This is a genomic window from Stenotrophomonas sp. S39, assembly GCF_016624665.1.
Taxonomy (GTDB): domain Bacteria; phylum Pseudomonadota; class Gammaproteobacteria; order Xanthomonadales; family Xanthomonadaceae; genus Stenotrophomonas.
Genome location: NZ_JACVTT010000015.1, coordinates 1 through 56815, shown reverse-complemented (window position 1 = coordinate 56815; position 56815 = coordinate 1). Strand labels below are relative to the sequence as shown.

At 67.5% G+C, this 56815-nt stretch carries 48 protein-coding genes and 2 riboswitches (1 of these 50 cut by a window edge); of the genes, 28 read left to right on the top strand and 20 right to left on the bottom strand.

Features of this window, described 5'->3' with window-relative positions; all coding sequences use genetic code 11:
- A protein-coding gene (locus IAE41_RS06560) for an endonuclease (RefSeq protein WP_200732524.1) crosses the window boundary here: on the bottom strand, positions 1-1006 show its 5' portion. Its footprint begins 815 nt before the window's first position; only the first 1006 of its 1821 coding nucleotides appear in the window; it begins with the start codon at positions 1004-1006; its stop codon lies off the left edge, out of view.
- A gap of 322 nt (positions 1007-1328) precedes the next feature.
- Between IAE41_RS06560 and IAE41_RS06555 the strand changes: the two genes are divergently transcribed.
- From IAE41_RS06555 to IAE41_RS06535, 5 genes are all read left to right on the top strand, one after another.
- Positions 1329-1616, top strand: a complete 288-nt coding sequence (locus tag IAE41_RS06555; protein ID WP_079223700.1) for a co-chaperone GroES — start codon at positions 1329-1331, stop codon at positions 1614-1616.
- A gap of 81 nt (positions 1617-1697) precedes the next feature.
- Positions 1698-3347, top strand: a complete 1650-nt coding sequence (gene groL, locus IAE41_RS06550; protein ID WP_006473018.1) for a chaperonin GroEL — start codon at positions 1698-1700, stop codon at positions 3345-3347.
- Positions 3348-3533: 186 nt separating this feature from the next.
- The gene (locus IAE41_RS06545; RefSeq protein ID WP_200732523.1) at positions 3534-4034 is read left to right on the top strand and encodes a MarR family transcriptional regulator; all 501 of its coding nucleotides are present in this window, start codon (positions 3534-3536) and stop codon (positions 4032-4034) included.
- Positions 4031-4768, top strand: coding sequence for a DNA alkylation repair protein (locus IAE41_RS06540; protein ID WP_200732522.1), 738 nt, complete (start codon positions 4031-4033; stop codon positions 4766-4768). The genes IAE41_RS06545 and IAE41_RS06540 overlap by 4 nt, the downstream gene beginning before the upstream one ends.
- 54 nt (positions 4769-4822) lie before the next feature.
- Positions 4823-5164, top strand: a complete 342-nt coding sequence (locus IAE41_RS06535) for a DUF6616 family protein (RefSeq protein WP_200732521.1) — start codon at positions 4823-4825, stop codon at positions 5162-5164.
- 89 nt (positions 5165-5253) lie between these two features.
- Here the strand turns inward: IAE41_RS06535 and IAE41_RS06530 are convergent, their stop codons facing one another.
- The gene (locus IAE41_RS06530; protein WP_200732520.1) at positions 5254-5619 is read right to left on the bottom strand and encodes a hypothetical protein; all 366 of its coding nucleotides are present in this window, start codon (positions 5617-5619) and stop codon (positions 5254-5256) included.
- Positions 5620-6415: 796 nt separating this feature from the next.
- Here IAE41_RS06530 and IAE41_RS06525 point away from each other — a divergent pair.
- From IAE41_RS06525 to IAE41_RS06490, 8 genes are all read left to right on the top strand, one after another.
- Positions 6416-6673: a hypothetical protein gene (locus IAE41_RS06525; RefSeq protein ID WP_079223682.1), complete on the top strand. Its 258-nt coding sequence runs from the start codon at positions 6416-6418 to the stop codon at positions 6671-6673.
- Positions 6674-6935: 262 nt separating this feature from the next.
- Entirely contained in the window at positions 6936-9629 is a 2694-nt protein-coding gene (gene tssI / locus IAE41_RS06520) for a type VI secretion system Vgr family protein (protein ID WP_200732519.1), read from the top strand.
- The gene (locus IAE41_RS06515) at positions 9622-11640 is read left to right on the top strand and encodes a DUF3274 domain-containing protein (RefSeq protein ID WP_200732518.1); all 2019 of its coding nucleotides are present in this window, start codon (positions 9622-9624) and stop codon (positions 11638-11640) included. The genes tssI and IAE41_RS06515 overlap by 8 nt, the downstream gene beginning before the upstream one ends.
- A 2-nt stretch (positions 11641-11642) precedes the next feature.
- A complete protein-coding gene (locus IAE41_RS06510; RefSeq protein WP_200732517.1) occupies positions 11643-13328 on the top strand; it encodes a DUF2875 family protein in 1686 nt (561 codons plus the stop codon).
- A 186-nt stretch (positions 13329-13514) separates the two neighbouring features.
- Entirely contained in the window at positions 13515-13850 is a 336-nt protein-coding gene (locus tag IAE41_RS06505; RefSeq protein ID WP_200732516.1) for a hypothetical protein, read from the top strand.
- A gap of 67 nt (positions 13851-13917) precedes the next feature.
- Positions 13918-14187 (top strand): PAAR domain-containing protein, encoded by a 270-nt coding sequence (locus IAE41_RS22635; protein ID WP_200732515.1) that lies wholly within the window; start codon positions 13918-13920, stop codon positions 14185-14187.
- A 251-nt stretch (positions 14188-14438) separates the two neighbouring features.
- A complete protein-coding gene (locus tag IAE41_RS06495) occupies positions 14439-15512 on the top strand; it encodes a 3-deoxy-7-phosphoheptulonate synthase (protein ID WP_200732514.1) in 1074 nt (357 codons plus the stop codon).
- A gap of 531 nt (positions 15513-16043) precedes the next feature.
- Positions 16044-16580, top strand: coding sequence for a type II TA system antitoxin MqsA family protein (locus IAE41_RS06490; protein ID WP_079223675.1), 537 nt, complete (start codon positions 16044-16046; stop codon positions 16578-16580).
- Between the two features lie 63 nt (positions 16581-16643).
- Here IAE41_RS06490 and IAE41_RS06485 read toward each other — a convergent pair whose 3' ends face one another.
- The 4 genes from IAE41_RS06485 to IAE41_RS06470 form a co-directional block, all read right to left on the bottom strand.
- Positions 16644-19709, bottom strand: coding sequence for an efflux RND transporter permease subunit (locus IAE41_RS06485; protein WP_200732513.1), 3066 nt, complete (start codon positions 19707-19709; stop codon positions 16644-16646).
- Positions 19706-22783: a multidrug efflux RND transporter permease subunit gene (locus tag IAE41_RS06480; RefSeq protein WP_200732512.1), complete on the bottom strand. Its 3078-nt coding sequence runs from the start codon at positions 22781-22783 to the stop codon at positions 19706-19708. The genes IAE41_RS06485 and IAE41_RS06480 overlap by 4 nt, the downstream gene beginning before the upstream one ends.
- Positions 22780-23964, bottom strand: a complete 1185-nt coding sequence (locus IAE41_RS06475) for an MdtA/MuxA family multidrug efflux RND transporter periplasmic adaptor subunit (protein ID WP_200732511.1) — start codon at positions 23962-23964, stop codon at positions 22780-22782. Before IAE41_RS06475 ends, IAE41_RS06480 begins: the two co-directional genes overlap by 4 nt.
- Before the next feature lie 308 nt (positions 23965-24272).
- A complete protein-coding gene (locus tag IAE41_RS06470; RefSeq protein ID WP_200732510.1) occupies positions 24273-24890 on the bottom strand; it encodes a trimeric intracellular cation channel family protein in 618 nt (205 codons plus the stop codon).
- A gap of 84 nt (positions 24891-24974) precedes the next feature.
- Positions 24975-25078: riboswitch (glycine riboswitch) on the bottom strand.
- A gap of 13 nt (positions 25079-25091) precedes the next feature.
- Positions 25092-25181, bottom strand: a riboswitch (glycine riboswitch).
- A 40-nt stretch (positions 25182-25221) separates the two neighbouring features.
- On the opposite strand from IAE41_RS06470, the gene IAE41_RS06465 reads away from it, so the two are divergent.
- Both IAE41_RS06465 and IAE41_RS06460 read left to right on the top strand, forming a co-directional pair.
- Positions 25222-25497, top strand: coding sequence for a GIY-YIG nuclease family protein (locus IAE41_RS06465; RefSeq protein ID WP_200732509.1), 276 nt, complete (start codon positions 25222-25224; stop codon positions 25495-25497).
- Between the two features lie 74 nt (positions 25498-25571).
- Positions 25572-25982, top strand: a complete 411-nt coding sequence (locus IAE41_RS06460; RefSeq protein ID WP_200732508.1) for a hypothetical protein — start codon at positions 25572-25574, stop codon at positions 25980-25982.
- Positions 25983-26137: 155 nt separating this feature from the next.
- Here the strand turns inward: IAE41_RS06460 and IAE41_RS06455 are convergent, their stop codons facing one another.
- Positions 26138-26458, bottom strand: a complete 321-nt coding sequence (locus IAE41_RS06455; RefSeq protein WP_200732507.1) for a DUF2004 domain-containing protein — start codon at positions 26456-26458, stop codon at positions 26138-26140.
- A 59-nt stretch (positions 26459-26517) separates the two neighbouring features.
- Positions 26518-27795, bottom strand: coding sequence for an NAD(P)/FAD-dependent oxidoreductase (locus IAE41_RS06450; protein ID WP_200732506.1), 1278 nt, complete (start codon positions 27793-27795; stop codon positions 26518-26520).
- 108 nt (positions 27796-27903) lie between these two features.
- Here IAE41_RS06450 and IAE41_RS06445 point away from each other — a divergent pair, with 108 nt between their 5' ends.
- Positions 27904-28680, top strand: a complete 777-nt coding sequence (locus IAE41_RS06445; RefSeq protein ID WP_079225393.1) for an NYN domain-containing protein — start codon at positions 27904-27906, stop codon at positions 28678-28680.
- Positions 28681-28762: 82 nt separating this feature from the next.
- Positions 28763-29383 (top strand): glutathione S-transferase, encoded by a 621-nt coding sequence (locus IAE41_RS06440; protein WP_079223662.1) that lies wholly within the window; start codon positions 28763-28765, stop codon positions 29381-29383.
- Between the two features lie 93 nt (positions 29384-29476).
- On the opposite strand, the gene IAE41_RS06435 is transcribed toward IAE41_RS06440, so the two are convergent.
- A complete protein-coding gene (locus tag IAE41_RS06435; RefSeq protein ID WP_200732505.1) occupies positions 29477-31654 on the bottom strand; it encodes a primosomal protein N' in 2178 nt (725 codons plus the stop codon).
- 413 nt (positions 31655-32067) lie between these two features.
- Here IAE41_RS06435 and IAE41_RS06430 point away from each other — a divergent pair, with 413 nt between their 5' ends.
- From IAE41_RS06430 to sppA, 4 genes are all read left to right on the top strand, one after another.
- Positions 32068-33066 (top strand): hypothetical protein, encoded by a 999-nt coding sequence (locus tag IAE41_RS06430; RefSeq protein ID WP_200732504.1) that lies wholly within the window; start codon positions 32068-32070, stop codon positions 33064-33066.
- Positions 33059-33634, top strand: a complete 576-nt coding sequence (locus IAE41_RS06425) for a DUF3106 domain-containing protein (protein WP_200732503.1) — start codon at positions 33059-33061, stop codon at positions 33632-33634. Before IAE41_RS06430 ends, IAE41_RS06425 begins: the two co-directional genes overlap by 8 nt.
- Positions 33635-33811: 177 nt before the next feature.
- Positions 33812-35176 carry an MATE family efflux transporter gene (locus tag IAE41_RS06420; protein WP_108747464.1) on the top strand — a complete coding sequence of 455 codons (1365 nt, stop codon included), beginning with the start codon at positions 33812-33814 and terminating at the stop codon, positions 35174-35176.
- Between the two features lie 115 nt (positions 35177-35291).
- On the top strand, positions 35292-37214 hold the full coding sequence (gene sppA / locus IAE41_RS06415; RefSeq protein WP_079223658.1) for a signal peptide peptidase SppA: 1923 nt from the start codon (positions 35292-35294) through the stop codon (positions 37212-37214).
- Between the two features lie 85 nt (positions 37215-37299).
- Here sppA and IAE41_RS06410 read toward each other — a convergent pair whose 3' ends face one another.
- Positions 37300-37506 carry a hypothetical protein gene (locus tag IAE41_RS06410; RefSeq protein WP_079223657.1) on the bottom strand — a complete coding sequence of 69 codons (207 nt, stop codon included), beginning with the start codon at positions 37504-37506 and terminating at the stop codon, positions 37300-37302.
- 111 nt (positions 37507-37617) lie between these two features.
- Here IAE41_RS06410 and IAE41_RS06405 point away from each other — a divergent pair, with 111 nt between their 5' ends.
- Positions 37618-38394: an SDR family oxidoreductase gene (locus tag IAE41_RS06405; RefSeq protein ID WP_079223656.1), complete on the top strand. Its 777-nt coding sequence runs from the start codon at positions 37618-37620 to the stop codon at positions 38392-38394.
- 103 nt (positions 38395-38497) lie between these two features.
- Here the strand turns inward: IAE41_RS06405 and IAE41_RS06400 are convergent, their stop codons facing one another.
- The 9 genes from IAE41_RS06400 to IAE41_RS06360 all read right to left on the bottom strand — a co-directional run bounded on the left by IAE41_RS06400 (position 38498) and on the right by IAE41_RS06360 (position 48629).
- Positions 38498-39184: a hypothetical protein gene (locus tag IAE41_RS06400; protein WP_200732502.1), complete on the bottom strand. Its 687-nt coding sequence runs from the start codon at positions 39182-39184 to the stop codon at positions 38498-38500.
- 105 nt (positions 39185-39289) lie between these two features.
- Positions 39290-39997, bottom strand: coding sequence for a DUF4124 domain-containing protein (locus IAE41_RS06395; protein WP_200732501.1), 708 nt, complete (start codon positions 39995-39997; stop codon positions 39290-39292).
- Positions 39998-40040: 43 nt separating this feature from the next.
- Positions 40041-40601 carry a Sua5/YciO/YrdC/YwlC family protein gene (locus IAE41_RS06390; RefSeq protein WP_200732500.1) on the bottom strand — a complete coding sequence of 187 codons (561 nt, stop codon included), beginning with the start codon at positions 40599-40601 and terminating at the stop codon, positions 40041-40043.
- Positions 40602-40768: 167 nt separating this feature from the next.
- Positions 40769-43246, bottom strand: a complete 2478-nt coding sequence (locus tag IAE41_RS06385; protein ID WP_200732499.1) for a DNA topoisomerase I — start codon at positions 43244-43246, stop codon at positions 40769-40771.
- A gap of 250 nt (positions 43247-43496) precedes the next feature.
- Positions 43497-44453: an RDD family protein gene (locus IAE41_RS06380; protein WP_200732498.1), complete on the bottom strand. Its 957-nt coding sequence runs from the start codon at positions 44451-44453 to the stop codon at positions 43497-43499.
- A 55-nt stretch (positions 44454-44508) separates the two neighbouring features.
- Positions 44509-45243: a GYF domain-containing protein gene (locus IAE41_RS22715; protein WP_200732497.1), complete on the bottom strand. Its 735-nt coding sequence runs from the start codon at positions 45241-45243 to the stop codon at positions 44509-44511.
- Between the two features lie 39 nt (positions 45244-45282).
- The gene (locus tag IAE41_RS06370) at positions 45283-45756 is read right to left on the bottom strand and encodes a DUF494 family protein (RefSeq protein ID WP_079223647.1); all 474 of its coding nucleotides are present in this window, start codon (positions 45754-45756) and stop codon (positions 45283-45285) included.
- A gap of 43 nt (positions 45757-45799) precedes the next feature.
- Positions 45800-46933: a DNA-processing protein DprA gene (gene dprA / locus IAE41_RS06365; protein WP_234458343.1), complete on the bottom strand. Its 1134-nt coding sequence runs from the start codon at positions 46931-46933 to the stop codon at positions 45800-45802.
- 568 nt (positions 46934-47501) lie between these two features.
- The gene (locus IAE41_RS06360; RefSeq protein ID WP_079223643.1) at positions 47502-48629 is read right to left on the bottom strand and encodes a LysM peptidoglycan-binding domain-containing protein; all 1128 of its coding nucleotides are present in this window, start codon (positions 48627-48629) and stop codon (positions 47502-47504) included.
- A gap of 128 nt (positions 48630-48757) precedes the next feature.
- Here IAE41_RS06360 and def point away from each other — a divergent pair, with 128 nt between their 5' ends.
- The 5 genes from def to IAE41_RS06335 all read left to right on the top strand — a co-directional run bounded on the left by def (position 48758) and on the right by IAE41_RS06335 (position 54789).
- Positions 48758-49270 carry a peptide deformylase gene (gene def, locus IAE41_RS06355; protein WP_079223642.1) on the top strand — a complete coding sequence of 171 codons (513 nt, stop codon included), beginning with the start codon at positions 48758-48760 and terminating at the stop codon, positions 49268-49270.
- A gap of 121 nt (positions 49271-49391) precedes the next feature.
- Positions 49392-50315, top strand: coding sequence for a methionyl-tRNA formyltransferase (gene fmt / locus IAE41_RS06350; protein ID WP_200732495.1), 924 nt, complete (start codon positions 49392-49394; stop codon positions 50313-50315).
- Between the two features lie 4 nt (positions 50316-50319).
- The gene (rsmB, locus tag IAE41_RS06345) at positions 50320-51651 is read left to right on the top strand and encodes a 16S rRNA (cytosine(967)-C(5))-methyltransferase RsmB (RefSeq protein WP_200732494.1); all 1332 of its coding nucleotides are present in this window, start codon (positions 50320-50322) and stop codon (positions 51649-51651) included.
- A gap of 22 nt (positions 51652-51673) precedes the next feature.
- Positions 51674-53389 carry a glycosyltransferase family 39 protein gene (locus tag IAE41_RS06340; protein WP_079223637.1) on the top strand — a complete coding sequence of 572 codons (1716 nt, stop codon included), beginning with the start codon at positions 51674-51676 and terminating at the stop codon, positions 53387-53389.
- A 95-nt stretch (positions 53390-53484) separates the two neighbouring features.
- Positions 53485-54789 carry an O-antigen ligase gene (locus IAE41_RS06335; RefSeq protein ID WP_200732493.1) on the top strand — a complete coding sequence of 435 codons (1305 nt, stop codon included), beginning with the start codon at positions 53485-53487 and terminating at the stop codon, positions 54787-54789.
- Positions 54790-55044: 255 nt separating this feature from the next.
- Here IAE41_RS06335 and IAE41_RS06330 read toward each other — a convergent pair whose 3' ends face one another.
- Positions 55045-55851: a glycosyltransferase family 2 protein gene (locus tag IAE41_RS06330; protein ID WP_079223633.1), complete on the bottom strand. Its 807-nt coding sequence runs from the start codon at positions 55849-55851 to the stop codon at positions 55045-55047.
- Between IAE41_RS06330 and IAE41_RS06325 the strand changes: the two genes are divergently transcribed.
- The coding region (locus IAE41_RS06325) for a CDP-glycerol glycerophosphotransferase family protein (protein WP_200732527.1) at positions 55850-56815 on the top strand (966 nt) is incomplete at its 3' end. The genes IAE41_RS06330 and IAE41_RS06325 overlap by 2 nt on opposite strands.

The following is a 56815-nucleotide window of genomic DNA, read 5'->3' as shown; positions in this document are numbered from 1 at the left end:
GGCTGGGGCTGGAGGTGTTCACCTTGGAGTAGTAGCCCTCCGGGGTGCCCGGGTTGCCGGGATTGCCGGGGTCCGGATTACCCGGGTCCGGGTTGCCGGTGGTGCTGGCCACGGTGAAGGCGATGCGGCTGTCAGCGGCCGGGTGCGCGCCCTGGTTGTCGGTGATGCGCGCGGCGCGGATGTCGAAGCGGCAGGCCTCACCGGCCACCAGGGCGGTGTTGGTCGACAGCTTCACGGTCTTGCCGCTGCCCGGCCAGGTCAGCGGCACGCTGCCGGATTTGCCGCAGCTCAGGGCGAAGGCGCCGCTGGCCAGGGTCACCGTCTCGCTGAACACCACTTCCAGGTCGGCCGCGGCCGGGAAGGTGCTGCTGCCCTGCGCCGGGGTGGTGGTGGTGACCGACGGCGGCGTGTTCGGGCCGCCCGGGGTACCGCCACCGCCGTTGAAGGTCTGGTTGTTGTTGCAGCGGCCGAAGGTTTCACCGGCCGATTCGGCCCAGGTGAAGTGGGCGTACTGGCTGCCGCTGCCGGTCAGCTGCAGCGAGGTGCCCGGGGCGGTGCTGTTGGTTTCGGCAACCGGGATGTTCTGGCTGGTCATGCCGGCGGCGGGGCCACCGGAGGCGGTGATCGCGCCTTCGTAGCTGAGGAACTGGACCACCTTGCCGCTGGCGTCGACCAGGGCGATGCCGTCGTTGGGGCCGTTCTGGAGGCCGTTGGTCGGGTAGGTAACCACCGCAAGGGTGGCACTGCCGCAGCCGGCGGCGGTGCCGGCCGGTACCGGCTTGTTGTCGTAGACCACGGCCGCCGAGGCGTTGGCGCCGTTGTACAGGTACAGGCGGTAGCCGGACAGGTCCTCGCCCGCGGTGGCGACCACTTCGATGGCTTCGCCGACGTCACCGGCCGGGGTGCTGTCGTCGTAGTGCAGTTCGTTGATGAAGACCTCGGCCTGGGCCGGCGCGGCGGCCAGCGCCAGCAGGCAGGCGGCGGCGAGCGGGGACAGCAATCGCATCGACTACTCCTTGTGATTGGGAATGCCGGGCGAGCCTAAGGCCGAACGCGTGACACTTTATCGTAACTGAACGTCAGATATCTGACACTGCGACGCAGTTCACCAAAATTGCGGGAACCGGCCCTGGCCCCCGTCTGTCCGTCGCCGCAGCGCACGGTCGAAAAATTTTCCGTCACGGGGCTTGAAAGGCCCGGGGGCAGCTCCATCTCTGTCCTGCTCCCGACCTGTCGGGCTTTTTCACGAGCAATGCTGGCAGTCACCTGGGGTGAGTGCTAACATCGCCAGACTTTTTCAGACCAATCAATAACTTAAGAGGTCTCTCATGAGCATCAAGCCGCTGCACGACCGCGTTGTGGTCAAGCCGATCGAAGCCGACGAAATCTCCGCCGGTGGCATCGTCATTCCGGATTCGGCCAAGGAAAAGTCCACCAAGGGTGAAGTCGTCGCCGTCGGCCCGGGCAAGGCCCTGGACAACGGCACCGTGCGCGCCCCGTCGCTGAAGGTTGGCGACAAGGTCATCTACGGCCAGTACGCCGGCAGCTCGTACAAGAGCGAAGGCGTCGAGTACAAGGTCCTGCGCGAAGACGACGTGCTCGCCATCATCGGCTGAGCCTCGGCGCGACCTGCTTTCCTGTAAGACATCCCTTTTCGTCGCCGGGCCTGGCCCGGCGCAAACATCGAGGTAATCGCAATGGCTGCCAAGGATATTCGTTTCGGTGAAGACGCCCGTTCGCGCATGGTGCGCGGCGTCAACGTTCTCGCCAATGCCGTCAAGGCCACTCTGGGCCCGAAGGGCCGCAACGTCGTGCTGGAAAAGAGCTTCGGCGCCCCGACCATCACCAAGGACGGCGTCTCCGTCGCCAAGGAAATCGAACTGGCTGACAAGTTCGAGAACATGGGCGCGCAGATGGTGAAGGAAGTTGCTTCGCGCACCAACGACGACGCTGGCGACGGCACCACCACCGCCACCGTGCTGGCCCAGGCCCTGATCCGCGAAGGCGCCAAGGCTGTGGCCGCCGGCATGAACCCGATGGACCTGAAGCGTGGTATCGACAAGGCCGTCGTGGCCGCCGTTGCCGAGCTGAAGAACATCTCCAAGCCGACCGCCGACGACAAGGCAATTGCCCAGGTCGGTACCATCTCGGCCAACTCGGACGAGTCGATCGGCCAGATCATCGCTGACGCGATGAAGGAAGTCGGCAAGGAAGGCGTGATCACCGTTGAGGAAGGCTCGGGCCTGGACAACGAGCTGGACGTGGTCAAGGGCATGCAGTTCGACCGCGGCTACCTGTCCCCGTACTTCATCAACAACCAGCAGTCGCAGACCGCTGACCTGGATGACCCGTTCATCCTGCTGCACGACAAGAAGATCTCCAACGTCCGTGACCTGCTGCCGGTGCTGGAAGGCGTCGCCAAGGCTGGCAAGCCGCTGCTGATCGTTGCCGAAGAAGTCGAAGGCGAAGCGCTGGCGACCCTGGTGGTCAACACCATCCGTGGCATCGTCAAGGTCGTGGCCGTCAAGGCTCCGGGCTTCGGCGACCGTCGCAAGGCGATGCTGGAAGACATGGCCGTGCTGACCGGCGGCACCGTGATCTCCGAAGAAGTTGGCCTGTCGCTGGAAAAGGCCACCATCAAGGACCTGGGCCGCGCCAAGAAGGTGCAGGTTTCCAAGGAAAACACCACCATCATCGATGGCGTGGGTGACAAGGCTGCCGTCGACGCACGCGTCGGCCAGATCAAGACCCAGATCCAGGACACCTCCTCGGATTACGACCGCGAGAAGCTGCAGGAACGCGTTGCCAAGCTGGCCGGCGGCGTTGCCGTGATCAAGGTCGGCGCGTCGACCGAAATCGAAATGAAGGAAAAGAAGGATCGCGTCGACGACGCCCTGCACGCTACCCGTGCAGCCGTTGAAGAAGGCGTGGTCCCGGGCGGCGGCGTTGCCCTGGTTCGTGCGGTCACCTCGCTGGCTGGCCTGAAGGGCGCCAACGAAGACCAGAACCACGGCATCCAGATCGCCCTGCGTGCGATGGAAGCCCCGCTGCGCGAAATCGTGGCCAACGCCGGTGAAGAACCGTCGGTCATCATCAACAAGGTCAAGGAAGGCACCGGCAGCTTCGGCTACAACGCCGCCACCGGCGAGTTCGGCGACATGCTGCAGTTCGGCATCCTGGACCCGACCAAGGTGACCCGTTCGGCGCTGCAGAACGCTGCCTCGATCGCTGGCCTGATGATCACCACCGAAGCCATGGTTGCCGAAGCTCCGAAGAAGGACGAGCCGGCCATGGGTGGCGCCGGTGGCATGGGCGGCATGGGTGGCATGGGCGGCATGGACTTCTAAGTCCACGCGTTCCCGACGTAATGAAAAACCCCGCCGGAAGGCGGGGTTTTTTTGTGGGCGCGTTCCGCACGCCGCATGGATGAACCCGACACAGTAGATCCACGCCATGCGTGGATGACGCCCCCCCGCTTGGAATCTGCTTCTGCCCAAATTATGATTAGCCGCCTAATCACATAGGTGTCCGCAATGCTGGAAGCAAAACACACCGCCCTCATCGACGAGGCTGCCCGCCGCGGCCACGCCAACCTGGCGCAGCTGCGCCTGTGCTTCCAGCTGCTTTCCCTGTCCACCGCCATCGACCGCGACTGCGCCACCCGTCTCGCCCCGCACGGCCTCAGCGAAGGCCGTTTCATCGTGCTGTTCCTGCTGCATGGCGCGGGCGGCACGCTGCCCCCGCATGAACTGGCCGAACGCGCAGGCGTCACCCGCGCCACCATCAGCGGCCTGCTGGACGGCCTGCAGCGTGAGGGCCTGCTGCAGCGCAGGCACGATGCCGAAGACGGGCGCCGCCTGCAGATCGTGCTGACCGCCCGCGGCAAGCGCCTGGCCGAGGAACTGTTCAACCAGCACACGCAGTGGATCGGTGGACTGTTCAATGGCCTGGATGCCACCGAACAGGCGCAGCTTTCGCAGCTGCTGGGCAAGGTCTGGCTGCACACCGACGGTGGGCGCGAGTCCACGCCATGAGCGCTGCCATCAGCGCCGCGCGGAGGCACGAATTGGATATCGGCGAGGCGGCCAGCACGCATCTGGCCGAATGTCTTGCCGTGGATTTCGCAACGCTGCTGCACGCGGTTGCGGCGCTGCCGGACGCCGCCGTGCAGCGCATGCGCGCTGCCGCCAGCAAGGGCATCACCCAACGCATGGCGCTGGCGGCAACACTGCTGCGCGAAGCAGGGCAGGGCGACCCCGCGCGCTGGCAGTTGCATCCCTCGGACACCGTACGCGGTTGGGCCTGCTACCTCATCGGCAGTGATGCCACGCTGGCGCTGGCCGGGAAACTGCAGGCGATGCAGCCACTGGCCGATGACGCGCACTTCGGCGTACGCGAATGGGCGTGGCTGGCAGTGCGTACCGATCTCGTGGCGGCGCCACAGCAGGCGCTGCAACTGCTGCTGCCGTGGGCGCATGAAGCCTCGCCCTACCTGCGCCGCTTCGCCTGCGAAGCACTGCGCCCGCGCGGCGTCTGGGCCAGCCACATCGCCCTCTTCAAGCAACAACCGCAACACGCACTGCCGCTGCTGGAAGCCCTGGCGAACGACCCCGAGCGCTACGTGCAGGACTCGGTGGGCAACTGGCTCAACGATGCCAGCAAGACACAACCCGAGTGGGTGCGCGACCTCTGCGCGCGCTGGCAGCGCGAACACAGCAGCGCAGCAAACGCGTACATCCGCAAGCGCGCCCAACGCTCCCTTCGGTAGCGCCGGGCCATGCCCGGCGGACGATCCAACACCACCAACCCAAGGAAGGCCCCAATGCCCCACATCCTCATCGAGCACTACACCGCAACTCCCGCCTGGGCTGCACTCCCGCCCGAGCAACGCAACGCCTTCTTCGCCCGCATCAGCGCCGGCATGCAGCAGTTCGACGCAGCGCGCATCACGCCGTTGGCAATGGGCCGCGTCGCCCGTGATGTACCGCATGGCAGCGCAGAACAGTTCTACGCCGTCTGGCAGTGCGCCAACCGCGCCGACGCCGATGCACTGATCGCCGGCATCAGTTCCACAGGCTGGCATCAGTACTTCACCACCACCAACACAGTCGGCACCGTGGACGAAATGCCGCAGCACCTGCACGATCTGGCGAACCGCGAGTAGATCCACGCCACGCGTGGATGAAACCTCCCACGCAGCCAGGTAGCGCCGGGCCATGCCCGGCGTCTCCCAAGTCTTCCGCCAGCGCCTGACTACCGCGGCCGCACCCGCTCGGCCGCATGCGTACCCAGTTCCAGGCAGGCCATCATCAGGCCTTCCATCACGCGTGGGCCAACATCATGTTCCGGCCCGCCATTCTGGCGGCTGCGCTCGGCGGCCAGCATCACCTCATGCACGATACGCAGCCCGGCCAGGGCGCAATCGCCATCGGACAACTGAATGCGCCGGCCGATCGCCAGATTGGGCTCGGGCCAAGGATGGCCATCGCTGCCGGCACCTGCGCCGATGCGTTGCAGACTGGCAATGAAACTATGGGGATCAAGCGCGGCGTCGTCGGCGTTGGTGCTGGTCGGATCGTCGTGGTTGCGACCCGGAAAAGGGACGTGCTTTGCGTTCATGGTATGTGCTCCGTACAGAGAAGACGGCAGCGCCACCGGAAGAGGTGGCGGACGGTGCGTGGCGGCAAAGACCGGGAGATGCTGAATCCGGCGGGCGCAAGCGCCCCCACGCACCGCCCGCCATGGAACGCGAACGGATTGCCAGCCGGCGCCGCGCGAAGCGACGCCGGCTGGCAAGCGTGTACAGCATCTCGACGGGCTTTGCCGACCCGGCCACCCGTTTTCGGTGGCAATCCATCTTGTGCACATGCCTGCGCGCAACACCAAGGGCATCCGCGACAGCCATCAAAGCGCGCCGCAGTATTGCATACGCCGGAGGCTATGAAATTCGCTGTTTCACCTACATTTTTCTGGCGTTGAACTTCGCGCGTGAGAAGGAACGGATGCGTCACGCAGCACGCTGCCACTTGGTTCAATTGCGACAGCCGGTGCGGAGATCAGGTATCGGACAGTACGCAGCTGGAAATCCAACTGGATAGACTGCACAGGAAGGACGGCCACACTGACGGATTTCCGTACTCAAACGAACAATCCGAACGTCAGCATTTTCCCTTCATGTACTCCTCGCGAGTTTCGCAGCGGCACCGACAAATTTTCTGCTGTCTGCGCAGTCGTGCCCGAACATAGCCATCGATCCGGATGCGCGCAACGTCTGCCTGGACTGGGCCCGCTGGCGGGGGCGCTCTGCGGCTCAAGCCATCCAGCAGCAGGGGCGATCACGCCAGGGCACATGCGCCTGTCACCAATACGCGGTAAACATGACGATTGCCCATGTCCACCCGCAGGGAAGTCGATCATGCAGAGCAAGCTCCAGGTCACGCTGTACGGAACCCTTGGCGAAAGCCCGGCGCTGCAGTTGCCGGGGCTGGAAGGGCCGTCGGTCGCCATCCTGGAATCGACCCTGCGACAGCTCGTCTCCGATCTCTACACCGCCCGCGCGCTGCTCAACCCCGAGCAACTGGACGAGGCGCAGAAGGAACTGGACCGCGTGGTGGAACGCTGGGTGGACATCCACGAGGGCCTGCTGCTGGACGTGGAAGTCCACAGCCGTTAGGTATCGCTCCCTTTCAGGTGCGGGCACGCGCCTTCACGCCGAGTGAGTCGCAAATGGCCCTGTCCGTCCTGTGCCTCCAGGTGCCATGGCGTGTGTCGCCAATGGACACGTAAACAATCTCGGTTCAATTGCGACACTCAGAATCGCTTCTGACTCTGGCCGAGTCGCAACCGGCCGCGTCCCACAAGAATGCAACCATTGGTAGTGCGCTGCCGGGCAGAGTGTAGCCCGGCTGATTGACGCATTCCCAAGGACGTGATTCATGAATGGACGGCTGCTGACCGGGCGCGTGCCCGTGGATTCCCGAAGCCGCCGGATCGATATCCGCTGGCCTGGGCGGGCCCCGGCACCTGCACTCTGGCCGCATGCGCTCCGCTACCGCGACGCATTGAATGAACCTTTCCGGCTGGATGTCCTTTGCCGGGGCAACGATGCCGCCGCTGACACCGATGCGCTGAAAGGACGCATCGTGGCGTTCGGCATCGACACCGGTGGCCAGCAGCGGCGCTGGCTGTGTGGCGTGGTGTCAGGCATCGTTGCGGGCGGCGGCAGCGGGCATTATTCGACGGTCGAGCTGACGGTGGAGTCGGCCCTGTCGATGCTCGATCGCCGCCGTACCTGCCGGGTGTTCCAGGACCGGACCGTGCCAGAGATCGTCGCTGCCATCCTTGACGAGCACATGGCCCGAAATCCCGTCATCGGGGCCTGTTTCTCCTATCGCACTCTGCTCGACCGGCACTACAGCCCGCGGTCCTACTGCGTGCAGTTCAACGAAAGTGACCAGCATTTCATCGACCGCTTGCTCGCCGAAGAGGGCATCACGTACTTCTTCAGGTTCGATGGCGGCGACGACAGCGGTGGGCATCACATGGTCCTGACCGATGCCGGTAGCCTGCCAGACGAGCCGCCCCGGTCGCTGCAGCTCCTGGCGGCGGGCGCTGCATCAACGGGCCGCCAGCAGTGGATCAGCCAGTGGCAACGGGTCAGCCAGCTCACCACGCACAGCGTCGCACTGGCCAGCCACGACTATCGTCCCGCCTGCGCGCTGCGTGGCCGGGATGAAACCGTTGTGGAGCAGGGCAGTGGGAGCCATCAGGCCGGCCGCTCCCCGAGCGACTACCAGGCACTTGCACCGTACTACGCCGACCACGACCGCGAGCTGGGCGCGTACGCCCGCCTTCGCATGCAGGCCGAAGAGATGAAAGCCGCTACGTTCCATGGCGAGGGACCGCCCAGCGACCTTCCCATCGCCAGCAGCTTCGTGCTCGAAGATCCATCCGCCAGTGCGGATACGGCACGGCAGCCTTCCGCCTTCATCACTACGTCCACGCACATCGAACTGCGTAACAACCTGCTGGAGGTGGCGCTGTGTTCGCCTGCGGTTGATGAGGCCATTGCCGGCGAACACCTGGCCGCCGGTTACGGCGACTATCTGCGGTTCACCGCCGTGGCCGCCGGCGTACCGCTGGTACCCCGTTACGCCGGTCTGTTCGATCGCCCCACCGTCCATGGCATGCAGACCGCAACCGTGGTGGGCCCTGCGGGCGAGGAGGTCCATACCGATGAACTCGGGCGCATCCGCATCCGTTTCCACTGGCAGGAGTCTGACCAGCACCCGTCCGACACGTCGGAGGCCAGCGAGCGCTCCTCGACCTGGGTGCGTGTGTCCTGGCCTGGGGCTGGGGATGGCTTCGGGTATCAGTTTCTGCCACGCGTCGGCCAGGAAGTGCTGGTCGCCTTCCTGCACGGAGATATTGATCGCCCCGTGGTGGTGGGCGCGCTGCATAACGGACGCCAGGCGCCGCCAAGGTTCAGTGGCCAGCATGGCCTGCCCGGCAACCGCGCGCTGGCAGGCATGCAGTCGCGCGAGCATGGCGGCGAAGGCTACGGCGAGCTGTTGATGGACAACACTTCAGGTGAAGTCCGTACGCGCCTGGCCGCCAGTCCATTTGCCAGCGAACTGAACCTGGGCCACTTGAGCACGCCACGCAGGGACGGACACGCCCAGCCGCGCGGCGAAGGTGCCGAACTGCGGACCGATGCCGCACTGGCCCTGCGCGCTGCGCACGGGGTGCTGCTCAGCACCTACGCGCGCCAGATGGCGTCGGGCGAGCAGTTGGACCGGCAGGAACTGCTGGCACTCCTGGACGACTGCACCCAGCTCTTCCGGGGCCTGGGTGAGGCGGCCGCCGCGCGTGGTGCCTCAGCCTGCGAGGACGAAGGCATGGCGGAGCTTGTGCGCGCCCTGCGCGAATGGCCAGATGCGAACGCACCCGGGGAAGGTACACCGCTTGTGGCCGTGGCGGCGGAAGGGGGACTGGTCAGTGCCACCCCGGCTTCCCAACTGCAGTACGCCGGTCGCAACCATGATGTGGTGGCAACCGATGATGTACAGAGCAGCAGCGGCGGCCACACCCGGCTGATGGCGGGTCGTGGGCTTTCCCTCTATGCGCAGGATGAGCACCTGCAGGTGATCGCCAACCACGGCAACGTGGTTCTGCAGGCGCAGCAGGCCGACCTGCAGGCGCGTGCGGAAAACAACCTGCTGCTGGCGGCGGGCGAGGGCGAGGTGGTGATCTCCGCACCGCGTATCCGTCTGGTGGCCGACGACGGCAGCGATCTCACGCTTGGCGGCGGCATCGAGCTGGGCACCGACGGAACCGCCGTGGTGCACGCCGCGCGTCATGACTGGTTGGGCGCGAAGACTGATAGCGCCGACACGGCGGCATTTGCGCGCGACCCGGCCAGCCGGCAGCTGCGCTTCCATTACGAAGGCGATCTGCAGGCCGTTGCCGCAGGCGTGCAGCACACGTTGTCCCTTGACGATGGAGACACCGTGCAGGGCACTGCCGATGCCGAAGGGCTGGGCGAAGCCGTGCAGCGTGATGGCATGCAGCGCGTACAGATACAGGCGCTGCAGAACATCGAAGATGCCCAAGGAGAAACCGATGGCTGAGCGCATCGTAACGGACAACCTCGCCACCCGGTTGCTGCCCAATGCCACCCAGCCGAAGAACGTGGCCATCCCGCGCGCACGGCCGGGCGTGGTGATCTTTCTGCATGGGGTGAATGACCCGGGTGCATCTTATGCCTCGGTGGAGACTGGACTGTGCCAAGGGCTGAATGAGCGGCTGGACCGGCAGGATCTGAAGCCGGGGCGGTATGGCGAACGGTTCTGGGTGGCGAAGAGCAAGGATCGCAGGACGCACGACGAGGACGGCGTCGACGTTCTCGATGACCCTGATACCTACCTCTACAAGCGCGACGACAAGACTGCCAAGAGCGTGCTGATCCCGTTCTACTGGGGCTACCGCGCGGCAAAGAACGAGATCCTGCGGGATGAGAACGGTGATCCCGCCAAGGTGCGCACTCAGTACCAGGACAGGAATGGCAATCGTCTTGATCGCCACTTCGGTAAGCCGGGCGGGTTCTTTGCCAATGCCACCAACAACCTGCCGGAGATGTATGGCGAGGGTTTCGATGCATTCAAGCGGCATTTCGCCAATCCGCACTTGGACCGCACCAAGTTCATGGGCGCCTGCCCGCATCGGCGTTACTTCGTGCTGGCCGCCGAGCGGTTGGCAGCGCTGGTTACCACGATACGCAGCATCTACCCGTCGGAAACCATCACCATCATGGGCCACAGCCAAGGCACGCTGATCACCTTGCTGTCGCAGGCCTTGCTGATCGACCGCGGCGCGCGTTGCGCCGACTGCGCAATCATGGTGGCCAGTCCTTACTCCCTCATTGCCGAGAAGACGCCGGCCGGGGGAGACACACTGCGCACGTTGCAGCGCATTGTCGAGCGGATGACCAAGACACCCTATGCGTTGCCTTCACTGGATGACCTGGCGGCCGGTCAGGCCAAGTCATATGGGCGTGCAGGCGCTCGCTGGAGCGCGGGGCAAGGCCAGCGACTGGGCAAGGACGGTGCAATGGTCGTCTTCCCCGAGCGCGACAACCGAGGCAAGGTGTACCTGTACTTCAGCCCCGATGACACCACGGTAGGGCTAGCCGATGTATCGGGTATCGGCACGCTGGGCGTGCCTGATCTTGTCGATGGCGGCCGCCCCGGCATGACCCGATTGGCGAAAATCGGCTTCAAGCAACGTATGTGGACCAAGCGCCATCGGCATGGAAAACCTGTGATGGTCGGCGATGCGCCCGCGCACCTTGCGTTGAGAGCTGAAGGCGAGGTTCGCTACGTTGGCGACACGACCGCCATAGAAAGCCTCGGTGGAGTAGTCAAATGGGGCGTGGCGGCAGCAATGACGGTGGCCATCGCTGAAGACAGCCAGGTGCTCATCAACGCCGAAGCGCTGGTGCCGCCGCACGCACCCCAGATGTTCGGTGGGGAAGCAGTGAAGGGGACGCCCGCCACGCCCGGCATGGACCGGCCAGACGTTGTCAGTGTGCACGTGGCGCTGGGCAAAGCCAGTGCAAAATTTCCGGGCATTCCTTTGCCGAAGGAGTACACACGGCTCAGCCCAGAGGCTGCGTTGGAGAAGTACAACAAGGATAAGGAAGAAGACGACCAGACCAGCGAAGTCCGTGCAGCCGGTTGGCTCAAAGGCAAAGAGCGCGAGATGACACCTAACGAGATACGCGAGTGGATGAGTCGCTCCGACGAGGTGCTGGACGAAAACAGCTACCACTCTGGCGTGCTGCGTGATCCGGAGAACCATCGCTGGGTGACCGCAATGGATGTGGCGATCGGGCAAGGGCACAGCCTGGACGATCCGCAGTGGCGGGAGCTGCTGACGTTGATGGCGGATTGGCGGATGACGGAGGAGATGACGGAGAAGATGAAAGACAACCCGAAGTGGACTGCGCTGGACCCGCTAGTACAAAAATTGGTGCAGGCATCGGGAAAGTACTACCTGACTGGTGAGTTTCCCCCTGCCTCCTTGGTGAATCTTAAGAAGCTGCCCTCCCTGGTCGATGGCCATATTCCGGAAGGCGGCTGAGCATGTTGAATTTTCAGGATGCGCGCCCAAGCGCGAAACCCTACGTCTGGTCTGCGTGCCTGCTGAGCATTTCATGGGGGGCATTGTTGTTCGCTCTGGCGCTCACAGATGACACAGGTGCTGCGATGACCACGAAGGAGATGGGGTATATGGCAAAAGCAGTTCTTCTGGGTGGGGCAGCTCTCAGCGCCTTGGTGGCACTGGCCTTTGGCGGACATTGGGCATTCAATGCGGCGACCAGCAGATCGCCGCTGCAGTCGGCGCCAGGCACTGAACCGGTCGCCGGGCCAGAGGTGGTTGATCGAGATGATCCAACGTGGTCGCTGGAAATTCGCGGGATCGGCATGGCACCTGGGGCGTCCCATCAGACTTCTGTGTGGAAGAAGATCCGCGAGAAGCGAAGTGACTTTGTGTCCATCTATTCGCAGGACCCACATGACTACACCAACTCGGAGCAATGGCGCCGAGACAGCGCTGCGATAAGAATGGGTGCAGCGTTCAAGTACGCAGTCAGCGATGCGGTTGCTTACTGGCCGATTCCCAGCTTTGCCGTGGAACCGCCGAATGTCGGAGAACGAGAGAACATCCGAGCGGCAGGGTTGATCAGTTCAGGACGAAATGGCGGATCGCTGGGAGTGACGTTGTTCCTGTGGCAACAAGACGCCAACACAACCCATGCGCAGTCGATGATCGAGGATGTCTACGCCTTCATGGGAGAACATCCCGAAGCGCCGTTAACCGTGCTTGCCGCTCGTGACGGAGAGGCCATGCGCAGCCGCTATCGGGTGCGCGGCACCCCGGGGCTTGCCGACGGCTACTACGTGCCCTCCATCATCGACACCACCGCAGTACTCACCCTGGCGCGCAGCGATCGGGTGGACCGCTATCTGCGCCCCTATGCGCCCACCTATCGCGAGAACAACCAGGACACGCGATTTGATCTGAGCAAGCTGTGGTTCCATTACTTCGAGGCCGAGCGGCGCATCGGGGAGGAGTACGAGGCCCGGCAACGTGCACGTGGCGTACAGGATCCCTGGTTCCCCGGCACCCTCCCCACCGAAGAGTGGCAGGCAACCCTCCCCGAACTCTGGAAGCACACCAACAACGTCGGACCCGGCAAGTTCACGCAGACGCCCTGGCTGCCAGTGCGCTGGCCGCAGCATCAGATCGACGAATTCGACCGGATGCCGAACCTGGGGCATCTGCATCGGCCGATCACGGTGATGCTGCACGATGCCGAGGGCAAGCCGCTGAAACCCGCCCTGCAGGCCCAGGCGCTGGCCGAGGGCTGGAAACAGGCGCTGGCAACGTTGCCCGAAGGTCATGCCCCCGTGCGTGTTTTCCACGACAGCCACGACGGTACCGCACTGGGCATTGCCTTGAATGCGGCCCTGCATTCCTTGAACACAGACGGGCACGGCCTGGAATTGAACAACGTGGACGAGGGCTACGACATCGGCCGCCGCATCGGCAATGTGGGCATTACCAGCCCTGTGGTGCAGATCGGCCTGGGCGCCATTGCCAGCTACCACCAGGGCGGCGTGAGTGCCGTGGTCTACGCCGGTGCGGATGGCAGCGCGACGATCCAGATGGTACGCCCGCCCAGTGACGGGGAAAAGGCGCGTAACGATGCCCAGCATCGAACAGCCGATCCCTTCATGTGGCGGGTGCCAGGTGGGGGCAGCTGACCAATGTTGAGATTGCGAAGCTGCCATAGGCAGTGCTCGTCGACCCCGTAGTGCGTGTGCGCGGTCACCCTGCAGCTCCAAGTGCCTTTTGCATAGCCGTTTACCCGGACATAGCCCGATTGCTGCTCGGCACCGGTGCGATCTGTATCAGTCCATTGCCACATCAGAAATCAAGAATCCAATGCCATGAAAGAATCAGAATCCCGCAGTGACGTATCCGCTTGGTACCGGTTTGGGTTGTTCATGTCCGGAGTTCTCCTTTGTACCGTGTACGCGGCGCTGTTCGGGTTCCGCTCGCTCAGGCTGAGTGAAATGGAGGCGCTCGCCGTTGCGGGTGTTGTCATGTGGGTGGTCGGCGTGGGAACAATAGCGTCCACCATTCTGATGTGGTTGTACGCCATCAAACAGAAGCCGTGGCAACGTGGCAGGAGGTCATTCTGGTTCACGCTTCAGCTGGTTCTGATTCTTGGCCCGTGGTCTCTGATCGGCATATTCACGCTGATCTTCCTGGTGGAAGCTTGAACCCGGTAGCGCACCCAGACTCCAGCGGGTCTGGACCAGCACAGCACCCTATACGAGTTGACCTGAAATGAAATCGCCTGTCTGTCTGGGTGACGCCACCAGCAGCGGTGGCGAAGTGGTGGACTGTCAGTGCGACGGCACGCACAGGGTCAATGGCCATCCCATCGCTGTGGTGGGGGATCATGCCACCTGCCCGTTGCATGGGGGCACCTTCCCATTTGTTGAAGGCGACCCGGCGCGCTTCATGGGAGGCCAGCCCATCGTGCTGGAAGGGCATCGCCTTGCCTGCGGCTGCCACGCCATCGCTGCGGCAGCACTGCGCATCGGCGTGGACTGAGCTGCCTGAACAGCTCCCGCAGTTGCCGATGAAACATTTTGCACTGCGCAAAAGCTGTGCTATCAATACACCCCATGAACGCCGTCCACGCCAACTTTTATTGGTATTACTTTCCGAAGCCCCAGGCGGAGGAAGGACTGCGTTCACCCTGAAGAAACCTTCAGACGCATTCCCGAAAGCCGCCAGCGAACCTGGCGGCTTTTTTCATGTCGCCACGCTGGGGACCCCCAACGTTCCGGAGAACCCCCGCAATGCCCCCGCACACCGACGACCTGCGTATCCGCACCATCGAACCGCTGACACCGCCCGCCCAGCTGCTGGCGGTGCTGCCCTGCGACGATGAAGCCTCCGACACCGTCAGCGCCTCGCGCGCGGCCCTGCACGAGATCCTGCATGGCCGTGACGACCGCCTGGCGGTGGTAGTGGGCCCGTGCTCGATCCACGACCCGCACGCGGCCATCGAATACGCCCAGCGCCTGAAGCCCCTGCGCGATGCGCTGGCCGGCGAACTGGAAATCGTCATGCGCGTGTACTTCGAAAAGCCGCGCACCACGGTGGGCTGGAAGGGCCTGATCAACGATCCGGACCTGGATGGCAGCTTCAAGATCGACAAGGGCCTGCGCATTGCCCGCGGCCTGCTGCGTGACATCAACAAGCTGGGCCTGCCGGCCGGCGTCGAGTTCCTCGATGTGATCTCGCCGCAGTACATCGCAGACCTGGTTGCCTGGGGCGCCATCGGTGCGCGTACCACTGAAAGCCAGGTGCATCGCGAACTCGCCTCGGGCCTTTCCTGCCCGGTCGGCTTCAAGAACGGCACCGACGGCAACGTCAAGATTGCCGCCGATGCCGTGGGCGCAGCATCGAACCCGCATCACTTCCTGTCGGTCACCAAGCAGGGCGGCACCGCCATCGTGTCGACCACCGGCAACCCGGATTGCCATGTGATCCTGCGTGGCGGCAAGCAGCCGAACTACGACGCAGCCAGCGTCGGCGAGGCCTGCCAGGCACTGGCCAAGGCCAAGCTGCCGACGCGCCTGATGATCGATGCCAGCCACGCCAACAGCCTCAAGAACCCCGAAAACCAGCCGAAAGTGATCGAGGACATCGCCACCCAGCTGGAAGACGGCGAACAGCGCATCGTGGGCGTGATGGTGGAGAGCCATCTGGTCGGTGGCCGCCAGGAACTGGTGGAAGGCCAGCCGCTGGTCTACGGCCAGAGCATCACCGATGGCTGCATTGATTGGGACACCACCGTGCAGGTGCTGGAGCGCTTGGCTGCTGCCGTGCGCGCCCGCCGGGAAGTGAAGGTGTCCGAAGCCGCTTGAGTGCGGCACATGTGTGGATGGCGGCCAGCGCCTGCGGGGGTGCGGCCGCGATCAGGGTCGGTCGGAGTTGGAGACCGGCCCGTCCGCACCGGCGATGCGCCTGGCGCTGCGTAAGTACGACAGCGCCAGGTACATCGCCGGGGTGGAGATACCGGTTTTTGTAGCGTCGAGCCATGCTCGACTGACGCAGTAGATCCACGCCATGCGTGGATGATTGCCCCGCCCATGACGGCCACGACCCGTCGGCAACCACATCAGCGCCGCCTGGGCGCTCCCGGCTATCGATGATCCTGCGCCTGGCAGGCATCCATCGAAACCGTACCTCACTGATTGCACTGAAGAATCTGCAGGCTGCAGACGGGTCTCGACCGTGCCCGGCGCCGTCTGCCGCAAATGACCATTCCGCTGGGCGCTTCTACCCTTCAGACTTATCAGTCAGCGCGCCACCTACCTTCGGCTCAGGACGGAAAGCAGCGAACTTCTTTCTCAGCTGCCATCTGTAGAGCGTCACTCGCTCCAGCGGAGCACACCATGAACAAAGATACCCCTCGGATGTGTCCCGCCTGCCAGCAGGCGCAACTGGTGGCATCCACGCGCGAACGGCATTTCAATCCACGCGGCCACCGCGTAGTGGTCGAGCTGCTGGTGATGCAGTGCCCCGCTTGTGGCGCTACGGCAACCAGTGCGGCGCAGCAGATCGAAAACCTCAGCAGGCTTGCCGCACGGCGTGAACACTATGGCGGCCTGCTGCTGGGCGAAGATGTGCTGGCGCTCCGGCGGCGCTATGGCTTGACCCAGCGCGCCGCGGCCAAGCTCTTTGGAAAAGGCGCAATCGCGTTTTCCCGCTACGAGAATGAAGCAACGTATCCTGACGATGCCACGACGATGCTGCTCGCGCTGGCGACGGAGAAACCGGACGTGGTGCGGTGGCTTGCCGAGCGCACGGGCACGGTGGTGCCATTGCTGGACCCGCCGCGGGAAGCTGCAACCAAGCCTGCACGGCGTGTGGCGAGAAGCCGTAGGGCCACTCCCGGCACGCCGAGAGGGCCTGCCCGATCAGCGCGCTGATCCGCCTTTCTGTAGTCGATCCCTGCTCGACTGACGCAGAACGCAGTCGAGCATGGCTCGACTCTACATGGCGCTCTTTTTCCGCACCCTCGCCAACGCCAGATACATCGCCGGCGTCGTGTACAGCGTCAGCCACTGGCTGACCAGCAACCCGCCCACGATCGCGATGCCCAGCGGCTGCCGCAGCTCCCAGCCCTCGCCATTGGCGAGCATCAGCGGCAGCGTGCCCAGCAGCGCCGCCAGTGAAGTCATCAGGATCGGCCGCAGGCGAAGCCGCGCCGCGTCCATCACCGCGTCGTGCGCGCTCAGGCCACGGCGCTCGCCGGCCAAGGCGAAATCCACCAGCAGGATGGTGTTCTTCATCACCACGCCCACCAGCAGGAACAAGCCGAGCAGGGCGATCAGGTTCAGTTCGTTGCCGAACACCCACAGCGCCAGCAGTGCGCCGATGCCGGCCGAGGGCAGGGTGGACAGGATCACCAGCGGCTGCAGGAAGCTCTCGTAGAGGATGCCCAGCACCAGGTAGACCGCCAGCGTGGCGCCCAGCACCAGCCACAGCTGGCGCGCGCGCAGGCTGTCCAGGCCACCGGCTTCGCCGGACAGCTTGGCCTGCACGGTGCGCGGCAGCATCAGCTTCGCCATGGCGGTGTTGATGGCCTGCGTGGCCTGCTCCAGGCCGACACCCGGGGCCAGTGCGAATTCGATCCAGATCGAGGCGAACTGTTCGCTGTGGTAGATGCGGTCCGGCGCCATGCCATAGCGCCAGCTGGCGATGGTGGACAGCGGAATGCGCTGGCCGCTGCCATCCACCACCTGCAGGCGCGCCAGCGTGCCCGGGTCCTGGGTGTGCTTCGGGTCCAGTTCCATCACCACGCGGTACTGGTTGAGGCTGTCGTAGAGCGTGGCGACCTGGCGCTGGCTGAAGGAATTGTTGAGCATGCTGGCCACCGTGCGCAGGTCCACGCCATGGCGCGCGGCGGCTTCGCGGTCGATGTCCAGCACCACCTGGCGCATGCCGGCCTCGCCCTGTGCTTCCACGTCCACCAGCTCGGGCAGGGCGCGCAGCGCGGCGCCCACTTTCGGTGCCCACTCGCGCAGCGGCGCCATGTCCGCCGACAGCAGCTGGAATTCGTACTGGCCGCTGCTGCCGCCCCCTTCCAGGCGGATGTCCTGGTCCACCCACAGGTACAGGTTGCCGCCGGGCAGCTTGGGCAGGCGCGCGCGCAGGCGATCGATCACCTCCTGGCTGGACACCTTGCGCTCGGCCAGCGGCTTCATCTTGATCATGATGAAGGCGTTGTTGACGCCGTTGCTGCCACCGATATAGCCGATGATGTCCTCGATGGCCGGGTCGGACAGCAGCAGTTTGCGGTAGGCATCGATCTTCGGCTGCATGGCCTGGAACGAGAGCCCGTCATCGCCGCGCGCGAAGCCGCGCAGCTGTGCTGTGTCCTGCTTGGGCACCACGCCCTTGGGCACCTGCTGGAACAGCCAGGCGTTGAGCGCGATGACCGCAACGAAGACCAGCAGCGGCCAGCGCAGGTGGCGCAGGCTGGCCTGCAGCGTGCGCAGGTAGGCCGCACGCACGCGCTCGAACAGCGCGTTGCTGCCACGCTGCCAGCGCGAGGCGTGCTGCGCGTCATCGACGAACAGGCGCGCACACAGCATCGGCACCAGGCTCAGTGCAATTACCACCGACACGCTCATCGCCGCCACCAGGGTCAGCGAAAATTCGCGGAACAGGCGCTCGACGAAGTCATCCAGGAACAGGATGGAGACGAATACCACGGCCAGCGCGACGTTCATCGACAGCAGCGTGGCGCCCACCTCGGCCGCGCCAAGCACTGCGGCCTGCCAGCGGTCGGCGCCCAGTTCGCGGTGGCGCGCGATGTTCTCCAGCACCACGATGGCATCGTCCACCACCAGCACCGCGGCCACGATCAGCGCCATCAGCGAAAGCGTGTTGAGCGAAAAGCCCATCAACGCGACCAGCGCCAGCGTGCCGAACAGCACCACCGGAATGGCCACGCTGGGCACCAGTGCAGCCCGCCAGTGGCCCAGGAAGGCCAGAACCACCAGCACCACCAGGGCGATGGCCAGCACCAGGGTCAGCTCGGCTTCGTGCAGGGTGGCGCGGATGACCGGCGAGCGGTCCATCACCAGCCGCATGTCGACGTTGGACGGCAGCAGCGCGTGCAGCTGCGGCAGCTGCGCCTGGATGGCATCGACGGTGGCGATGATGTTCGCGCCGGGCTGGCGGCTGACGATCAGCAGCACCGCCGGGCGTTCGTTGTGGAAGCCGCTGGCATAACGGTCTTCCACCCCGTCGGCCACCACCGCTACATCGCCGAGGCGCAGCGTGCGGTCGTCGCTCACCTTTACTGCCAGCTCGCGGTACTGCGCGGCCTGGCGCAGCTGCAGCGGTGCTTCCAGCTGCCAGTGCTGGCGGTCATCGCCCACTGCACCCAGCGGCCGCACTGCGTTGGCGCGTTCGATCACCTGGGCCACGTCTTCCAGTGCCAGGCCGGCATGGTTGAGCGCATTCGGGTCCAGCGACACGCGCACCGCCGGCAGGGCGCTGCCGCCCACCTGCACTTCGCCCACGCCCGGCACCTGCGAAAGCTTCTGCGCCAGCACGGTGGAGGCCAGGTCGTACAACTGGCCCGGCGGCAGCGTGTCCGAGGTCAGTGCCAGCGCCAGGATCGGCGCCTGCGAGGGATTCACCTTGCGGTACTGCGGCATGCCCGGCATGCCACTGGGCAGCTGCCCGCGTGCGAGGTTGATCGCCGCCTGCACTTCGCGCGCGGCTTCGTCGATGTCGCGGCCGAGCACGAACTTCAGCTCCACCGAGGTCTGCCCCTGGGTGCTGGCCGAATCGATGCGCGAGATGCCGGGCAGGCTGCCGAGGGCGCGTTCCAGCGGCGTGGCCACGGTGGCGGCCATCGATTCGGGCGAGGCACCGGGCAGGCTGGCGCTGACTTCGATGGCCGGGTAATCCACCTGCGGCAGCGGTGCCACCGGCAGCAGCCGCAGCGCCAGCAGGCCGGCCAGGACCAGCGCCACCGCCAGCAGGATCGTCGCCACCGGTCGCTGCACGCAGGCCTGGGCCAGGCGTGCGATGGGGCTCATGCGCGCGCCTCTTCAGGCGTGGCAAGGGTGGCCGAGCGCCGGCGCTGCAGGCGGTCGAAGGCCAGGTAGATGACCGGCGTGGTGAACAGGGTCAGCACCTGGCTGACCAGCAGGCCGCCGACCATCACCCAACCCAGCGGCTGCCGCAGTTCCGCGCCGGAACCACTGGCCAGCATCAACGGCACCGCGCCGAACAGCGCGGCCAGCGTGGTCATCAGGATGGGACGGAAGCGCAGCAGCGCCGCCTGGTGGATCGCCTCGCGTGGCGTCATGCCACGCGTGCGCTGCGCGTCCAGCGCGAAGTCGATCATCATGATCGCGTTCTTCTTCACCAGGCCGATCAGCAGCACGATGCCGATCACGGCGATCAGGTCCAGGCTGCGCCCGCTCACCCACAGTGCCGCCAGCGCGCCCACGGTGGCCGAGGGCAGGGTGGACAGGATGGTGATCGGGTGCACGAAGCTTTCATAGAGCACGCCCAGCACGATGTACATCACCACCACCGCGGCCAGGATCAGCCACAGCGTGGACGACAGCGAACTGCTGAACGCCGCCGCCGCACCCTGCAGGCGCAGTTCGACGCTGTCGGGCAACGCAATCTGCGCGCGCGCCGCTTCCACGGCCGCGGTGGCTTCGCCCAGTGATGCGCCCGGTGCCAGGTTGAACGAGATCGTGGCCGCCGGGAACTGGCTGACATGGTTGCGCAGCAGCGCGGCCGGCCCCAGCTCCACCCGCGCCACGGCGCCCAGCGGCACGGTCTGCCCGGTGCTGTTGCGCACGCGCAGGCCGCTGATGGCATCGGGCCCGGGCTGGCGTGACGGATCGGCTTCCAGCACCACGCGGTACTGGCTGGCCTGGGTGAAGATGGTGGAAATCTGCCGCTGCCCGTAGGCGTCGTACAGTGCGTCGGCCACCGCTTCCACGCTGACGCCCAGGCGCGCGGCCGCATCGCGGTCGATGTTCACCCGCGCCTGCCGGCCCTGCATCTGCAGGTCGCTGGCCACATCGCGCAGGGCCGGCTGCTGGCGCAGGGCCTGCAGCAGCTTCGGCGTCCACGTTTCCAGCGTCTGCTGTTCGGGCGTGGTGAGGGTGAACTGGTACTGGTTGCGGCTGATGCGGTCTTCGATGCCCAGCTCCTGCACCGGCTGCAGGTACAGGGTGATGCCGGGGATCTTCGACACGCGCTGCTGCAGGCGCTCCATCACCACGGCGGCGCCGTCGCGGTCGCCATGCGGCTTCAGCTCGATCAGCAGGCGGCCGGTGTTGAGCGTGGCGTTGTTGCCGTCCACGCCGATGTAGGACGACACGCTGGCCACCGCCTCGTCCGCTTCGATGGCCGCCGCCAGCGCCTGCTGGCGCTCGCGCATGGCCTGGAACGAGATGGCCTGCGGTGCTTCGCTGATGCCCTGCACCAGGCCGGCATCCTGCACCGGGAAGAAGCCCTTGGGCACGGCGAAGTACAGCGCCACGGTCAGCGCCAGCGTAGCGACGGTGGCCAGCAGCATCAGCGGCTGGCGCTGCAGCACCCACTGCAGCTGGCGGTCGTAGACGGCGATGATGCGGTCGAACACATCCGGCGCGTGCGCGGTCTTCGCATGCGGCTTGAGGAACCGCGCGCACAGCATCGGCGTCAGGGTGAGCGACACCAGCAGCGAGATACCGATGGCCACCGCCAGTGTCACCGCGAACTCATGGAACAGCGCGCCCACCAGGTCGGCCATGAACAGCAGCGGGATCAGCACCGCGATCAGCGAGACGGTCAGCGAGACCAGGGTGAAGCCGATCTCGGCCGCACCCTTCAGCGCGGCTTCGCGTGGGCTTTCGCCTTCTTCCAGGTGGCGGGCGATGTTTTCCAGCATCACGATGGCATCGTCCACGACGAAGCCGGTGGCGATGGTCAGCGCCATCAGCGTGAGGTTGTTGAGCGAATAGCCGGCCAGCAGCATCACCGCGAAGGTGCCGATGAGCGACAGCGGCACCGCGACGCTGGGAATGAGCGTGGCCGGCAGGTTGCGCAGGAACACCCAGGTGACCAGCACCACCAGGCCGATGGCCAGCACCAGTTCCTTCTGCACGCCGCGCACGGAGGCGCGGATCGATTCGGTGCGGTCGCTCAGCACGTTCATCTGCACGCCGGCCGGCAGCGTGGCCTGCAGCTGCGGCAGCAGCGTCCGCACCTGTTCGACCACGGCGATCACGTTCGCGCCGGGCTGGCGCTGGATGTTCACCAGCACCGCCGGCGTGGTGCCGCTCCAGGCGGCCAGCTGGCGGTTCTCGGCGCCATCGGTGATGGTGGCCACGTCGCCCAGCCGCAGCGGCGCGCCTTCGCGCCAGGCCAGCACCAGCGCGCGGTACTCCTCCACGCTGCGCATCTGGTCATTGGCATCGAGCATCACCGCGCGGATCGGGCCATCGAAACTGCCCTTGGGCAGGTTGACGTTGGCCGCCGCGATCGCGGTGCGGATGTGGTCCATGCCCAGGCCGTTGGCAGCCAGTGCGGCCGGATTCACCTGGATGCGCACAGCGGGGCGCTGGCCACCGGCCAGGCTGACCAGGCCGACGCCGGGCAGCTGCGCCAGGCGCTGCGCGATGCGGGTATCCACCAGGTCGTGCACCTGCGGCAGCGCAAGTGCCTGCGAGGTCACCGCCAGGGTGAGGATGGGCGTGTCGGCCGGATTGACCTTGCGGTACACCGGCGGCACCGGCAGATCGCCGGGCAGGAAGCTGCCGGCCGCATTGATCGCCGCCTGCACGTCCTGCTCGGCCACGCCCAGCGATACGTCCAGGCCGAACTGCAGGGTGATGACCGAGGCACCCCCGGAGCTGGTGGAGGACAGCTGCTTCAGGCCGGGAATCTGCCCGAGCTGGCGTTCCAGTGGCGCGGTGATCGTGCGCGTGGTCAGTTCCGGGCTGGCGCCGGGGTACAGCGTGGTGATCTGGATGATCGGGTAATCGACCTGCGGCAGCGCCGCCACCGGCAGCAGGCGGTAGGCCAGCACGCCCGACAGCAGCAGCGCCACCATCAGCAGGGTGGTGGCGACCGGGCGCAGGATGAACGGGCGCGACAGGTTCATGCGCCGGCCTTGGCCGCCTTCGTCGTGGCAGCGGGTTCGGCCACGATTTCCACCGCGGTGCCATCTTCCAGGCCGTCGATGCCTTCGATCACCACCTGGTCGCCGGCCTGCAGGCCGGAGCGCACGGCCACGCGGCCCTCATCGGCCGGCCCCAGCACCACGGTGCGGCGCTGCGCCTTGTTGTCCTTGTCGACGATGTGCACGTAGTTGCCCTGGCTGCCGAACTGCACGGCGGCATCGGGAATCAGCAGCGCTGGCTGTTCGCCCAGCTGCAGGCGCACGTTGACGAACTGGTTGGGGAACAGGGCCAGGCCCGCGTTGTCGAACTGCGCGCGCAGCTTCAGCGTGCCGGTAGCGGTGTCGATGCGGTTGTCGACGCTGGACAGCGTGCCCTGTGCAAGCGCCTTGCTTTCGCCGCGGTCCCAGGCTTCCACCGGCAGGCCGGCCTGTGCCTGCACGGCATCGAGCAGGGCCGGCAGTTCGGGTTCGGGCACGGTGAACAGCACGCTGATCGGCGCGGTCTGCGCCAGGGTCACCAGGCCTTCGGTATCGCTGGCGTGCACCAGGTTGCCGACATCCAGCCGGCGCAGGCCGACGCGGCCACTGACCGGCGCAGTGATGCGGGTGTACTGCAGCTGCAGTCTTGCCTCATCCACCGAGGCCTGGTCGCTGATGCGGCGGCCCTGCAGCTGCCGCACCTTGCTCTGCTGGTCGCTCAGTTCCTGCCCGGATACGTAGTTCTGCTTCTGCAGTTCGCGGTAGCGCTGCAGCTGGCGCTCGGCGTTCTCGAGTTCGGCCAGGTTCTGCTGCTGGGTGCCCTGCGCCTGCGCCAGCTTCACTTCATACGGGCGCGGGTCGATCTGCGCGAGCAGGTCGCCGGCCTTCACCTGCTGGCCTTCCTGGAAATGCAGGCGCAGCAGTTCGCCATCGACGCGGCTGCGCACCACCACGCTGTGCAGCGGGGTGACGGTGCCGACGGCCTTCAGGCGCAGCTGCAGGGGTTCGGCGCTGGCGCGGGCCACGCGCACCGGCACGGTCTTGCCCGGGCCTGCGTCTGCGGTTGCCTCGGCGCGCGGCCATGCCCACCAGGCCACCAGACCGGCCACGATGATGACGACGGGAATCGCCCACCAGCGGCGGGAACGGGGCGGGGTGCTACGGGACGGCTCAACAGCGGACATGGGGCATCCTGCGCCCTGCGCACGCGCAGGGACATGTACGCCCGGTCGCGCATCATGCGCAGCGGGCAACGGGGGAGGGGAGTGTCTGGCGGGACCGCGACGCGGTGTGGCTGGATGCCGCCGCGCGAGCGACGGGGCGTCAATGGTAGCCAATCAGACCCACGAATGCCGCATGACCAAGGTCATGCCCGACCGCTCTTGTAGAGTCGAGCTTGCTCGACTGCCGTAGTCAGGAGCCGTCGAGCAAGCTCGACGCTACGAACAGCGCATGGTCATCGGTAGCGCCGGGCCACGCCCGGCGGACGCACTCAATGCACTTCGTCGTGGTACACGAACTTGGGCATTTCCCAGCGGTAATGGATCGCCAGCAGGCGCAGTGCGAAGCCACCGGCCAGGCAGCACAGGATGGCCGTCGCATCGGCCACGCCCCAGCGCAGCAGCAACAGGTACACCGCGCCGGTCAGCAGCGAAATGATCGCGTACAGCTCCTTCTGGAAGATCAGCGGCACCTCGTTGCAGAGGATGTCGCGCAGCACGCCGCCGAAGGCACCGGTGAGCATGCCGGCGATCAGCACGATGGGCATGGCATGGCCGGCCTCGCGCGCGATCGAGCAGCCGATCAGGGTGAAGGCGATCAGGCCCAGGCCATCGAGCACCAGGAAGGTGCGGCGGAAATGGTGCATCCAGCGCGCCACCCAGGTGGCGATCAGCGCGGCGCACACGGTGAAGCCGAGGTACTCGGGGTGCTTCACCCAGCCCAGCGGGTAGTGGCCGAGCAGGATGTCGCGCAGCGAACCGCCGCCAAGGGCGGTGACGCAGGCGATCATGACCACGCCGAACAGGTCCATGCGGCGGCGGCCGGCGGACAGCGCACCGGTCATGGCTTCGGCGGAAATGGCAACGAGATAGATGATGGACAGCAGCATGGGACAGGCTCCGGGCGCGGTGGGGCCGGCCATGCGCGTATACCGCCACTGCCTGCGCAATGACGGGATGACGATGACCGGTGCCGCTCCCGCTGTCCTTTTGCCTGAGAGTTCAGCGGCGCAGGCCGCGTGCCCCTTCGGCGGATCGTCCCGGGCGTGCCCGGTGACCTCTCTCCAGCTCGGCGAGTCGAATGCATGGTTGGTGGGATTCCAGCCCACCGGCCTGAGCGATCATGGGAGCCTGCGCCTTCGGCGGGCGCCAGCGTGGCGCCTCTCTCCTGCATTCGGGCGCCAGTATATCCGCTGCAGTGCAGCACGGCATAATCCGGGCATGGCCCCGTCACTCCGCCCGTGGTTCCTGTACCTGCTTGAATGCCGGGACGGCAGCTATTACGCCGGCATCAGCACCGATGTGGCCGCCCGTTTCGCCGCCCACCAGGCTGGCAAGGGCGCCCGCTACACCCGGGCCCGGCCGCCGCTGCGCGTGCTGGCCGTGCGTGAGTACCCGGACCGTGCGGCCGCCTCCCGCGCCGAGTGGCAGCTCAAGCAGCAGCCACGCGAACGCAAGCTGGCCTGGCTGCAGGCCCCGGCCGAGGCCGTCCCGTAGATCCACGCCATGCGTGGATGGGGACATCCGGCCATGCCATGATCGCCACAGCCATCGACACAGGAAGCGGTTCGATGAAGACCTGCTGGATGCTGCTGTTGACCCTCGGTACCGCCCTGCCGGCCTGCGCCCAGACCCCGCCGCCGCTGCAGCACGGGCAGATCGGCAGCGCCGCGGAGCTGGCCGCGCAGCGTGGCCCGGCCACGCCCGAGCCCATCCACCTGCGCCGCGACCGGGTGCCGCCTGATCTGGTCGACCTGATTCCGCTGGCCGAAAAATGGGGCATCGGCGATGACCTGCTGCGTGAGGAGATGCAGGCGCGTGCGACCGCAGCGGAGAAACAGGCAATGGGCGATGCGTTGAAGGATCGCCATGCGCGCATCACCGCCTGGCTCGACAGCTTCCCGCAGGGTCAGCCGATGTCCGACGAAGCCGCCGCGTTCATGTACATGCAGATGGGCGCCGATGAAATGGGCCTGATGTAGATCCACGCGATGCGTGGATGACGCCCTCCGGCCCATGTGGCGCGCTTGCGTAGAGCCGAGCCCATGCTCGGCCGCGTTGGCAGTTCAGGAGCCGAGCATGGGCTCGGCTCTACACCTTCATTTGCACATGGCGTGCGTGGATCTCGTCGCCGTGCTCAGCTCTCCATCGAAACGCCAAGCACTTCGCCGTCCCCATTGAGTTCGACACTCAGCACATACTGCGAGACGTCACCCGGCAGCTCGAAATCGACGTGCACCGAACCCTCGTCTTCCCACGGCTCGCGCGGCTGCAGCAGGCCCAGCACCGCGCCGGCCGCCGGCGTGGCCGTGCCCAGTTGCGCGTTCCAGTAATCGGCTTCGATCTCGTCCAGATGATGCTGGACGAACAGGTCGACGCTGTCCTCACCTTCTTCGGTGCCCAGCAACTGTTCAAGGGCGGAGCGTGCACGTTTCTGCTGGGCGGTAGGGGTGGTCATGGCATTCCTTTGAGTAGTGATTGGGAGGCGGGGTTCAATCATCCACGCATGGCGTGGATCTACCGAGGCCGTCGGTCTTCCTGGTCATCACCAAAAATGATGCGCGCGCTGCGCTGGTAGCTCCAGTACGCCACCGCCCAGTTCAGCAGCACCACCACGCGGTTGCGGAAGCCGATGAGGAAGAACACGTGCGCGGCCAGCCAGAACCACCAGGCGAGGATGCCCGACAGCTGCAGCTTGCCCAGATGCACGATGGCGGCCATGCGGCCGATGGTGGCCAGGTTGCCGTAGTCGGCGTATTTGAACGGCGCCGGTGCCGGCTTGCCATGCAGGCGCGCGCGGATGGCATCGGCCACGTACTTGCCCATCTGCTTGGCGGCCGGCGCAACGCCGGGCACCGGCTTGCCGTTGGCCTGGTTCACCGCGGCCAGGTCGCCGGCCACGAACAGTTCGGGGTGGCCGGGCAGGGTCAGGTCAGGCTGCACCAGCACGCGGCCGGCGCGGTCCAGCGGCACGTCCAGCGTGCGCGCCAGCGGCGAGGCGGCCACGCCTGCGGCCCAGACCACGGTGCGTGCGGGCACGAACTGCTCGCCCAGCGTGAAGCCCTGGCTGTCGATGTCGCTCACCGGGGTGCCGGTCAGCACTTCCACGCCCAGCTTTTCCAGCTGCCGGCGGGCTTTCAGCGAAAGCACCTCGGGGAAGGAGGACAGCACGCGCGGGCCGGCCTCGACCAGGCGCACCTTGGCGCTGGCCGGGTCGATGTGGCGGAATTCATTGCGCAGGGTGTGGCGGGCGATCTCGGCCAGGGTGCCGGCCAGTTCGACGCCGGTGGGGCCGCCGCCGACCACGGCGAAACTCAGCCAGGCGGCCTTCTTCGCCGGGTCCGGTTCGGCCTCGGCACGTTCGAAGGCCAGCAGCAGCTTGCGGCGCAGGGCGATGGCATCGTCCAGGGTCTTCAGGCCCGGCGCATCGGCCGCCCACTGGTCGTTGCCGAAGTAGGCGTGGGTGGCGCCGGTGGCCAGCAGCAGGCTGTCGTAGCCCAGGGTGCTGCCGTCGGCCAGCTGCACCTGGCGGGCGGCCTTGTCGATGGCGACGACCTCGCCCAGGCGCACTTCCACGTTGCGCTGGTGGCCGAGGATATGCCGCAGCGGCGCGGCGATATCGGGGGCGGACAGGCCGGCGGTGGCGACCTGGTATAGCAGGGGTTGGAACAGGTGGTGGTTGCGGCGGTCGAGCAGGGTGATCCTGATCTTCTCGCGGGCCAGGGCCCGGGTGGCCCAGAGGCCCGCAAAACCGCCGCCGATGATGACCAGGTGGGGGACTGGTTCGCGGCGCATCGACGTACTCCAGAGGGGGATGGATGTCGCCCTGCATCATCGCACGTCACATGGCCGGCAGTGGCCATGGGCGATACTCCGCTCAGCCTGCAGCCCACCGAGGAAATCATGTCCGAACCGGAAAAGCGCATCGCCCTGTTGATCGACGCCGACAATGCGCCGGCATCGAAGATCGACGAAGTCCTGGCCGAGGTGGCCCGCTACGGCGTGGCCAACGTGCGCCGCGCCTATGGCAACTGGAAGAGCCCGCGCCTGAAGGGCTGGGAATCGGTGCTGCACGAGTACGCCATCCGCCCGATCCAGCAGTTTGCCTACAGCAAGGGCAAGAACGCCTCTGACATGGCCATGGTCATCGATGCGATGGACCTGCTGTACGCGCGCAATCTTGATGGCTTCGCCATCGTTTCCAGCGATGCCGACTTCACCCCGATGGTGATGCGCCTGCTGACCGACGGCGTGAAAGTGTATGGCTTCGGCGAGAAGAAGACGCCCGAGCCGTTCGTCAACGCCTGCTCCAAGTTCACTTACCTGGAAGCGCTGGGCCAGACCCATGCCAGTGTTCCCGATGCCGAGGCCGGGGCAGAGCAGGCGCCCAGCGGGCAGGTGGCCAGCGACGAGGTGCGCCCGCGCAAGAACAGCGCGGAACTGCGCAACGACACGCGCCTGGTGAAGATGCTGCGGCGTGCGGTGTCGGCCGCCGAGGGCGAGGATGGCTGGTCGCACCTGGGTCCGGTCGGCAGCCAGATCGGCAACCAGGCCTCGTTCGACCCGCGCAACTATGGCTACGGCAAGCTGAGCGACCTGCTGGCGGCCATCGGCCTGTTCGAGCTGAAGAAGGACGGCAAATCGTCCTACGTGCGCGCGCTGCCGAAGAAGAACCGGTGATGCCACGCGCATCGCGTTTGATGGGCGTATCGTAGCGGCTCCGCGCCACCGTGGCGCACCGCTGCAGGCAAGGAAAACCGCAATGTTGAAGATCTGGGGCCGCCGTAATTCCAGCAACGTCCGCAAGGTGCTGTGGTGCGCCGAGGAAATCGGCCTGCCGTATGAATCCATTGAAGTGGGCGGCAGCCATGGCGGCACGCAGTCGGCCGAATACGTGGCGATGAACCCCAACAGCCTGGTGCCGGTGATCGAAGACCACGGCCTGCCGCTGTGGGAATCGAACACCATCGTGCGCTACCTGAGCGCGCGCTATTCGCTGGGCACGCTGTACGCCGAAGACGCGATGGAACGCGCGCAGGCCGAGAAGTGGATGGACTGGAGCACCTCGCGGATGGCCGCGCTGTACTCCGAACTGATCTGGGGCATCATGCGCACCGCGCCGGCCGACCGTGATGAAGCACGCATCAGCGCCGCCATCGTGCGCGCCGGTGATTACCTGGCGATGGCCGATGCGACCCTGGCCAACCAGCCGTGGCTGTCGGGCGAGAAATTCGCGATGGGCGACATCCCGCTGGGTTCGTTGATCTACGCCTGGTACGAACTGCCGATCCAGCGCCCGGAGCTGCCGCACCTGGCCGACTGGTATGCCCGCCTGCGCGAGCGCCCCGCCTACCAGCGCGGCGTGATGTCGCCGCTGACGTAAGCGGCAGGGCCGTTGGTAGAGTCGAGCTTGCTCGACTGCTTCTGCATGAGGCAGTCGAGCAAGCTCGACTCTACGCAGCATCGGGCAGGACCTTCAATACAGGTCCGTCGGATCCACATCCAGCGACCAGCGCACCTTGCGTGCCTCCGGCAGCGCATACAGCTGCGGCACCAGCTGTGCCAGCACGCCGTGCAGCGGTGGCCGCTGCATGGCCGACAGCAGCAGCTGCGTGCGCTGGTAACCGGCGCGGCGCGGCATCGGCGCCGGCATCGGCCCATAGGCTTCCACCACGTTCTGTTCGCCCAGCAGCTGCCGCGCCGCCAGCAGGAACGCATTGGCATGCTCCACCTGCTGGGCTTCGGCACGCATCAGGGCCAGGTGCGCGAAGGGCGGGAAGCCTGCGGCCTGGCGCTGGTTCAATTCGGCCTGCGCGAACGGGTGGTAGCCACCGCTCACCAGGGTTTCCAGCAACGGATGCCCCGGGTGATGGGTCTGCAGCCAGACTTCGCCGGGGTCGCGCGCGCGACCGGCACGGCCGGCCACCTGGATCAACTGCTGGGCCAGCTTCTCGCTGGCGCGGAAGTCGGCCGAGAACAGGCCTTCGTCGATGCCCACCACCACCACCAGGGTCAGCTTGGGCAGGTCGTGGCCCTTGGCCAGGATCTGCGTGCCGACCAGGATGCCGGGCTGGTCGCCCAGCTTCGCCAGCTGCTGTTCCAGGGCATCGCGGCGCGAGGTGGTGCCGCGGTCGATGCGCACCACCGGGTAATCGGCGAAGGCGCTGACCAGGTGCTCTTCCAGGCGTTCGGTACCGATGCCCTGCGGCTGCAGCGCGAGGCTGGCACAGGCCGGGCAGGCCAGCGGCGCCGGCTGCCGCGCACCGCAGTGGTGGCATTGCAGGCGACGGCCGCCGCCGTGCACGGTCATCGGCGCATCGCAACGCTGGCAGGGCGCGGTCCAGCCGCAGTCATGGCACAGCAGCACCGGTGCATAGCCGCGGCGGTTCTTGAACACCAGCACCTGCTGGCCGCGCTGCAGGTGTTCGCCGATACCGGCCAGCACGTCGGCAGAGAGCCCATCGTGCAGCGGCCGCTTGCGCACATCGAGGATGCGCACGCGCGGTGGCCGTGCATCACCGGCGCGCTGCTTCAGGCGCAGGTGCGTGTAGCGGCCGGCATAGGCGTTGTGCAGGGTTTCCAGCGACGGCGTGGCGCTGCCCAGCAGCACCGGAATGCCCAGCGCCTTGGCCCGCACCAGGGCGAAATCGCGGGCGTGGTAGCGGATGCCGTCCTGCTGCTTGTAGCTGCCGTCGTGTTCCTCGTCGACGATCAGCAGGCCGGCCTGCGGCAGCGGAGTGAATACCGCCGAGCGGGTGCCGACGATCACCCGTGCTTCGCCGCGCGAAGCAGCGGCCCAGACGCGTGCGCGCTCGTTGTCGTTCAAGCCCGAATGCAGCGCATGCACCGCGATGCCGAGGCGGCCGCGGAAGCGCGCCAGGGTCTGCGGGGTCAGGCCGATTTCCGGCACCAGCACCAGCGCCTGCTTCCCCTGCGCCAGGCAGTGGATGATGGCCTGCAGGTAGACCTCGGTCTTGCCGCTGCCGGTCACCCCGTCCAGCAGGAAGGCGTGGAAACCCTCGGCGGCGGTGATCGCCGCCACGGCCTCGGCCTGCTCCGGGTTCAGGGTGGGGCCGGGCAGCGGCTGCGCATGCTGCGGCGCCACGCTCAGGGCCACGCGCTCGGCCAGTTCGCGCTTGGCCAGGCTGCGCGCGGCGGTGCGCCAGTCGTCCATGCGCGCGCCCAGCACGTCTTCATCGACTACGGCCTCGCCCAGCAGTTCGGCCAGTTGCCGCGGGCGGGTGCCGGCGCGCAGCTTTTCGCGCTGGGCCTGGCCGGCGGCGGTCAGCTGCCAGCCCCAGTGATGGGTGTCGGGCAGGGCCTCGCCGTGCCGCAGCGGGCCGGGCAGGGCGGTGTTCACCACTTCGCCCAAGGGTGAATGGGTGTAGCGGGCCAGCCACTGCAGGCTCTGCCACAGCTCACCCTGCAGCAGCGGCTGCGGGTCGCACCAGGCCAGTGCCTGGCGCAGGCCCTGGCCGTCGTCCACCTGGCCGTGCCCGGCCACCGTCCCCACCAGCTCGCGGTTGCCGAACGGCACCTTCAGGCGGCAGCCGACCGGCATGGCCGGGCCCGGGCCTTCCGGTGGCAGGTAGTCGAACAGGCGCGGCAGCGGGACGGGCAGGGCGACCTGCAGGGTCGGGATGGGGGCGAGCATCGGGGCAGTGTAACGGGCAGGGCGGGGGCCGATGGCAGAGGCGATGGCGTCGCCCGCGCCTGCCGGTGAATCATAAATGTCACCTAAATATCGGTGGCTATTAGAGATTCAGTCTTATCCACATCTTCTGTGGATAACGTTGTGCGTTACCGGTCGGCGGGCGCGCGTGAGGCCGATGGCGACGGCTTTACACTCGGGTTGGTCAAAAAATAGCCATACTAAAACAGTATGAAAATCAATAAGTTGATTGTGAAACATTGCTGAAACAAGGTGAATCCGCGGCTTCACGACGAATCGGCCGGGGACCGCATTGATGCTGTGCACAACCTGCAGCACGAAGTGCCCGTGGGCGCAAGTCCTGCCGGCCGCCGACGGGCTGCCGCTATCATGCCGTCAGACCTTTGGAGTAACCGATGACGGCTGTGCCCGCCCCTGTTTCCTCGACCGCGGCCGGCGCGCTGTCGGCGTTCCTGCGTGGCGTCGAGCGCCGCGCGCTGGTGGTTGCCGAGCTGCAGTGCGGTGACCCCGCCCGCGCCGAGCAGACCCTGGTCGCGGTGATGCGCGCCTTCTCCGCCGTGGCCAGTGACCTGCCGATGGCGCAGTGGCCGACCCGCTTCTGGACCCTGCTGGGCCAGCGCCAGGCCCTGCGTGAGCCGGCCGCCGGGCAATGGCCGCCGTCGCTGGCCGCGCTGGGCGACATGCCGCCGCTGCCGCGCCTGGCCCTGCTGCTGCGGGTCGGCGGCAGCCTGGATGAAGGCATCGCCACCCGCGTGCTGGACATCGATGAGGAGGGCTACCAGCAGCTGCTGGCTGCCGCCTGCCCGCGCGATGCCCATGGCCAGCCTGATGCCGCCGCCTGGCGTGGCCTGGCCGAGCAGGTGCAGCTGCGCATCCGCGATCTGCCGGCCAAGCGCCTGCAGCAGCTGCAGCAGCCTGCTGCACCGGCTGCGAACAACCAGGCCCCCACCGCCAGCTGGCGCACGCCGGAGCGCGACGAGCGCGCCACGCCCAAGCGCCGCCGCGCCAGCAACGGTGCGCCGCGCTGGCGCGGCCCGGTCATCCTGCTGGCGACGGTGGTGGTGCTGCTGGCGGCCGCCCTTGGCTGGCGGTACTGGCAGCATCACGCCACGGCCAGCGATGCACCGCTGCCGGAAGGCGTGGTCGCCGAGTCCGGTCCGGTCACCGTTGAAGCCCTGCCGGCCAGCGAGGTGCAGCCGACCCCTGCCGCCGATGGCAACGCGGCCGAGGACGCCGCCATGCTGGCCGACCGCGACTACCCGCTGGCCGCCGATGCCGACCTGTATGCGTGGAGCGCTGCAGGCGGCCCGCTGCCCGTGGATGAATCCGAACCCAAGCCGACCCGCCCCGAGCCGGTCGGTGCCGCGCTGGAAACCGCTGCTGCCGATGAATAAATTCCTGTTTGCCAGCATGCTGCTGGCCCTGCCGCTGTCACTGGCGGCCGCGCCGCCTTCGCTGGAGGTTCCGCTGCCGCCCGCACCAGCGGGCGCAACGCCGGCATCGATGGCCGATACGCGCTCGCCTGCTGCCTTTGCCCAGCTCAGCCCGGAGCAGCAGCGCCAGCGTCGTGCCGATTACGCCTCGTGGAAGGCACTGCCGGAGGGCGAGCGCGAACGCATCCGCCAGGCGGCCGCCCGCTTTGCCGCGCTGCCGGCCGAACAGCAGCAGCGCCTGCGCGAGCAGTTCCAGGCCCAGGACCAGACCTTCCGCGATGGCTGGCGGCTGGGGCCGCAGCTGGGCATGCAGTTCCCCAAGCTGCACGGCCTGTTCGGCCTGGTGCCGCCGGAGCAGCGCGAGGCGGCGTTGGCCGCGCTGCGCCAGCTCAGTCCCGCGCAGTTGACGCAATTGACGCTGGTGGCCCAGCGCACTCCGCCGCAGGAACGCGACGCCGTGCGCAGCGCCTTCCTCGCCGTGCCGGCGGCCGAGCGCGACGCCTGGCTGAAGCGCCAGGCCGGCCAGTAGCGTCGACCGTTGGTCGACGATCGCGCAGCACGCGCGTGTTGCCGGGATCCACGTGAAGAGCAGTCGACCAACGGTCGACGCTACCCAGCGGGCGGCACCGTTTGCCCGTAAAATGACCGGCCGCAACCCGGTGCCTGTGCCCTTCGCGCGCAACCGTAGTTGGCGTCCTGTACTCCCATGTCTACTGCAACCTCCACGCCGCGCTTCCGCAAGGAAGTGGGCGCGACCGGTCTGCTCGCCCTGCCTTTGGTGCTGGGCCATGTATCCACCGGTCTGATCTCCTTCGTCGACAACGTCATTGCCGGCCACCACGCCACCGCCACCCTGGCCGCAGTGACCATCGGTACCGCGCTGCTGTGGCTGCCGATGCTGATCCCGATCGGTACGCTCATCTCGCTCACCGCCTCGGTGTCGCAGCTGCACGGCGCCGGCCGCGAGCGCGAGATCGGCCCGCTGTTCCGCCAGGCGCTGTGGCTGGCGCTGGGCCTGGGCCTGATCATGTTCACCTTCCTCACCGTGGTGCCGCCGCTGCTGCCGGCCTTCGGCATCGCCCCGGACATCGTGCCGGGGGCCACGGCCTTCCTGCATGCGGTGCGCTGGGGTGGCCCGGCGCTGACCCTGTACTTCTGCATGCGCTATCTCAGCGAGGGCATGCACTGGACGCTGCCGACCATGCTGCTCGGCTTCGGCGGCCTGCTGGTGCTGGCGCCGATGGGCTACGTGCTGGCCAACGGCAAGTTCGGCTTCCCGGAAATGGGCGCCGAAGGCCTGGGCATCGCCTCGGCGGTGATGATGTGGCTGCAGGCCATCGCCTTCGGCACCTACCTGTGGTTCACCAAGCGCTTCGCCCACCTGCAGCTGTTCTCGCACTTCGAGGGCCCGCGCCCGGCGGCGATCTGGGACCTGCTGCGCACCGGCCTGCCGATCGGCATCACCGTGCTGATGGAGGGCGGCCTGTTCATCGTCACCGCGCTGCTGATCGGCCGCCTCGGTGCCAACGAGGCCGCCGCGCACCAGATCGCGATCAACGTCGCGCAGCTGTGCTTCATGATCCCGATGGGCGTGGCCGAGGCCACCACCGTGCGCGTGGGCCATGCGGTCGGCCGTGGCGATGGCTTCGGCGTGCGCCGCGCGGCGTGGGCCGGCTACGCGATCATCATGGGCACGCAGACGCTGTCGGCGGCGGTGCTGCTGTTCGGCCACGATGCCATTGTGGGCGTCTACACCAACGACCTGGCCGTGGCCGGTCTGGCGTCGACCCTGCTGCTGTACGCGGCCACCTTCCAGTTCCCCGATGGCATCCAGGTGCTGTCGGCCGGCGCGCTGCGCGGGCTGAAGGACACGCGCGTGCCGATGTTCATCGCCATGTTCGCGTACTGGGGCCTGGGCATGCCGCTCGGTGCCGGGCTCGGCCTGGGCCTGGGCATGGGGCCGCAGGGCATGTGGATCGGCCTGATCGTCGGCCTGACCGCCGCTGCCATCCTGATGGGCTGGCGTCTGCGCCGCAGCAGCCTGCGCATCGGCCAGTCGGCCCTGGAATGATCGTCGCGCCCGTCACCACACCCCGTGACGGGCGAACCCCTGACTTGTGTCCGATGCCGCCTCACACGGCACCGGCTATGCTGTTACCACGGCAAGAAGCCATCCGGAGCGCTCCATGAACCAACCCGTGCCCCCGCTGCCCCCGGCGCATCGCAACCCCGTCGCCAGTTTCTTCATCGGGCTGTGGGACGTGATGAATTTCACCCGCAGGCTGATCCTCAACCTGGTGTTCTTCGGCCTGCTGCTGTTGGTGGTGGTGATGTTCATCGTCGCTGCAGGCATGGGTGCCGGTGCCAGCAAATCGCTGCAGGACCGCACCACGCTGGTGATCGCGCCTGAAGGCAAGCTGGTCGAGCAGTTCAGCGCCGACCCGGTCAGCCGCGCGCTGGCCAAGGCCGTCGGCGACAACGGCGCCGAGGAAGTGCAGCTGCGCGACCTGCTGCGGGTGATCGAGTCGGCCAAGAACGACAAGAAGATCGAGCGCGTGGTGCTGGAACTGGACAAGCTGCAGCCGTCCGGCTTCGCCTCGCTGCGTGAAGTGGCCGGTGCGCTGCAGGACCTGCGTGCCTCGGGCAAGCAGATCGTTGCCTTCAGCCAGAGCATGGGCCAGTCGCAGTACCTGCTGGCCGCGCAGGCCGACGAGGTCTACCTGGACCCGATGGGCTCGGTCGTGCTCGAGGGCCTGGGCCGCTACCGCCAGTACTTCCGCACCGGCCTGCAGGACAAGCTGGGCGTGGACGTGCACCTGTTCAAGGTGGGTGAGTACAAGTCCGCCGCCGAACCGTACGTGCTGGATGCGGCCTCGCCGGCGTCCAAGGAAGCCGACCTGTTCTGGATGAACGACGTGTGGCAGCGCTACCTGGGCGACATCGCCAAGGCGCGCCGCCTGGATCCGGCGCAGCTGGCCGCGGGCATCGATACCCTGCCCGAAGGCGTGGCCGCTGCCGGTGGCGACCTGGCCAAGTTCGCCCTGCAGCAGAAGCTGGTGACCGCGCTGAAGACCCGCGAGGAATTCGAGGATCTGATGATCGAGCGCGGCGTGGCCGATGAAGACGCCGACGGCGGCTTCCGCAACATCGACTTCGCGTCCTACATGGGCCAGCTCGACGCGCGCCGCAACCCGGTGGACAACCGTCCGCAGGTGGCCGTGGTGGTGGCATCCGGTGAGATCAGCGGTGGCGACCTGCCGGCCGGCCGCATCGGTGGCGACTCGACCTCGGCCCTGCTGCGCGCCGCGCGCGACGACGACCAGGTCAAGGCCGTGGTGCTGCGCGTGGATTCTCCGGGCGGTGAAGTGTTCGCCTCCGAGCAGATCCGCCGCGAAGTGGTGGCCCTGCAGGCTGCCGGCAAGCCGGTGGTGGTGTCGATGGGCGACCTGGCCGCATCCGGTGGTTACTGGATCAGCATGAACGCCGATCGCATCTACGCCGATCCGTCGACCATCACCGGTTCGATCGGCATCTTCGGCATGATCCCCAACTTCAGCCGCGCGCTGGACAAGTTCGGCGTGCACACCGATGGCGTGGGCACGACCCGCTTCGCCGGTGCCTTCGATGTCACCCGCCCGATGGACCCGGCCGTGGGCCAGGTCATCCAGTCGGTGATCAACAAGGGCTATGCCGACTTCACCGGCCGCGTGGCCGAGGCCCGCAAGAAGCCGGTCGAGGCCATCGACGAAGTGGCCCGTGGCCGCGTCTGGAGCGGCGCACAGGCCAAGGAACGCGGCCTGGTCGATGCCTTCGGCGGCATGAAGGACGCGGTGGCCGACGCCGCCAGCCGTGCCAAGCTGGGCAATGAAGACAAGTACCGCGTGCGTTACGTCGAGAAGCCCGCCACCCCGTTCGCGCAGTTCATCAGTGGTTTCGCCGGCAGCCATGCCGGTGCCTGGATGCTGGCCGATTCGGGCATGGCGCGGATGATGCTGGCGCGCACGATGCCGGAAGTGGACACCCAGCTACGCTTCGTCGAGAACGCCGCGCGCGAGAAGGGCAACGGTGCACCGGTGAAGGCACTGGCGTACTGCTTCTGCGGGTTCTGACCGGCGATTGCCGCCAATGAAAACGCCCGGCTTCGGCCGGGCGTTTTTTTGTCTGGTAGCGCCGGGCCATGCCCGGCGGATTCCGCTACTGCGTTGCCTCAGCCTCGGCCTTGCGCTCGCGTGCAGCAGCGTCGTCCACGGTCTTCTGCACGCCGTTGGCGCGGTCCAGTGGCTGATTGATGGCCTTGGCCAGCGCCTGCGGCTCCGGCGGCTTCTCGGGGTTGGGCGGGGCCGGCCGCTGGCAACCGGCCAGCAGTGCGACCGACAGGCAGGCGGGTATCAGCAGACGCATGGTGGTGCTCCGGGGCGGGTGATGCAGGCAGTGTCGCACTGTCGTCACCTGCCGTCCGTGACGCGTATCCTTGCGGCATCGAAATACAGCGGGCGCGGCCCCGGAGGACTCATGACCCAGCAACGGTGGCGCCTGGATGGGCAGACGGCCCTGATCACCGGCGCCAGCGCCGGCATCGGCCTGGCGATCGCGCATGAACTGGCCAGCTTCGGTGCTGATCTGATGATCGTCGGCCGTGACATCGACATGCTGGAGACCGCGCGCGACGAACTGCTCGACGTGTATCCGCAGATGCAGGTGCACGCGCTGGCCGCCGATGTTTCCGATGACGAAGACCGCCGGCAGATCCTGGACTGGGTGGAAGACCACAGCGATGGCCTGCACATCCTGGTCAACAACGCCGGCGGCAATGTCACCAAGGCGGCGACCGAGTACTCCGAGGACGAATGGCGCCAGATCTTCGAGACCAACCTGTTCTCGGCGTTCGAGCTGTCGCGCTATGCGCACCCGCTGCTGGCGCGGCACGCGTCCTCGGCCATCGTCAATGTCGGCAGCGTTTCGGGCCTGACCCATGTGCGCAGTGGCGTGGTGTACGGCATGACCAAGGCCGCCATGCACCAGATGACCCGCAACCTGGCCGTGGAATGGGCCGAGGATGGCATCCGCGTGAACGCGGTGGCGCCGTGGTACATCCGCACCCGGCGCACGTCCGGCCCGTTGTCCGATGCCGATTACTACGAAGAAGTGATCAACCGCACGCCGATGCGCCGCATTGGTGAACCGGAGGAAGTGGCTGCAGCAGTGGGTTTCCTGTGCCTGCCAGCATCGAGCTATGTCACCGGCGAGTGCATCGCGGTGGACGGTGGCTTCCTGCGTTACGGGTTCTGACGCTTTCGCAATCACGGTGCGCGGGGTAGTGCCGGCCGCTGGCCGGCAGCAACAGATCGCAGCACAGCCGGCCAGCGGCCGGCACTACCTTGGATCGCAGCACTCAATCCGGTACCCGGCAATCACTCGCGGCCAGCACGGCCTGCAGCCGTTCGCGCTCGGCGCGTGCGTCATCGCGGTTGTCCGCCGAGGCAAAGCGCTCGCGGCCGCGTGCAGTGCGGAAGCGCTGCTGCCAGCTGCCACAGCGCTGCGCCTCGGCCACTTCGGTGCAGCGGTCGCGGACCACCTCGCAGCTGGCGGCATTGACCGGGGTGGCACCGCCCAGGCCGCTGACGTTCATCAGCTCGCAGCGACCCGGTGAGGCTTCGTACTCGTGCAGGTACTGCCCGCCCTGCGAATCCAGGCACTGGAAGATGGGCGGCAGCGGCGACTTGGGCAGCGCCGTGTCATCGACCGTCGCATCGCCGGGGCGTGGCAGCATGGCGCTGTCGAGGATGGCATCGCCGCCTTCGCGTTCGACCATGTAGGCCTCGCTGATGATGCGTTCCTGGCCTGCGCGCGGGGGGGCGGGGGTGGTTGCCGGCGCCGGCGCCGTCGGTTCGGGGGCTGGCGGCGGTGCGGGTTGTGCAGACCCGGGCAGCTTCACGATCGACTGTTTCATGCCGGCCGCGCACGGCACGCGCTGCACGACAGGCACGTCGCTGCTGCCGGTGCAGCGATAGATCACCATTTCGTCAGCTGCCGCAGCGCCGGGCAGCAGGCACAGCGCCAGCCAGATCAGTTTTTTCATGGCAGCAGCCTACAACAGCGGCCACTGCCCCGTAGATGCCAACCTTGGTTGGCACGGGCAAACAGCGGTGCCCACCAAGGTGGGCATCTACCAACCCGGGAGTGTTCAGCCGCCGCTGCAGTCCTGCGACAGGCGCGCGTCGATGCCGCGCTGCTCGGTGCTGATGGCGGTGCGCTCGCTCTGCAGCGCGCTGTTGTAGCGGCGGTCCAGCTCCCAGCGGCGGTCGCGCAGGCGCGAGCAGACTTCGCGTGCCGGCAACTGGGTGCAGGCGTCGCGCACCAGCACGTTGCCGCCGGGCACGTTCACCCCATAGCCGAGCGGAGGCCGGTGCACCGGGATGCCTGCACCACCGGGCGGCGGCCCGATGCCAATCGCGCCACCCCCCGGGCCTGGGCCCGGCGGCCGCGGGCGTTGCCCGCCATAGGGGCCCGACGGGTACCAGACCGTGGTCCATACCGGCACCCAGCGCGGATTGCCCTCGTTGTTGTCGCTGGTATAGCGGCTGCCGTCGTCGCGTACGCATTCGTACATCGGCTGCGGCGGCTGTATGTAGACGTGGCGCACTTCGCGCACGCCCATGTCCGGCGTCGCCGCTGGCGCCGGTGGCGGAACATCGGTGCTGGCGGTACGCGGCGGCGGGTCGCGCGGCCGCTGCAGGTCGCGCACTTCCTGGCGGCCACTGCTGCAGGGCTTGTCCTGCAGGGCGACGGCGCCATTGCTGCCGACGCAGCGGTAGATCCGCACGTCATCGGCGGCAAGGGCCGCCAATGGCATCGACAGTGCCAGGCACAGGGCAGGGCGCAGCAGCTTCATGGCTGCAGCCTGCACGCATTGCCGTGGCGGCGCAATCGGCGCATCAGGAGCGCAGGATGCTGCCGCTGAGCGCATCGCGGATGGGCGTCGGCTGGGCCAGGCCACCAGTCTGGCCATCGAGGAGGCCGTCCAGCAGCCGCAGCAGGCGCGGGTCCAGTTCTTCGCGGCTGCGCGCGGGCGGCTCACCGGCCAGGTTGGCGCTGGTGGACACCAGCGGCCCGCCCCAGGCGCGGCACAGCGCCGATACCAGCGGGTGGGCGCTGATGCGCACGGCAATGCCGCTGTGTTCACCGGTCACCCAGTGGCGCGCGCGGGGGCCGGCGGGCAGGATCCAGGTGTTGGCGCCGGGCCAGCTGGCCAGCACCGCGCGCTGCCGCGCATCGGGCAGGGCCTCCAGGCGGACCCAGCCTTCCAGCTGCGGCAGGTCGGCGGCGACCAGGATCATGCCTTTCTCGACCGGGCGCTGCTTCAGGCGCAGCACCATGTGCACCGCCGCCTCATGCGCGGGGTCGCAACCCAGGCCCCAGACGGCTTCGGTCGGGTAGGCGATCACGCCTCCCGTGCGCAGCGTGGCCACAGCAGTATCGAGGGTGAGTTGTTTCATGGGGGATGGCCGGCCCGACGTGGGCCTCCATTATCCCCCTGCGGCGTGCAGAACGGGTGGTGGGTGGTGGGTGCGGACCGTTGGTCCGCACATGCCGGCCAAGTGTGACCGTGGGTGCGGACCGTTGGTCCGCACATTCCGGCAGATCATCCACGCATGGCGTGGATCTACTTCGCGGCCTTCTTGACGGCCTTCTTTGCCGCCTTCTTGGCCGGAGCCTTCTTCGCTGCAGCCTTCTTCGCCGGGGCCTTCTTGGCCGCCGCCTTCTTCGGCGCGGCTTCCTTCTTCACTGCCGCCTTCTTGGCCGGTGCCTTCTTCGCAGCGGCCTTCTTGGCGCCGAAGCCCTTGCGCACCGGCTTGCCGGTTTCTTCCATCAGCTGCTGCACTTCGGCCAGGGTCAGCGAGGCCGGCTCACGATCCTTGGGGATCTTGCCGTTCATCTTGCCGTCGCTGATGTACGGGCCGAAACGGCCGTTCAGCACCTGGATGTCGCTGCCCTCGAATTCCTTGATGATCCGGTTGCGCGCGATCTCTTCCTTCTCCTCGACCAGGAACACCGCACGGGCCAGGTCGATGGTGTAGGGGTCGTCTTCCTTCTTCAGCGAGGCGTAGGTGCTGCCGCGCTTGGCGAACGGGCCGAAACGACCGATGCCGACGCTGACCGGCTCACCGTTGTCCTCGCCCAGCGCGCGTGGCATCAGGAACAGTTCCAGCGCGTCTTCCAGGGAGATGGTGTGCATCGACTGGCCGGGGCGCAGCGAGGCGAACTTCGGCTTCTCCTCGGCGTCCTCGGCGGTGCTGCCGATGGCCGCGTACGGCCCGAAACGGCCCAGGCGGACGCTGACCGGCTTGCCGGTCTTGGGGTCGGTACCCAGTTCACGGGCACCGCTGGCCTCGGCACGGTCGACCGATTCCTTCTTGTCTTCCACCAGCTCCTTGAACGGTTCCCAGAAGCGGGCCATCAGCGGGATCCACTCTTCCTCGCCGCGCGAGACGGCATCGAGCTCGTCCTCGAGCTTGGCGGTGAAGTCGTAGTCCACGTACTGGGTGAAGTGGCTGGACAGGAACTTGGACACCGCACGGCCGACGTCGGACGGGCGGAAGCTGCGGCCTTCCATTTCCACGTACTTGCGGAACAGCAGGGTCTGGATGATCGAGGCGTAGGTCGACGGACGGCCGATGCCGTACTCTTCCAGCGCCTTCACCAGGGCCGCTTCGGTGAAGCGCGGCGGCGGCTGGGTGAAATGCTGGTCGGCCACGATGCGTTCCAGCGGAATGCGGTCGCCCGGCTTCATCGCCGGCAGCTTGCGGCCTTCATCCTCGTCCTCGGCGCTCTTGTTGTCCTTGCCTTCCTCGTACACGGCCAGGAAGCCAGGCACGACCACGGTGGTGCCGCTGGCGCGGAACACGTGTTCGCTGCCGGCGGACAGGTCGACGCTGACGGTGTTGAGCGTGGCCGGGATCATCTGGCAGGCCACCGCACGCTTCCAGATCAGCTCGTACAGGCGGCGCTCGTCGTCGGTGAGGAAACGTGCGACCTGGGCCGGGGTCCGCAGGGCCGAGGTCGGGCGCACGGCTTCGTGCGCTTCCTGGGCGTTCTTGGACTTGGTCTGGTAGGTGTTGGGCTGGTCCGGCAGCGAGGCGATGCCGTAGTCACGGGCGATCACGTCGCGGATCTCGGCCAGTGCGTCCTGCGACAGGTTCACCGAGTCGGTACGCATGTACGAGATCAGGCCGACCGTGCCTTCGTCGCCGATGTTGACGCCTTCGTACAGCTTCTGCGCCACCTGCATGGTCTTGCGGGTGGTGAAGCCGAGCTTGCGCGAGGCTTCCTGCTGCAGGGTGGACGTGGTGAACGGCGGCGCCGGACGGCGCTTGCGCTCCTTGCTGGCCACGTCGGTGACGTGCAGCGAGCCCTGCGCCGCCTGCTGGATGCGCAGGCGGGCAGCCTCGGCGGTGTCGCCGTCGGTGACGGTGAACTGCTCGAACTTCTGCCCGTCCAGCTTGATCAGCTTGGCGTTGAAGTGCTGGCTGGGGTGCGCGCACTCGGCGCCGATGGACCAGTATTCGCGGGCGATGAAGGCTTCGATCTCCTCCTCGCGCTCGACGATCATGCGCAGCGCCGGGCTCTGCACGCGGCCGGCGGACAGGCCGCGCTGCACCTTGCGCCACAGCACCGGCGACAGGTTGAAGCCGACCAGGTAGTCCAGCGCGCGTCGCGCCTGCTGGGCGTCCACCAGGTCGCTGGCGATGGCCCGCGGCTGGTTGATGGCTTCCTTGATGGCGCGCGGGGTGATCTCGGTGAAGACCACGCGCTGCATCGGCTTGTCCTTGACCAGCCCGCGTTCCTTCAGGATCTCGGCGATATGCCAGCTGATCGCTTCACCCTCGCGATCCGGGTCGGTCGCCAGCAGGATGTCGTCGGCGCCCTTGGCGGCTTTGGCGATGGCATCGACGTGCTTCTCGTTCTTGTCGATGACGTCGTAATGCATGGCGAACCCGTTGTCCGGGTCGACCGCGCCTTCCTTCGGGATCAGGTCGCGCACATGCCCATACGAGGCCAGGACGGTGTAATCCTTGCCGAGGTATTTGTTGATCGTCTTGGCCTTGGCCGGCGATTCGACGATGAGCAGGTGCTTGGGCATGTCGGGAAAGGTCTGTGGGCGGACCGGGGGAAGGGGCCGCTAGGGTGGAGCAAACGGCCGCATTAGTGAAGCGGCCACGGGCAAATCCATAAACTGAACGCCCGGTAATGTGCCGGGCGTTCAGGTTTCCTTATTAGAGGAATCACGCCCGAGCCATCCGTGTCAAGCGGCCCGGTGTGAGGAAAAGCGTGGCGGGACGGCGATTCCCCCGTCCCTCATGCCCTGTCGTGGGCCGGGGCGGGGGGCGGGCTTACGACTGCCTGGCAGCCATCACCACGCTCATCACCAGCAGGCCGGCATAGGCCAGCGCGGCCAGTATCGCCAGCACGATGACCACCACGGTGACCGTGCCCAGTTCGTGGCGCTGGCGGTCCGGGTGGTCGGTGTAGGCCCATTTGTCCACCACCAGGGTGTCCGCGATCATGTCGTGCAGGCCCTGCTTGCGGGCAGTCATGCCGGCCATGAAGCCAGAGACGATGTAGGCCAGGCCACAGCTGAACACATAGGACAGGAACAGCGCGGCCCAGCGGCCCAGGCTGCGGCCGGTACCCAGGCGCTGGCCATCGGTGCGGACGACCTTGATGCCGACGGCCATCTTGCCCAGCGTGGCCTGGCGGGCGGAGGCGTGCATCATGGTGAAGTACACGGCCTGGATGACGGTCGGCAGCCCGTACACGCCCAGCACGATGAACAGCATCATGCCCGGGGAGCTTTCCGGCGAATTGAGGTCGCCCATGAAAGCGGTCATGCCGCCGAACATCATCGCGCCGACCACGAACACCACGACCAGCACGCCGATCATCACCATGGAATCGATGGAGGCTGCGGCAAAGCGCTTCCAGAACCCGGCATAGACCACCTCGCCACCGGTCACCACCGTGGTGTCGGCATAGCCGCCTGCGGCGCTGGGGGCGCTGTAGGGCGAGCTGAGTGCGCCGGTACCCGGCAGCGGCGCGGTGCCGTTGTCGATGGCGGCATAGTCACCGCGCAGGTCGAAGCCGCCCGAGGCGGTGCTTTCGCTGGCTTCGGCCAGGGTCTGCAGGCCCAGCTCGTCCACCACCTGGCGCAGGGCGGCCCACTGGCCCATGCCCTCGCGCCACACCAGCGTGTCCAGGGTCAGCTGTCCGCGCTGGAAGCGCTGGCGGATCTCGGTGACCGGGAACGGTCCCTGGCGTTGCTGTCCTTCGGCAAAATACCACTCAGTCATTGCTGTCCCCTGTTGGGTCGTCCTTGGAAGTCATGCAGCCTGCGCGGCCGGCGGCTCAGCTGTGGCACGCCTTCGGCAGGTATTTGTTGTCGCTTTCGCCGGTGCATTCCCAGCGGCCGCTGTCGCGATCGTATTCCAGCCACAGTAGATCGCCGTCGATGCTCTTGCCGGGCATCGCCAGCGTCCCCTCGATACCGCAGTGGCCGTTGTTGAAGCGGCCGATGTTCACCGCCGAGAGGCCGACCTGGGTGAAGTCGCCAGGGGCCGGGAAGCCGGCGTCGTTGGCGCCTGGGCAGCGCCCCTGCTCTTCAGCGAAATGTTCAACCTGCGCCTGCAGCGGGTGCAGCGCATCGGCCGCGACGGCGACCTTGGTGCGTACGGTGTAGTCGTTGTAGGCGGGCAGGGCGATCGCGGCCAGGATGGCCACGATCGGCACCAGTACCAGCAGGGCGACGCCACCGATGATGGCGGTCAGCGCGCAGCCGGACAGGCCCTTCTTCGGCGGCGGCAAGGCCGCGCTGGCGGCGGCGCGGTAAGGCGCTTCCGGCGGCAGGATGGGCGGTTGCGGAGCGGCCGGCGGCGGTGGCGGGGCAGCGGCCGGGGCGTCCACGGCCGGCACGATCAGGCCAAGTTCGTCGACCATGCTGCGCAAGGGCTGCCATTGCGGCAGCCCGTCGCGCCAGACCAGGGTGTCCAGGGTGATTTCGTTGCTGCGGAAAAGCTCGATCAACTGTTCCGCCGGCAACGGGCCTTGCTGGCGGTTGCCTTGGGCGTGAAACCACTCACTCACGGGGACGCTCCTGAATGCGCTCGGTCCCCAAGTGTAAGGTCAGTGCAGGGGTTCTGGCTCGTCCATGAACATCTGCGTTTCCATCCAGGCATAGGCCGCTTCGGCGCCCGGCTGGTTGAACAGCACCATCAGCACGACCCACTTCAGGTCGTCCAGGTCCAGTTCGTCCTGGTCCAGGGCCATGGCACGGTCCAGCACCAGCTCGCGCTGGTCGGCGTCGAGGATGCCGTGCTGCTCCAGGTACAGCAGGAAGCCGCGGCATTCCACATCCAGCTTGTCCAGCTCGGGGCCGTGGAAAACGCGCACGGGACCGTCGACCCGGGCCTGCGCCACGCTCGGCCGCTGGGCAGCCAGCGCGTCGAGCCAGTCGAAGGCCTTGTTGATCTCGGTGGGGCTGAAACCGGCCTGGATCAGGCCATTCTGCAGCGAGTCGCGGTCGCGGATCAGGTCCGCATCTTCGCTGAAATAGTGTTCAAACAGGTACAACAGTACGTCAAGGATGCTCTCTTTCATTGCCCCTCGGCCTGCGTCGGGCGACGCTGTGGAGGTGAAGAAACTAGGGAGTTCGACAGTAGCGGCCGTGTACGCACACCACGATTCCCGCCAGTTCCATGGCCAGCAGCATGGAGGACACCTCAGGCGCCGTCAATCCACAACGCGTGATCAATGAATCCATACCGCTTGGGTTGTGGTCCAGTGCCTGCCACAAGCTCTGGTAGTCAGGGTCGTTCGCCCACCGGTCCGGCAGGTCTGCCGGCGAAGCCTGTTCAGTGGGGGTGGCAAGGCGGCTTTGCAAGCCGGGCAGTTGCTGGCGCAGGGCAGGGGCCAACAGCTCCAGCATGTCTTCGGGCCGCTCGATCAGGGCCACGCCTTCACGGATCAGCCGGTGGCAGCCGGCCGCGCGCGGGTTCAGCACCGAACCGGGCACTGCGCCGACCTCGCGCCCGGCCTCCGCCGCCAGGCGCGCGGTGATCAGGGCGCCGGAGCGCTGCGCGGCCTCGATGACCACCGTGGCCAGGGCCAGCCCGGCCACCAGCCGGTTGCGCGCCGGAAACTGCCCCGCCCGCGCCGGGGTGCCCGGTGGGTACTCGCTCAGCACGGCACCTTCGTCGGCGATGCGGGCCTGCAGGCGGACATTGCCGGGCGGGTAGGCCTGGTCCGGGCCGGTCCCGATGACCGCGACCGTACGCCCGCCCGCATCCAGCGCGGCGGCATGGGCGGCCGCATCAATGCCGGCCGCCAGGCCGCTGGTCACCGCCAGGCCGGCCTCGACGAAGCAACCGGCAAAGCGGGCGGCGAGGGCGCGCCCGGTGGGCGTCGGCGAGCGGCTGCCGACCACCGCCACTGCGGGATGCCAGGCAAGGCTGGCGTCACCGGCCACGAACAGGGCCAGCGGGGGCTGCGGGATGTCCTGCAGCAATGGCGGAAAGGCGGGGTCGGCGCAGCCCAGCAACTGCCGGCCCGGTTGCTGCAGCCAGCGCAGGGTGGTGGCCAGCGCTGCGGGGTCGGGCTGCTGCAGTGCTGCGCATTGTTGGGCCGAACAGCCATGGGCGCGCCAGCCGGCCACCCCCAGGGCGAGGGCGGCGTCGGCATTGCCGCTGGCCAGCAGCAGGGCGCGGCGTGGCGCCAGCGGGCCGCCGGCCAGGACCAGGCGGGCGAGGGCATCGGGGGCGGGGGTGGAATCAGGCATCGCCCGACTATCGGCCACGGGCGACGAAGGCGCCCTAGGGCGCCTTCGCATGTTGCTGTCAGGGGAGTCCGCCGAAGGCGGGTAGAGTCGACCGTTGGTCGACTGTCGCGGGCGGTTGGGAGAGCAGTCGACCAACGGTCGACTCTACCGGGGTCGCCCGCTGGGTAGAGTCGACTGTCAGTCGACTACCGCGCGCAGCGCGGGGTTTTCGCGGGCGGTTGGGGCCTACCAAACGACGAAGGCGCCCTGGGGCGCCTTCGCATGTTGCTGTCAGGGGAGTCCGCCGAAGGCGGGTAGAGTCGACCGTTGGTCGACTGTCGCGGGCGGTTGGGAGAGCAGTCGACCAACGGTCGACTCTACCGGGGTCGCCCGCTGGGTAGAGTCGACTGTCAGTCGACTACCGCGCGCAGCGCGGGGTTTTCGCGGGCGGTTGGGGCCTGCCAAACGACGAAGGCGCCCTGGGGCGCCTTCGCATGTTGCTGTCAGGGGAGTCCGCCGAAGGCGGGTAGAGTCGACCGTTGGTCGACTACCGCGCGCGGTTGGGAGAGCAGTCGACCAACGGTCGACTCTACTTCGCGTCCGGGTGCTGGGCGCTGTAGCCCACCTTCACCGGCTTCACGCCCTGCATCACCAGCGCATAGCTGACGTTGTCGAAGGTGCGGAACACCATTGCGTGGGCGGCGTACTCGTCCGGCAGGCTGACCCGGCCCGCGCCGGTGGACGGCGAATCGTCCATGCGCGAGGAATTCGGGTACTTCATGCGGTGGGCGACATGGCTGCCCTGGCGCCACAGCGAGAACACCGTGCCGTTGTCCACGCCCTGGCTGCGGCCGGCCGAGATGGCGATGACGTCGCGCGGGCCGCCGGCATTGAACATGTCGGTCACGGCCAGCACGCGCACGTCCAGGCCTTCCAGGCTGGCAGCCGGCACATGCGGGAAGAACTGCAGGTCGTACGGCTGGGCTTCGACCGGGACCAGGCGGTCACCGGCGCGCACTTCGCGGCCGTTGGTGTTGGCGTCCAGCACCAGGGTGGAGGCTTCCGTCTTGCCGCCAGCCACCTTGGTCAGGGTGCCCAGGCCGACCTGGGCCAGTTCATAGCCCAGCACGCCGCGGCGGTGGTTGGGTGCGTTGTAGGCCTGCCACAGGTTGCCGCTGCCCGGGGTGACATCGCCGTTGGCGGTCAGGTCCTCGGTCGGCTTGGGCTGGCCGTAGCGCACGGTCGGGCGGACCACGGCCCAGCGCTGGCCCACCTGGGCATCGGCCAGGCGGACATAGACGGTCTGGCCGCTGGTGGCGCGCAGGCGGTTGTCTTCCAGGCCGGCCACGTAGGGCAGCTGGTCGATGCTGTCGACCACGCTCAGCTGCTTCAGGAAGGGCTCGACCTCCGAAAGCGGCACGCCGGTCACCGGGGCTTCCGTGCGCGGGCCGGGCTGGGCCGTCACGCGGTCCAGGTAGGCCAGGCTCAGCACGTCACCCGGGTAGATGAGATGCGGGTTGGCGATCTGCGGATTGGCCTGCCAGATCTCGGGCCACAGCCAGGGTTTCTGCAGGAAACGTCCTGCGATGTCCCACAGCGTGTCCCCTTTGCGGACCACATAGGTGTCCGGGTGCCCGCCGTTCACTTCAACGGCGGTAGCATAGGCAGCCACGGTCAGCATCGCCGCAGCGACGACCGTACGAAAACGAAGCAACATAGGTGCGAAGCCCTGATTCCCCAACAGGTTCGCGCACTATAGTCCAGAAACCGGGGCGCAAGGCAAGCGTTGCAGATAGAATCTGCGACGTATGCCGGCGTATCCCCGGCCCCAACCCGGAAACAGCCATGGCCCTGCTCCCCATTCTTGAGTTCCCCGATCCGCGCCTGCGTACCAAGGCTGCGTTGATCGATGCCGCCGAGGTCACCACCCCGGCCTTCCAGACCCTCATCGACGACATGTTCCAGACCATGTACGACGCCCCGGGCATCGGCCTGGCCGCCAGCCAGGTGGACGTGCACAAACGCTTCATGGTCATCGACGTGAGCGAAGAGAAGAACGAACCGCGGGTGTTCATCAACCCGGAAATCGTCGCCAAGGACGGGGGCCAGGTGTACCAGGAAGGCTGCCTGTCGGTGCCCGGCATCTTCGCCGACGTGACCCGCGCCGATTCCATCACGGTGAAGTTCCTGGACCGCCAGGGGCAGCCGCAGGAGCTGAGCACCGACGGCCTGCTGGCCGTGTGCGTGCAGCATGAGATGGACCACCTGGACGGCAAGCTGTTCATCGATTACCTCTCGCCGCTGAAGCGCGAAATGGTCCGCAAGAAGCTGGCCAAGCAGCGCAAGCACGTCGCCTGACCGCCATCGCGGGCCGCCCTTCACGGCGGCCCCTGCCTGCGCTTACGGCGCGGGCTGTACGGCGCCGGCCGACGGCGCCGTTGTTCTTTCTGCACGAATCCATCCTGCAAGTGGGGTAGCCATGAGGATTGTCTTTGCCGGTACGCCGGAATTCGCGGTGTCGTCGCTGCGTGCGGCCGCGCGCCATCACGAGGTCGTGGCCGTCTACACCCAGCCCGACCGCCCGGCCGGCCGTGGCCGTGGCCTGGCGCCGTCGCCGGTCAAGCTCGAAGCGGTCGCCCGTGGCATTCCCGTCTACCAGCCGGAAACCCTGAAGGACGAGGCCGCCCAGCAGCAGCTGCGTGACCTGCAGCCGGACCTGATGGTGGTGGTGGCCTACGGCCTGATCCTGCCCCGCGCCGTGCTGAACATCCCGACCCACGGCTGCTGGAACGTGCACGCCTCGCTGCTGCCGCGCTGGCGTGGCGCCGCGCCGATCCAGCGCGCGATCCAGGCCGGCGATGCCACCACCGGCGTGTGCCTGATGCAGATGGAAGCGGGCCTGGATACCGGCCCCGTGCTGCTGCACCAGGAGCTGGCCATTGCCGCCACCGCCACCGGCGGCGACCTGCATGATTCGCTGGCCGCGCTGGGCGCGCAGGTGCTGTCCGACGGCCTGGGCCTGCTGCGCGCGGGCATCAAGCCGATCGCGCGGCCGCAACCGGCCGAAGGCGTCACCTACGCACACAAGCTGGACAAGGCCGAAGCGAAGCTGGACTGGGCGCAGGACGCGCAGGCACTGGCGCGCACCGTGCGCGCGTTCAACCCGTGGCCGATCGCCGAGGCGCAACTGGCCGGCGAGCGCGTGCGCATCCATGGCGCGGTAGCGCTGGATCTGGCCCACGGCCAGGCCCCGGGCACCGTGCTGGCCGCCGGCCGCGAAGGCATCGACATTGCCTGCGGGCAGGGCGCCCTGCGCCTGCGCGTACTGCAGCGCGAGGGCGGCAAGGCGATCACCGCCGCCGACTACCTCAATGCGCGCCGCGATCTGCGCGTGGGAGCGTAAGCCGGTGTCGAAGCAGAACGATTTCTCCATTGCCAAGGCCGCGCCGGGCGCTGCGACCCGCATGCTGGCCGCCCGCGTGCTGGCCCAGGTGTTCACCCGTGGCCGTTCGCTGAAGGCCGAACTGGCCTGGGCCCTGCCCAAGCTGGCCGATACCCGTGACCGCGCGCTGCTGGAAGCCCTGTGCTTCGCCGTGCTGCGCCGTCGCAGCACCTATGACGCCGCGCTGCAGGCGTGGATGCAGAAGCCGCTGTCGGCGCGCGATGCCGACCTGCGCACCCTGCTGATGGTCGGTTTCGCCCAGCTGGACGTGCTGGAACTGCCGGCCCATGCGGCGCTGTCGGCCACCGTCGACGCCGCGCGCGCGCTGGGTCGCGAGCGCCAGGCCGGCCTGGTCAACGCCATCCTGCGCCGTGCGCAGCGCGAAGGCTTCCCCGAACAACCCGCGCGCGACGCGTTCCCGGCCTGGCTGGCCGAGGCGGTCGAGCGCGACTGGCCGCAGCAGGCCGAGGCGATCTTCAGCGCCAGCCTGCAGCCGGCCCCGCTGTGGCTGCGCGCCAACCGCCAGCTCGGTGGCCGCGACAAGGCGCTGGCCGCACTGGCCGAGGCCGGCATTGCCGCCGAGGCCAGCCCGCTGAGCGCCGATGCGCTGCGCCTGGCCGTGGCCAGCCCGGTCAACCAGCTGCCGGGGTTTGCCGAAGGCGCGTTGTCGGTGCAGGACCTGTCGGCGCAGTGCGCGGCCGATGCGCTGGCGCCGCCGGCCGGTGCGCGGGTGCTGGACGCCTGTGCCGCCCCGGGTGGCAAGTCCGCGCACCTGCTGGAACGCGACCCGAGCCTGCGCCTGCTGGCGCTGGACATCGATGCGCGGCGCCTGGCCCGGGCCAAGGACACCTATGCGCGCACCGGCGTGGGCGAGCACGTGCAGACCCAGGTGGCCGACGCCAGCGATACCGCGGCCTGGTGGGATGGCACCCTGTTCGACGCCATCCTGCTGGATGCCCCGTGTTCGGCCACCGGCGTCATCCGCCGCCAACCGGACGTGATGTTCCACCGCCGTGCCGAGGACGTCGAAGCGCTGGTGGGGGTGCAGGCGCGCCTGCTGGAAGCCTGCTGGGCGATGCTCCGCCCCGGCGGCGTGCTGCTGTATGCCACCTGTTCCATCCTGCGCGCGGAGAACGTGGACCAGGTGCGCGCCTTCCTGAAGTGGCATCCGGATGCCCAGGCGGCGCCGCTGGATGACGCTTTCGGCCTGGACTGCGAGGGCATCGCCCGCCAGCGCCTGCCCGGTGAAGACGATGCTGACGGATTCTTCTACGCGCGTCTGCTAAAAACAGCCTGACCTCTCCGCTGTCCAAGTCCTCATGCTGAAAACCCGCGCGTCACGCGAGACGTGGTTGTTCGTAGTGATGGCCCTGCTTGTGCTTGGCGCGGGGCTCGGATTGCGCGACCCCTGGCCGTCGGACGAGCCACGTTTCGCGCTGGTCGCCAAGCAGATGGTGGACAGCGGCCAGTGGCTGTTCCCGCACCGGGGGCTGGAGCTGTATTCGGACAAGCCGCCCATGCTGATGTGGTGGCAGGCCACCCTCTACAGCGTGATCGGCAACTGGCGGGTGGCCTTCCTGCTGCCCTCGCTGATCGCCGCGCTGGGTACCCTGTGGTGCGTGGTCGACCTGGGCCGGCGGCTGTGGACGCGCCGGGTCGGCCTGTACGCCGGCTGGGCGCTGCTGTTCGCGCTGCAGTTCACCTTCCAGGCCAAGAAGGCGCAGATCGACCCGCTGCTGGTGCTGTTCATCACCCTGGCCAACTACGGGCTGCTGCGCCACCTGCTGCTGGGGCCGGCCTGGCGCTGGTGGTGGGCGGGCTGGTTCTTCGCCGGCATCGGGGTCATCACCAAGGGCGTGGGCATGCTCGCGCTGCTGATGATCCTGCCGGCGGCGATCGCCTCGGCACGGCACTGGCCGCGGGTGCGCCTGCATGCGCGCGACCTGCGTTTCTGGCTGGCGCCGCTGGCCTTCGTGCTGGCCGCCGCGTTGTGGCTGGTGCCGATGGTGATGACCGCGCTGGCGACGAAGTCGGGCGAGTACCAGGCCTACCTGGACGACATCCTGTTCCGGCAGACGGCCAAGCGCTACACGCAGTCGTGGGATCACCACCAGCCGTGGTGGTATTTCCTGGGCACGATGCCATCGATGTGGATACCGGCGTTCCTGGCCCTGCCATGGGCGATCCCGGCGTGGCGGCGGCGCCTGCAGCGGCGCGATGCACGCTACCTGCTGCTGCTGGGCTGGTGGCTGCTGATCGTGCTGTTCTTCTCCATTCCGCACGGCAAGCGCGACGTCTACATCCTGCCCACGCTGCCGATGTTCTGCCTGGCCCTGGCGCCCCTGATACCAGGGCTGCTGCGCCGGCGTGACGTCCAGCGGCTGCTGGGCGGCTTCACCCTGCTGCTGGCGCTGGGCACCCTGGCCGCCGGCGCGTCGGCCCTGCTCGGCACGCCCGGTTTCGAGGCAAGGCTGGTGCTGGAGCGTGGCCTGGCCCCGGGGGCGATGGAGGCAATGGCGTGGGCGGCGCTGGCCATGGGCGGTGCCGGCATTGCCAGCCTGCTGCTGTTCGGCCCGGCCCGGCGGCACCTGGCGCTGGTCTCGATGCTGGCCGTGGTGTGGGTGCTGTACAGCCTGGTCGGCTACCCGGTGCTGAATGATTCCAGCTCGGCCCGCGGCCTGATGCGCTCGGTCGGGGCGCGCATCGGTGCCGATGCGGAGCTGGGCCTGGTGGCCTGGAAGGAACAGAACCTGCTGATGGTGGACCGCCCGGCAGCAACCTTTGGTTTCACCGTGCCCTGGCATGAGCAGCTGCAGGCGGGCGTGCAGTGGCAACAGCTGTCGCCGCAGCGGCGCTGGCTGCTGGCCCACGAGGACGCGCTGCTGGGCTGCGTGGACCGCGACGGGGCGGTGCTGGCCGGTGTCGCCAACCGTCGCCGTTGGTGGTTGGTACCGGCCGGAGCGGTGCATGGCCCCTGCGTGCCGACCGAAGCCGAACTGAAACGTGAACGGCGGTTGCAGAGAAACGAGCAATAACGTGGCGGCTGGATTGTCCAGACTGCCCAAGCGTGCACAAAGGCAGTAAAACATCAGGCGGGCGGTCTGCGACATGGGCCGCCGTTTTCTTCCGCATGACCGCAGCGATCAATCCCGACGTGCCAGCTTCACCGGACAACCTGAGCCCCACCCGCGCCGATCCGTTGCCCGCGCCTGCCGGCGGTCGCCTTGGCGCTGCGCACTGGATCGCGCAGATCGGCCTGTTCTGCATGCCGGCGCTGGTACTGACCGTACCGGTGAACCTGTTGCCGTATGCATTGACCCTGCTGGTCAGCACGCTGCTGGCACCAGAGCTGCTGTGGCGTGCGCGGGGCATGGGCGGCATGCCCGTGCGTGCGCTGACCGCGCTGATGCTGGCGGCGGTGGCGCTGGGCCTGCTGTCGGTGCTGCTGTTCGAGCAGGGCCTGCGTGATGTCGACAACCGTTCGCGGTTCCTGGTCATCCCGTGGATCGCACTGTGGGTCTGTGCGCTGCGCCCGGATCTGCGCTGGCTCTGGCGCGGCGCGCTGGCCGGCCTGCTGGGCAGCTTCGTGCTGTCGCTGGTGCAGGTGCTGCAGGGCGCGCCGCGTGCCGAGCTCACCACCAATGCCATCGTGCTGGCCGACATCGTGGTCATGCTGATGGTGCTGCTGGTGTTCTGCCGCCCGTCGCGACGCTGGTCGCTGGTGATTGTCGGCATGGCGGCCGGCTGCGGCACGATCGTGCTGACCGGCAGCCGCGGTGTCTTCGCTGCGTTGCTGGCGCTGCTGGTGGTCCTCGCCCTGAGCCTGCGCTGGCGGACCGGCGTGGCCCGCCTGTCGGTGCTGGCGGGCATGCTGGCCATCGGCGCCACCCTGCTGCTGTCGGTGCCCGAACTGCGCCACCAGGTGCGCCTGACCGAACTGCACAGCGATGTGCAGAAGCTGGAGCAGGGCGACGTCGATTCCTCTGCCGGTGCGCGCGTCGAGCGCCTGCAGGTGGCCTGGCAGACCTTCCTCGACCATCCGTTGACGGGTGTGGGCATTGGCCACTTCGACAGCGCCATGCAGCGCGTGCCGGCCTGCCGCGAAGACCCCGACGAAGAGCGCTGCCACCTGGGCCATGCACACAACGACGTGGCCGAATGGGCGGCGACCCAGGGCCTGCCCGGCCTGCTGATGCTGATCGCGGTGTACGGCGTGCCGCTGTGGGTGTTCGTCCATCTGCACCGGCGCAGCGGGCGGGTCACGTTCCGCGGGCCGGCGGCGGCGGGCGTGATGATCGTCATTGCCTACGCGTTGTGCGGGCTGACCCAGTCGATGTTCGCCCACCAGATGACGGCCAGTTTCTACGTGACCATCGTCGGCCTGCTGACCGGCCTGTCGCTGCTGGAAGGCGCACGCCATCGGGCGAAGGCCTGACGGGGGTTCTGCCGTGGTAGGTGCCGACCGTTGCGCTCATCCACGCATGGCGTGGATCTACTGGTAGGTGCCGACCGTTGGTCGGCACAGATGCCGCATGGCCCAGAGTTGCCGGTGGGTGCCGACCGTTGGTCGGCACGGATGCCGCATGGCCCAGAGTTGCCAGTGGGTGCCGACCGTTGGTCGGCACAGATGCCGGATCAATCGCATGCCGCTACCGGTGGGTGCCGACCGTTGGTCGGCACAGATGCCGGATCATTCGTTGCGCGGGTCGGCCACGGCCTGGCCGTTGCCCAGCATCCACAGCATGATGGTCTTCTGCCGCACGTAGTTGGCGCGCACGTAGGCGTAGACCAGGCCGTGCCAGCCATCGCGGAAGCCACCGCGGAACACGAAGCCGCGCCAGAACCGCCAGGCCGGCGCCAGCACCAGCTTGCCCAGAGTGGCCCGCTTGCCGCGTGCAAACTCGTGCTCGGCCATCATCCGCGCGTACTTCTCGGTCTTGGCCAGCTGCTGCTGCAGCGAGCGGTAGGGATAGTGGATGAGATCACCGCGCAGGGTGCCGACGCTGCCATCGACGCTGGCCGCTTCGTGGATCTCGCGCTTGCCGCGCCAGCCGCCCTGGCGGCGGTCGAACAGCCGCATCACCCGGTCCGGGTAGGCGTTGCCGTGGCGCAGGAACTTCCCGAAATACTCCGAGAGGCGGGCGAAGCGGTAGCCGGCGTGGCCGCTGAAACCGCCGTCGCGGGCCTGCTCGATGGCCGTGCGCAGTTCCGGGCTGACGCGCTCATCGGCGTCCAGGCACAGCACCCAGTCGTGGCGGGCCTGCTCGACGCAGAACGCCTTCTGGCTGCGGAAACCATCGAACGGGCGTTGCAGCACGCGGGCACCGGCGGCCTCGGCGATGGCCACGGTGGCATCGGTGGACTGCGAGTCCACCACCACGATCTCATCGCAGAAGGCCAGCGAGGCCAGGCAGTCGCCGATGCGCCCGGCCTCGTTGAACGCGATAATGCACGCCGAGATGCGAGGCCGTTCGATGGGAGCGGTCGTGGAGGACATGATGGCCGGGTACCTGTTGTTTGCGACGGAGCGCTATGCGCTGCCTATTCTCGCCCCGTTGGCGCAGGCCTTGCACGCGTCCGGGCAGGAGGTGGCCGCCTGGTTCGAGGGCGGCGCGGCTGGCAGCAGCCTGCCGGGGGTGCCCAGCATCGGCCTGAAACAGGCCCTGGCGATGCGCCCGCGCGCGGTGTTCAGCGCCGCCAACTGGGTGCCGACCTTCCTCGCCGGGGCCAAGGTGCAGCTGTTCCATGGCTTCAACGTGGAGAAGCGGGACAGTGCGCGTGGCCACTTCCGGGTGCGCGGCATGTTCGACCTGTACTGCACGCAGGGGCCGGCCACCACCGCACCGTTCCGGCAGATCGCCGATCAGCAGGGACACTTCGCGGTGGCCGAAACCGGCTGGCCGAAGCTCGATCCGCTGTTCCGCGATGATGGTGGCGAGAGTGCCGCGCTGCGTGCGCCGGCCGGCCGGCGTCCGGTCATCCTGTTCGGCTCGACGTTCACCGAGCGGCTGAGTGCGGCCCCGCATCTGCTGGCGCCGATCGCCGCCGATATCGCCGCCGGTGAGCGCTACTGGCTGCTGACCCTGCACCCCAAGTGCCCGCCGGAACTGTTCGAGCGCTACCGCGCGCTGGCCGGTGCCAATGCGCGCTTCATCGAGCCGGAACAGGTGATGGCCGCCCAGCGTGCGGCCGACGTGCTGGTGTCCGATACCTCCTCGATCGTTTCGGAGTTCATCGTCCAGCACAAGCCGGTGGTGACCTTCCGCAACCGCGTGCCCAAGCCGCACATGATCGACTTCGATGATGCAACGCAGCTGCCGGCGATGCTGCAGCGCGCGCTGCACCCGGAGGCGGCGCTGCAGGCCGAGATCGTGCGTTATGCCGATGCCATCCACCCGTTCCGCGATGGCCGCTCCAGCGAGCGGGTGATCACCGCGACCGAGGATTTCCTGTCCGGCGAA

Excerpts from the sequence above, each read along its gene's own strand:
- IAE41_RS06370 (WP_079223647.1), bottom strand. The coding sequence starts at position 45,756 with ATGAAAGAGAGCATCCTTGACGTACTGTTGTACCTGTTTGAACACTAT.
- IAE41_RS06390 (WP_200732500.1), bottom strand. The coding sequence starts at position 40,601 with ATGAAACAACTCACCCTCGATACTGCTGTGGCCACGCTGCGCACGGGA.
- IAE41_RS06490 (WP_079223675.1), top strand. The coding sequence starts at position 16,044 with ATGAACAAAGATACCCCTCGGATGTGTCCCGCCTGCCAGCAGGCGCAA.
- groL (WP_006473018.1), top strand. The coding sequence starts at position 1,698 with ATGGCTGCCAAGGATATTCGTTTCGGTGAAGACGCCCGTTCGCGCATG.
- IAE41_RS06495 (WP_200732514.1), top strand. The coding sequence starts at position 14,439 with ATGCCCCCGCACACCGACGACCTGCGTATCCGCACCATCGAACCGCTG.
- IAE41_RS06410 (WP_079223657.1), bottom strand. The coding sequence starts at position 37,506 with ATGCGTCTGCTGATACCCGCCTGCCTGTCGGTCGCACTGCTGGCCGGT.
- IAE41_RS06430 (WP_200732504.1), top strand. The coding sequence starts at position 32,068 with ATGACGGCTGTGCCCGCCCCTGTTTCCTCGACCGCGGCCGGCGCGCTG.
- IAE41_RS06540 (WP_200732522.1), top strand. The coding sequence starts at position 4,031 with ATGAGCGCTGCCATCAGCGCCGCGCGGAGGCACGAATTGGATATCGGC.
- dprA (WP_234458343.1), bottom strand. The coding sequence starts at position 46,933 with ATGCCTGATTCCACCCCCGCCCCCGATGCCCTCGCCCGCCTGGTCCTG.
- IAE41_RS06445 (WP_079225393.1), top strand. The coding sequence starts at position 27,904 with ATGTCCGAACCGGAAAAGCGCATCGCCCTGTTGATCGACGCCGACAAT.
- IAE41_RS06425 (WP_200732503.1), top strand. The coding sequence starts at position 33,059 with ATGAATAAATTCCTGTTTGCCAGCATGCTGCTGGCCCTGCCGCTGTCA.
- IAE41_RS06435 (WP_200732505.1), bottom strand. The coding sequence starts at position 31,654 with ATGCTCGCCCCCATCCCGACCCTGCAGGTCGCCCTGCCCGTCCCGCTG.
- IAE41_RS06470 (WP_200732510.1), bottom strand. The coding sequence starts at position 24,890 with ATGCTGCTGTCCATCATCTATCTCGTTGCCATTTCCGCCGAAGCCATG.
- IAE41_RS06460 (WP_200732508.1), top strand. The coding sequence starts at position 25,572 with ATGAAGACCTGCTGGATGCTGCTGTTGACCCTCGGTACCGCCCTGCCG.
- IAE41_RS06465 (WP_200732509.1), top strand. The coding sequence starts at position 25,222 with ATGGCCCCGTCACTCCGCCCGTGGTTCCTGTACCTGCTTGAATGCCGG.
- IAE41_RS06330 (WP_079223633.1), bottom strand. The coding sequence starts at position 55,851 with ATGTCCTCCACGACCGCTCCCATCGAACGGCCTCGCATCTCGGCGTGC.
- IAE41_RS06485 (WP_200732513.1), bottom strand. The coding sequence starts at position 19,709 with ATGAGCCCCATCGCACGCCTGGCCCAGGCCTGCGTGCAGCGACCGGTG.
- IAE41_RS06455 (WP_200732507.1), bottom strand. The coding sequence starts at position 26,458 with ATGACCACCCCTACCGCCCAGCAGAAACGTGCACGCTCCGCCCTTGAA.
- IAE41_RS06450 (WP_200732506.1), bottom strand. The coding sequence starts at position 27,795 with ATGCGCCGCGAACCAGTCCCCCACCTGGTCATCATCGGCGGCGGTTTT.
- IAE41_RS06380 (WP_200732498.1), bottom strand. The coding sequence starts at position 44,453 with ATGACTGAGTGGTATTTTGCCGAAGGACAGCAACGCCAGGGACCGTTC.
- IAE41_RS06545 (WP_200732523.1), top strand. The coding sequence starts at position 3,534 with ATGCTGGAAGCAAAACACACCGCCCTCATCGACGAGGCTGCCCGCCGC.
- sppA (WP_079223658.1), top strand. The coding sequence starts at position 35,292 with ATGAACCAACCCGTGCCCCCGCTGCCCCCGGCGCATCGCAACCCCGTC.
- IAE41_RS22635 (WP_200732515.1), top strand. The coding sequence starts at position 13,918 with ATGAAATCGCCTGTCTGTCTGGGTGACGCCACCAGCAGCGGTGGCGAA.
- tssI (WP_200732519.1), top strand. The coding sequence starts at position 6,936 with ATGAATGGACGGCTGCTGACCGGGCGCGTGCCCGTGGATTCCCGAAGC.
- IAE41_RS06340 (WP_079223637.1), top strand. The coding sequence starts at position 51,674 with ATGCTGAAAACCCGCGCGTCACGCGAGACGTGGTTGTTCGTAGTGATG.
- IAE41_RS06480 (WP_200732512.1), bottom strand. The coding sequence starts at position 22,783 with ATGAACCTGTCGCGCCCGTTCATCCTGCGCCCGGTCGCCACCACCCTG.
- IAE41_RS06335 (WP_200732493.1), top strand. The coding sequence starts at position 53,485 with ATGACCGCAGCGATCAATCCCGACGTGCCAGCTTCACCGGACAACCTG.
- IAE41_RS06400 (WP_200732502.1), bottom strand. The coding sequence starts at position 39,184 with ATGAAAAAACTGATCTGGCTGGCGCTGTGCCTGCTGCCCGGCGCTGCG.
- IAE41_RS06510 (WP_200732517.1), top strand. The coding sequence starts at position 11,643 with ATGTTGAATTTTCAGGATGCGCGCCCAAGCGCGAAACCCTACGTCTGG.
- IAE41_RS06505 (WP_200732516.1), top strand. The coding sequence starts at position 13,515 with ATGAAAGAATCAGAATCCCGCAGTGACGTATCCGCTTGGTACCGGTTT.
- IAE41_RS06525 (WP_079223682.1), top strand. The coding sequence starts at position 6,416 with ATGCAGAGCAAGCTCCAGGTCACGCTGTACGGAACCCTTGGCGAAAGC.
- IAE41_RS06530 (WP_200732520.1), bottom strand. The coding sequence starts at position 5,619 with ATGAACGCAAAGCACGTCCCTTTTCCGGGTCGCAACCACGACGATCCG.
- IAE41_RS06555 (WP_079223700.1), top strand. The coding sequence starts at position 1,329 with ATGAGCATCAAGCCGCTGCACGACCGCGTTGTGGTCAAGCCGATCGAA.
- IAE41_RS06440 (WP_079223662.1), top strand. The coding sequence starts at position 28,763 with ATGTTGAAGATCTGGGGCCGCCGTAATTCCAGCAACGTCCGCAAGGTG.
- IAE41_RS06535 (WP_200732521.1), top strand. The coding sequence starts at position 4,823 with ATGCCCCACATCCTCATCGAGCACTACACCGCAACTCCCGCCTGGGCT.
- IAE41_RS06515 (WP_200732518.1), top strand. The coding sequence starts at position 9,622 with ATGGCTGAGCGCATCGTAACGGACAACCTCGCCACCCGGTTGCTGCCC.
- IAE41_RS06475 (WP_200732511.1), bottom strand. The coding sequence starts at position 23,964 with ATGTCCGCTGTTGAGCCGTCCCGTAGCACCCCGCCCCGTTCCCGCCGC.
- IAE41_RS06395 (WP_200732501.1), bottom strand. The coding sequence starts at position 39,997 with ATGAAGCTGCTGCGCCCTGCCCTGTGCCTGGCACTGTCGATGCCATTG.
- IAE41_RS06420 (WP_108747464.1), top strand. The coding sequence starts at position 33,812 with ATGTCTACTGCAACCTCCACGCCGCGCTTCCGCAAGGAAGTGGGCGCG.
- IAE41_RS06405 (WP_079223656.1), top strand. The coding sequence starts at position 37,618 with ATGACCCAGCAACGGTGGCGCCTGGATGGGCAGACGGCCCTGATCACC.
- IAE41_RS06360 (WP_079223643.1), bottom strand. The coding sequence starts at position 48,629 with ATGTTGCTTCGTTTTCGTACGGTCGTCGCTGCGGCGATGCTGACCGTG.
- IAE41_RS06385 (WP_200732499.1), bottom strand. The coding sequence starts at position 43,246 with ATGCCCAAGCACCTGCTCATCGTCGAATCGCCGGCCAAGGCCAAGACG.
- fmt (WP_200732495.1), top strand. The coding sequence starts at position 49,392 with ATGAGGATTGTCTTTGCCGGTACGCCGGAATTCGCGGTGTCGTCGCTG.
- def (WP_079223642.1), top strand. The coding sequence starts at position 48,758 with ATGGCCCTGCTCCCCATTCTTGAGTTCCCCGATCCGCGCCTGCGTACC.